At 59.5% G+C, this 57,671-nt stretch carries 42 protein-coding genes and 2 pseudogenes (2 of these 44 only partly in view); 13 read left to right on the forward strand and 31 right to left on the reverse strand.

Annotated elements, in window-relative coordinates:
* Both BUB29_RS06460 and BUB29_RS10230 read left to right on the forward strand, forming a co-directional pair.
* Nucleotides 1-958: the 3' portion of a cation:proton antiporter gene (locus BUB29_RS06460; RefSeq protein ID WP_033522589.1), read on the forward strand. The gene continues 503 nt to the left of window position 1, outside the view; the window shows 958 of its 1,461 coding nt (coding positions 504-1,461); its start codon lies off the left edge, out of view; it ends in the stop codon at nucleotides 956-958.
* A gap of 113 nt (nucleotides 959-1,071) precedes the next feature.
* Complete coding sequence (locus tag BUB29_RS10230; RefSeq protein ID WP_267895165.1) at nucleotides 1,072-1,206, forward strand: hypothetical protein; 135 nt, start codon at nucleotides 1,072-1,074, stop codon at nucleotides 1,204-1,206.
* A gap of 20 nt (nucleotides 1,207-1,226) precedes the next feature.
* Here BUB29_RS10230 and BUB29_RS06470 read toward each other — a convergent pair whose 3' ends face one another.
* Nucleotides 1,227-1,715 carry a hypothetical protein gene (locus BUB29_RS06470; protein ID WP_033522788.1) on the reverse strand — a complete coding sequence of 163 codons (489 nt, stop codon included), beginning with the start codon at nucleotides 1,713-1,715 and terminating at the stop codon, nucleotides 1,227-1,229.
* Between the two features lie 542 nt (nucleotides 1,716-2,257).
* Between BUB29_RS06470 and BUB29_RS06475 the strand changes: the two genes are divergently transcribed.
* Nucleotides 2,258-3,739 carry an amino acid permease gene (locus BUB29_RS06475; protein WP_033522585.1) on the forward strand — a complete coding sequence of 494 codons (1,482 nt, stop codon included), beginning with the start codon at nucleotides 2,258-2,260 and terminating at the stop codon, nucleotides 3,737-3,739.
* A 268-nt stretch (nucleotides 3,740-4,007) separates the two neighbouring features.
* Here the strand turns inward: BUB29_RS06475 and BUB29_RS06480 are convergent.
* Nucleotides 4,008-4,208 (reverse strand): annotated as a pseudogene (locus BUB29_RS06480) (AGE family epimerase/isomerase); the annotation flags it as partial.
* Between BUB29_RS06480 and BUB29_RS06485 the strand changes: the two are divergent.
* Nucleotides 4,167-4,658 carry a YesL family protein gene (locus BUB29_RS06485; RefSeq protein ID WP_234945704.1) on the forward strand — a complete coding sequence of 164 codons (492 nt, stop codon included), beginning with the start codon at nucleotides 4,167-4,169 and terminating at the stop codon, nucleotides 4,656-4,658. The pseudogene BUB29_RS06480 and the gene BUB29_RS06485 sit on opposite strands and share 42 nt — an antisense overlap.
* Nucleotides 4,659-5,120: 462 nt before the next feature.
* Here BUB29_RS06485 and BUB29_RS06490 read toward each other — a convergent pair.
* The 8 genes and pseudogenes from BUB29_RS06490 to BUB29_RS06525 all read right to left on the reverse strand — a co-directional run.
* A pseudogene (locus tag BUB29_RS06490) lies at nucleotides 5,121-6,410 on the reverse strand (MFS transporter); the annotation flags it as partial.
* 101 nt (nucleotides 6,411-6,511) lie between these two features.
* Nucleotides 6,512-7,264 (reverse strand): amino acid ABC transporter ATP-binding protein, encoded by a 753-nt coding sequence (locus tag BUB29_RS06495; protein WP_033522583.1) that lies wholly within the window; start codon nucleotides 7,262-7,264, stop codon nucleotides 6,512-6,514.
* Between the two features lie 23 nt (nucleotides 7,265-7,287).
* The gene (locus BUB29_RS06500; RefSeq protein ID WP_033522581.1) at nucleotides 7,288-8,256 is read right to left on the reverse strand and encodes an NAD(P)-dependent oxidoreductase; all 969 of its coding nucleotides are present in this window, start codon (nucleotides 8,254-8,256) and stop codon (nucleotides 7,288-7,290) included.
* 73 nt (nucleotides 8,257-8,329) lie between these two features.
* The gene (locus BUB29_RS06505; protein ID WP_073117605.1) at nucleotides 8,330-9,625 is read right to left on the reverse strand and encodes an aminotransferase-like domain-containing protein; all 1,296 of its coding nucleotides are present in this window, start codon (nucleotides 9,623-9,625) and stop codon (nucleotides 8,330-8,332) included.
* A gap of 121 nt (nucleotides 9,626-9,746) precedes the next feature.
* Nucleotides 9,747-10,493 carry an amino acid ABC transporter ATP-binding protein gene (locus BUB29_RS06510; protein ID WP_033522579.1) on the reverse strand — a complete coding sequence of 249 codons (747 nt, stop codon included), beginning with the start codon at nucleotides 10,491-10,493 and terminating at the stop codon, nucleotides 9,747-9,749.
* On the reverse strand, nucleotides 10,490-11,200 hold the full coding sequence (locus tag BUB29_RS06515) for an amino acid ABC transporter permease (RefSeq protein ID WP_033522577.1): 711 nt from the start codon (nucleotides 11,198-11,200) through the stop codon (nucleotides 10,490-10,492). The genes BUB29_RS06510 and BUB29_RS06515 overlap by 4 nt, the downstream gene beginning before the upstream one ends.
* A gap of 13 nt (nucleotides 11,201-11,213) precedes the next feature.
* On the reverse strand, nucleotides 11,214-12,053 hold the full coding sequence (locus tag BUB29_RS06520; protein WP_033522574.1) for a transporter substrate-binding domain-containing protein: 840 nt from the start codon (nucleotides 12,051-12,053) through the stop codon (nucleotides 11,214-11,216).
* A gap of 205 nt (nucleotides 12,054-12,258) precedes the next feature.
* Nucleotides 12,259-13,074, reverse strand: a complete 816-nt coding sequence (locus BUB29_RS06525; RefSeq protein ID WP_051915256.1) for an amino acid ABC transporter permease — start codon at nucleotides 13,072-13,074, stop codon at nucleotides 12,259-12,261.
* A gap of 84 nt (nucleotides 13,075-13,158) precedes the next feature.
* On the opposite strand from BUB29_RS06525, the gene BUB29_RS09720 reads away from it, so the two are divergent.
* Both BUB29_RS09720 and BUB29_RS06535 read left to right on the forward strand, forming a co-directional pair.
* Nucleotides 13,159-13,485, forward strand: a complete 327-nt coding sequence (locus BUB29_RS09720; RefSeq protein WP_143155168.1) for a hypothetical protein — start codon at nucleotides 13,159-13,161, stop codon at nucleotides 13,483-13,485.
* A 67-nt stretch (nucleotides 13,486-13,552) separates the two neighbouring features.
* The gene (locus BUB29_RS06535) at nucleotides 13,553-14,566 is read left to right on the forward strand and encodes a ribose-phosphate diphosphokinase (protein WP_033522570.1); all 1,014 of its coding nucleotides are present in this window, start codon (nucleotides 13,553-13,555) and stop codon (nucleotides 14,564-14,566) included.
* Between the two features lie 513 nt (nucleotides 14,567-15,079).
* Here the strand turns inward: BUB29_RS06535 and BUB29_RS06540 are convergent.
* From BUB29_RS06540 to BUB29_RS06555, 4 genes are all read right to left on the reverse strand, one after another.
* A complete protein-coding gene (locus BUB29_RS06540) occupies nucleotides 15,080-16,909 on the reverse strand; it encodes an ABC transporter ATP-binding protein (RefSeq protein WP_033522568.1) in 1,830 nt (609 codons plus the stop codon).
* A gap of 13 nt (nucleotides 16,910-16,922) precedes the next feature.
* Nucleotides 16,923-18,710, reverse strand: a complete 1,788-nt coding sequence (locus tag BUB29_RS06545; protein ID WP_033522566.1) for an ABC transporter ATP-binding protein — start codon at nucleotides 18,708-18,710, stop codon at nucleotides 16,923-16,925.
* Nucleotides 18,711-19,102: 392 nt separating this feature from the next.
* Nucleotides 19,103-19,609, reverse strand: a complete 507-nt coding sequence (locus BUB29_RS06550) for a MarR family winged helix-turn-helix transcriptional regulator (RefSeq protein WP_033522563.1) — start codon at nucleotides 19,607-19,609, stop codon at nucleotides 19,103-19,105.
* Between the two features lie 85 nt (nucleotides 19,610-19,694).
* Nucleotides 19,695-20,705, reverse strand: coding sequence for an aldo/keto reductase (locus tag BUB29_RS06555; RefSeq protein WP_407640917.1), 1,011 nt, complete (start codon nucleotides 20,703-20,705; stop codon nucleotides 19,695-19,697).
* Nucleotides 20,706-21,057: 352 nt separating this feature from the next.
* On the opposite strand from BUB29_RS06555, the gene thiS reads away from it, so the two are divergent.
* From thiS to BUB29_RS06570, 3 genes are all read left to right on the forward strand, one after another.
* Nucleotides 21,058-21,252, forward strand: coding sequence for a sulfur carrier protein ThiS (thiS, locus tag BUB29_RS06560; protein WP_003825038.1), 195 nt, complete (start codon nucleotides 21,058-21,060; stop codon nucleotides 21,250-21,252).
* A gap of 100 nt (nucleotides 21,253-21,352) precedes the next feature.
* A complete protein-coding gene (thiF, locus tag BUB29_RS06565) occupies nucleotides 21,353-22,066 on the forward strand; it encodes a sulfur carrier protein ThiS adenylyltransferase ThiF (protein ID WP_033522560.1) in 714 nt (237 codons plus the stop codon).
* 31 nt (nucleotides 22,067-22,097) lie between these two features.
* Nucleotides 22,098-23,012 (forward strand): thiazole synthase, encoded by a 915-nt coding sequence (locus BUB29_RS06570; protein ID WP_073117606.1) that lies wholly within the window; start codon nucleotides 22,098-22,100, stop codon nucleotides 23,010-23,012.
* 159 nt (nucleotides 23,013-23,171) lie between these two features.
* Here BUB29_RS06570 and BUB29_RS06575 read toward each other — a convergent pair whose 3' ends face one another.
* Nucleotides 23,172-24,686, reverse strand: a complete 1,515-nt coding sequence (locus BUB29_RS06575; RefSeq protein WP_033522558.1) for an amino acid permease — start codon at nucleotides 24,684-24,686, stop codon at nucleotides 23,172-23,174.
* Nucleotides 24,687-24,871: 185 nt separating this feature from the next.
* Between BUB29_RS06575 and BUB29_RS06580 the strand changes: the two genes are divergently transcribed.
* The 3 genes from BUB29_RS06580 to rlmH all read left to right on the forward strand — a co-directional run bounded on the left by BUB29_RS06580 (nucleotide 24,872) and on the right by rlmH (nucleotide 27,426).
* Nucleotides 24,872-25,927 (forward strand): FAD:protein FMN transferase, encoded by a 1,056-nt coding sequence (locus BUB29_RS06580; protein WP_407640918.1) that lies wholly within the window; start codon nucleotides 24,872-24,874, stop codon nucleotides 25,925-25,927.
* 83 nt (nucleotides 25,928-26,010) lie between these two features.
* On the forward strand, nucleotides 26,011-26,652 hold the full coding sequence (gene upp / locus BUB29_RS06585; protein ID WP_003825044.1) for a uracil phosphoribosyltransferase: 642 nt from the start codon (nucleotides 26,011-26,013) through the stop codon (nucleotides 26,650-26,652).
* Between the two features lie 294 nt (nucleotides 26,653-26,946).
* A complete protein-coding gene (gene rlmH / locus BUB29_RS06590) occupies nucleotides 26,947-27,426 on the forward strand; it encodes a 23S rRNA (pseudouridine(1915)-N(3))-methyltransferase RlmH (protein WP_033522554.1) in 480 nt (159 codons plus the stop codon).
* 198 nt (nucleotides 27,427-27,624) lie between these two features.
* On the opposite strand, the gene BUB29_RS06595 is transcribed toward rlmH, so the two are convergent.
* The 7 genes from BUB29_RS06595 to BUB29_RS06625 all read right to left on the reverse strand — a co-directional run bounded on the left by BUB29_RS06595 (nucleotide 27,625) and on the right by BUB29_RS06625 (nucleotide 40,051).
* Entirely contained in the window at nucleotides 27,625-28,698 is a 1,074-nt protein-coding gene (locus BUB29_RS06595) for a glycerophosphodiester phosphodiesterase family protein (protein ID WP_033522552.1), read from the reverse strand.
* A 53-nt stretch (nucleotides 28,699-28,751) separates the two neighbouring features.
* Complete coding sequence (locus tag BUB29_RS06600) at nucleotides 28,752-29,897, reverse strand: glutamate--tRNA ligase family protein (RefSeq protein ID WP_073117607.1); 1,146 nt, start codon at nucleotides 29,895-29,897, stop codon at nucleotides 28,752-28,754.
* Nucleotides 29,898-30,413: 516 nt separating this feature from the next.
* Nucleotides 30,414-33,143, reverse strand: coding sequence for an ATP-dependent chaperone ClpB (gene clpB, locus BUB29_RS06605; RefSeq protein WP_033522548.1), 2,730 nt, complete (start codon nucleotides 33,141-33,143; stop codon nucleotides 30,414-30,416).
* An 869-nt stretch (nucleotides 33,144-34,012) separates the two neighbouring features.
* Entirely contained in the window at nucleotides 34,013-34,837 is an 825-nt protein-coding gene (locus BUB29_RS06610) for a fumarylacetoacetate hydrolase family protein (RefSeq protein ID WP_033522782.1), read from the reverse strand.
* 727 nt (nucleotides 34,838-35,564) lie between these two features.
* Entirely contained in the window at nucleotides 35,565-35,903 is a 339-nt protein-coding gene (locus BUB29_RS06615) for an acylphosphatase (protein WP_081888456.1), read from the reverse strand.
* Nucleotides 35,904-36,271: 368 nt separating this feature from the next.
* On the reverse strand, nucleotides 36,272-37,147 hold the full coding sequence (locus BUB29_RS06620) for a YggS family pyridoxal phosphate-dependent enzyme (RefSeq protein WP_033522546.1): 876 nt from the start codon (nucleotides 37,145-37,147) through the stop codon (nucleotides 36,272-36,274).
* 288 nt (nucleotides 37,148-37,435) lie between these two features.
* The gene (locus BUB29_RS06625) at nucleotides 37,436-40,051 is read right to left on the reverse strand and encodes an ATP-dependent Clp protease ATP-binding subunit (protein WP_052109175.1); all 2,616 of its coding nucleotides are present in this window, start codon (nucleotides 40,049-40,051) and stop codon (nucleotides 37,436-37,438) included.
* 214 nt (nucleotides 40,052-40,265) lie between these two features.
* Here BUB29_RS06625 and BUB29_RS06630 point away from each other — a divergent pair, with 214 nt between their 5' ends.
* Nucleotides 40,266-41,348, forward strand: coding sequence for a universal stress protein (locus BUB29_RS06630; RefSeq protein WP_234356153.1), 1,083 nt, complete (start codon nucleotides 40,266-40,268; stop codon nucleotides 41,346-41,348).
* Between the two features lie 202 nt (nucleotides 41,349-41,550).
* Here BUB29_RS06630 and BUB29_RS06635 read toward each other — a convergent pair whose 3' ends face one another.
* The 9 genes from BUB29_RS06635 to BUB29_RS06675 all read right to left on the reverse strand — a co-directional run.
* The gene (locus BUB29_RS06635) at nucleotides 41,551-42,732 is read right to left on the reverse strand and encodes a class C sortase (RefSeq protein WP_052109174.1); all 1,182 of its coding nucleotides are present in this window, start codon (nucleotides 42,730-42,732) and stop codon (nucleotides 41,551-41,553) included.
* Entirely contained in the window at nucleotides 42,732-43,793 is a 1,062-nt protein-coding gene (locus tag BUB29_RS06640; RefSeq protein WP_081888455.1) for a Cna B-type domain-containing protein, read from the reverse strand. The genes BUB29_RS06635 and BUB29_RS06640 overlap by 1 nt, the downstream gene beginning before the upstream one ends.
* 388 nt (nucleotides 43,794-44,181) lie before the next feature.
* Nucleotides 44,182-45,813, reverse strand: a complete 1,632-nt coding sequence (locus BUB29_RS06645) for a SpaH/EbpB family LPXTG-anchored major pilin (RefSeq protein ID WP_033522544.1) — start codon at nucleotides 45,811-45,813, stop codon at nucleotides 44,182-44,184.
* Between the two features lie 115 nt (nucleotides 45,814-45,928).
* Entirely contained in the window at nucleotides 45,929-49,975 is a 4,047-nt protein-coding gene (locus BUB29_RS06650) for a SpaA isopeptide-forming pilin-related protein (RefSeq protein WP_033522542.1), read from the reverse strand.
* Nucleotides 49,976-50,658: 683 nt separating this feature from the next.
* Complete coding sequence (locus BUB29_RS10355; RefSeq protein ID WP_073117608.1) at nucleotides 50,659-52,494, reverse strand: DUF3027 domain-containing protein; 1,836 nt, start codon at nucleotides 52,492-52,494, stop codon at nucleotides 50,659-50,661.
* A 3-nt stretch (nucleotides 52,495-52,497) separates the two neighbouring features.
* The gene (locus BUB29_RS06660) at nucleotides 52,498-52,887 is read right to left on the reverse strand and encodes a cold-shock protein (RefSeq protein WP_033522540.1); all 390 of its coding nucleotides are present in this window, start codon (nucleotides 52,885-52,887) and stop codon (nucleotides 52,498-52,500) included.
* A 309-nt stretch (nucleotides 52,888-53,196) separates the two neighbouring features.
* Entirely contained in the window at nucleotides 53,197-55,476 is a 2,280-nt protein-coding gene (locus tag BUB29_RS06665; RefSeq protein WP_234945705.1) for a sensor histidine kinase, read from the reverse strand.
* A complete protein-coding gene (locus tag BUB29_RS06670) occupies nucleotides 55,473-56,204 on the reverse strand; it encodes a response regulator transcription factor (RefSeq protein ID WP_033522537.1) in 732 nt (243 codons plus the stop codon). Before BUB29_RS06670 ends, BUB29_RS06665 begins: the two co-directional genes overlap by 4 nt.
* 178 nt (nucleotides 56,205-56,382) lie before the next feature.
* Nucleotides 56,383-57,671 carry the 3' portion of an EGFR-like transmembrane domain-containing protein gene (locus BUB29_RS06675; protein ID WP_159430615.1) on the reverse strand. The gene runs 64 nt beyond the window's last position, so 1,289 of the gene's 1,353 nt are visible here — the last part of the coding sequence; its start codon lies beyond the right edge, outside the window — the gene reads right to left on this strand; it ends in the stop codon at nucleotides 56,383-56,385.

Here is a 57,671-nt window from a genome sequence, read left to right on the forward strand (position 1 = left end):
GCTGTCAACCAGGACCGGCTGGCAGACGCTGCTGGTGTTGGGCGTGTTCGGCGCGATCTGCGTGGTCTGTGCCCGGATTCCAGCGAAAGCTCGTAAGGCCGGTCATCGCGCGTATCGGTTCCTGACGGAGAATGCGAACACCTCATCGCAGACGATGATGCGCATGACCGTATTCCTGCTGGTGTTCCTGGTGACGGTGTCGGCGCTATTCAAACTTGACGTGGTGTTGGGTGCGTTCGCGGCGGGCTTCATTCTGCGCTATATCATCCCGGACGGCATGGAATCATTGGAGACGAAGCTGAACGGCGTGGGGTATGGTTTTCTGATTCCCGTGTTCTTCGTGGTTTCGGGCGCTGCCATCGATGTGCGTGCCGTGGCGGGCGAACCGGGGCTGCTGGTCACCTTCATCGTGATGCTCATGCTGATCCGCGCGGTGCCGGTGTTCGTCGCCATGTCGCTCGATAAGCGGTCCACGCCGATATCGTCGCATCATCGTGTGACCGTGGCCTTGTATTGCACAACCGCACTGCCGATCATCGTGGCTGTGACCTCGCTGGCCGTCAAGGCCGGCACCATGCAGCAGGCTACCGCGTCCACTTTGGTCGCGGCCGGCGCGATTACCGTGTTCCTTATGCCACTGCTCGGTTCGCTCACCTATCAGGTCGCGGACGTGCACCCGGTGACCGCCGTGCAGGAGATTCTGCGCACACCTTCCGACTGGCAGCACATCATGCATGATCATGCCGAGATCCATGAACTGCTGCGTCATCGGAGCCTGATCGATGAGCTGGCCGAGAAAGCCAAGAACGCGGCTTCGGATGGTTCGGGGGATGCGGCGGAACGATTCGCTTTGGCGCGTAAGGCCCGGCACGAGCTCGATCGCCGTTTGGAGGAGCTCGGTCTCGACCCGAAGTCAGTGCACGACCTGCCGCGCGATTACCGGCTACCGAAGAACTGACGTTTTGCAGTGCGGCGTCGAATGCATTGTCGGCCAACGGTTCCGGCCAGTCATGCACGCGGCGTGACGCGCGTTCCGCCGCCGCAGCCAATTCCCGCAAGGAACGATATCGCATGAACACCGGGAACCCGCGGACGCTGATTGCGGCCACGATCAGCGCCCGCGACGCGCCGCAGCATGATCTGCTGTCGCTTCGCCGCCTGACGGGCACGTATTACAGAGGAGATATCGGCTGCCGTTTCGCATGACGGTACGATATCCTGTGCGCTCATTGCTTCACGAATTTTCCGACCAGACGCTCAAGTTCCCTGATACGCAACGCCTGGCGTGCGATCAGCAGGTCACGCTCGCTAATCGCGAGCTGTGTGTTCGCCGCTTCGGCCAATCCGGCCTTCGCACCTTGCGGCTCCGGCTTGCCCGCCGTATCGTTCCCGCCCGACGCGGACGAGTTCTCCTGCAACGACATCAACAGGGCGTTATCAGATTCGGACAACTGGGCACCGGTCATGTGCTCGATGCCATGCCAACGCTGCTTCCACCGCGCGATGCAACGTTCGATGCGCTTGTACCCAATGAGTTCGGGGTCAAGCCCTGCCTCACGGAAAATGGCAACGGGCGATTCTCCAGCTTCGTACCGGCACATGCATTCGGCACGGAACCAATCCTCGTATTTGATGCGTGTGGCACTGACGTTCTTCACAGCAGACAAGCTGGATAGATACGCTTGCTCCTTGATAGTGAATTTACCGTTCCTCATCTCGATCTCCTCACCGATTACCGCAACCATCCGCGAAAACAACTACGACCGCCCTTCTTGCCGACGCCCCTACGATTCTCATGCGAACTCCTTACAGGTCATCCTTATGGCGTGACCTCTTATTGGCTTTTCTCTCATCTCCCCCATCGCCGCTCCATTCCGACTTTCCCTTGTCGTCGGAGCGGTAATCACAGCTGGGAATATTTTGCGCATATAACGGCGATTCATGCAATTCCGCACACCCGTTGTACACAGCACGCACACATCGCGTAAGCGTGAAACCCGCCATATGATAGGCGGCGTTTCAAATGTTGCAACCGTTGCCGTTACCAAGATTTCATACTCTCACAGCGAACATCCGCAAGCTCCGTTCCGCCCCCGCATACGGCGGACATACACCCCATTCGCGCCCGCCGAACAGCATGTCCACCGAATAGCATGCGATACGCCCAAGGAAACCGGCATGGATTACAATCGTTGGCAACGCGCGGGCCATTCCCTATCGCCCGCACGTTCCCAGTATGAGAGAGGGAAGATATTCCATGAGCGAAACCAACGCCACGCATGCACCGCGCGAAACCGACGACGTGCCGGTGCCCGCGACACTGCGCAAATCCCTGAAAAACCGTCATATCCAGCTGATCGCCCTGGGTGGTGCCATCGGAACCGGCCTGTTCTACGGTTCCAGCGAATCGATTGCGCTGGCCGGACCTTCCATCCTGCTGGCTTACCTGATCGGCGGCCTGGTCATCTTCATGATTGTGCGCGCCCTGAGCGAAATGGCCGTCGAAGACCCGAAGGCCGGCGCATTCAGCTACTATGCGACGCGCTACTGGTCGAAACGAGCCGGATTCATCTCCGGTTGGAACTACTGGTTCAACTATGTGCTTGTGGCCATGGTGGAGCTCGCCGTGGTCGGATCCTTCGTGAACTACTGGTTCCCGAACATTCCGAAATGGGTGTCCGCCGCCGTGTTCCTGGTGGTGATCGCCGCGCTGAACCTGATGGGCGTGAGCAAGTTCGGCGAATTCGAATTCTGGTTCGCCATCATCAAAATCGTCGCCGTGATCGCCATGATCCTGGGCGGCCTGTATGTGATCATCGCCAACGTTCCCACCGCGTCCGGCATTCGCGCAAGCTTCGCGAACTGGTTCACCATCGACGGCGGATTCATGCCGCACGGCCTGATGTCCCATAATACGGACGGCACGTGGACGGGCCTGCTCATGGCACTGGTCGTGGTCATGTTCAGCTTCGGCGGCACCGAACTCATCGGCATCACCGCGGGCGAAACGGAGAATCCGCGCGTCACGATCCCGAAAGCCACCAACGGCATCATCTGGCGTATCCTCGTGTTCTACATTCTCGCGCTCGGCGTGATCATGGCCGTAGTGCCGTGGAACAAGATCGACGGCAACTCCAGCCCGTTCGTGCAGATCTTCGACTCCGTGGGCGTGCATGCGGCCGCGGGCATTCTGAACTTCGTGTGCCTGACCGCCGTGATGAGCGTGTACAACTCCGGCCTGTACGCAAACTCGCGCATGCTGTATTCACTGGCCAAACAGGGCAACGCCCCGGCGTATCTGGGTAAGCTGACCCGCCGTGGCGTGCCGGCCGCGGGCGTGATCACCTCCGCGATCATCATCGCCATCGCCGTGGTGGTCGTGTTCGCGTGGCCCGAGTTCGCGTTCAACTATCTGATGTCGATCGCCACGATTGCGGCGGCGATCAACTGGACGATGATCATGATCACCGAAATCCACTTCCGCCGCGTGGTGGCCGCCGGCAACGGCCCAGCCGAGCTCAAGGGGTTGAAGAGCAAGGAGGCGCTCGACAAGATCGCGTTCAAGCTGCCGTTCGCGCGCGTGATGCCGTATATCGTGATCGCGTTCATGGCGCTGGTCGTGGTGCTGATGTGCTTCTCCGCAAGCTACCGCATCGCCGTGGTCGCCGGCGTGATCTGGCTTATCGTGCTGTTCGCAGCCTACGAGCTGCAGAAGCGGTTCTCGCATCAGGCGGCGTGACATGCGGCGCATGGCGCGCAGATGTCGCATGAGCTGGCTGCATCTAGTCGCGCAGCGAACCTCGTAGATTCGCCGCATAGATCAGCCGCATAGATTATGGGCCGTTGGCTTCCCAAACGTTGGAAGCCAACGGCCCATTGCCATGGCCTATTACGCACGGCCATAGGTGTTACGGGCGGCCCGCAGGGAGAAAGGAGGAAGAAAAACCTTGCAGGCAGGCCCGTTTCGGTGACGACGGAATCAGTCCAGTTGCCTCAGCACAGTTACCTCAGCCCTGTTTCTTGGCTGCTGGGGCGATGGACAGGCTCGGGTCGCGCAGCGGAATCATCATGGACTGCGTGGCATGGTACAGGTCGGACTTGCCCGGCCACACGGTGCCGATCGGCTGATTGGTGCGATCGAGCTGATGGAACCATGATCCGTTGACGTGATCCATCACCGTGCTGTCCGCATACTCAAGGAAGGCCGCGACAACGGCATCTTCCGCGGCTTCCGGAAAGCGTTCAAGCGTCGCTTCGGCACCACCATGGCATTGACGGCGATCATCGCCTGCGTATGGGCGCTGGCCGCATTTGACCTGTGGTTCCTTTCACGGCAGTCCGGCAACACCGTATCCGTGGTATACGGCATCACCGTGGCGGTGTTCGCGATCCTCGGCATCGCACTGGCATTCGTGCTGCCGTTGACCGGCCGCAGCAAGCTCAGCATGGTCGAACAGATCAAGCAGTCGGCACGCCTGGCCGTCCTGAAACCGATGGTCGCCATCGCCGTGTTTGTGCTGGATATTCTGTCGATCGCACTGCTGGCCACCGTACCGGGCACGATCATGTGGGTACCGCTGCTGTGGGCGATGCTCGGCGTGGGCGTTTCCGCATGGCTGCAGATGCGCATGATCCGCAAAGCCTTCGCGTTGGAGTAGTTCGCCACGTCGGCAGACTGCCCCAAACCACCGACACTCAGTCCACCCTCACCGTCAGCAGTCTGGGCTGGCCTGGGACGTATTCGACACACTCAAGGCCGTTCGACCAAGCCTACGGTCTCATACGTCCCACGCCAGCCCACCCTCCCCAAACCACCGACGGTGAAACACCCCTCAGTATCGATAGATTGCGAAACCCCCAAACCACCGACGCTCACACACACCTCACCGTCGGCGGATTAGGGGAACGCCCGCGTTCGGCTACGCTGGCGCGGCCTGTCGTGACCATATGCGGACGGCATCCGGAGACGGCCACGCCAGAAGACACGCAGGCGTGGCCAGATGCGGATGAGACCCAGCGACGGCTACGCCGATCACCATTCGCCTGCGACTACGGGCACGGCAGCGTAGCAAAACCACACGAAACCTGTCGCACGTCGGCAACGTGCGACAGGCGCCCCGCTATCGCGTAGCAGACCGGGCGCTCATGCGCACGAACCACGCATACAGCACGATGCCGCACGCGGCACACGCACCACAGATCATGAACATCATCCGGAACCCGCATAGGCTTGCCACATATCCCCATAGCATCGCGCCGCCGCCATACGCCACATCGCCCGAAGCGGAGAAGAACGCCGTAACCCTGCCCCGCTGCCCCGGCTCAATGCCTTGCAGCACCAGCGTGTTCATCATGGGTTGCAGATTCGCCTGCCCCGCGCCATACAACAGCGCGGCCAACAGCAATACCGCCAGGTTGTTTGCATGGGCGATCAGAAAGAACGGCACAACGACCATCACCAGACTGACCGCGATGATCACCGGCTGCGGGAATCGGATCAGCTGCGGGGAAATCACCAAGCGCACCACCACAGTGGACAGCGATGCGACCACGAAATATGTGCCGACATTGGCGATATGCAATTCGACCGCGTATTGCGCGATGAAGGCAGTGACCCCGGCGGCCGCGCAGAACACGACGAACATGATCGCGCTGGGCACCACCACACTCGGCCGAAGCAGCAACGCCAACGAACCAGCGCCGCGTTGCTTTGCATCGCCGTCCGCTCCGGATGCCCCAACCGTCCCGGTCGCTTTCGCCGGATACTGGCATACATCACCACTCCCACGCACCGAAGCGACATTCAGCAACAGGCTCAGCAGCAGCGAGATCGCGGTCAACGCCACGCCGACCACGAACAGCGCGTCATAGCCGAACCGTTCCACAACCGCCAGACCGATCATCGGTCCGATGGCGCTCGGCACCACCTGCGCCAAGCTGAAATAGCCCAGCCCAACCTGCAAGCGGCGCGGCGGAATCAGATCGGCGGCAATGGTCGAAGTGGCGGTGGTCTGCATGCCGTTGCCGATACCTTGCAGAAAACGCAGGCAGAACAGAATCATCAGCGTACGGAACACGTTCAGCAACGTAAAATCGACGACCAGAATACCTAGGCCGATCAATAGCATGATGCGACGGCCGTATTTGTCGATCATCACACCTGTGGGGAATCGGAAGATCAGTGCGGAAATGCCGAGGACACCGACGATTGCGCCGGATTCGGCGGTTGACCCACCCAACGATTCCACATACAGGGGCAACGTTCCCATCTGCGTGGTGATGGCGGTGGATGCGAGCGCCGCAATCACTATCAGCAGGATGAAGTCACGGGCCCACAGTCGCTCGCTTTCGCCCTTGCACGCCCACGTCACCTGCGTTGCCGTGCTTTCCCTCGCCTCTGCCATAACCGCCTCCTTGTGCTTGCATCCTTTTGCCGTTCATCTGCCAGGCATGCCTGTCAACGTCCACGCGAATCAGCAATGCCCGGCAACACCCGGCAACGCCGGCACGCCTAAGGGCAGGCGATGTCGAAATTCCCAAGAAAATCGCAGGTTCGTTCATGCTTCGGATGGTCGAACACTTCGGCGGGTGTGCCGTCTTCCACCACTACGCCGTCCGCCATGAAGACGACCCTGTCCGCCACTTCGCGTGCGAACTGCATCTCGTGAGTCACCACGATCATGGTCTGGCCACTATCGGCCACCTGGCGCATCACGGCCAGTACGTCACCAACGAGCTCGGGGTCGAGCGCCGAAGTCGGTTCGTCGAACAGCAGCAGGTCGGGCGATAACGCCATTGCGCGGGCGATACCCACACGCTGCTGCTGGCCGCCCGACAGCTGCGACGGGTAGTAGCCGGCGCGTTCCAGCATGCCCACACGTTCCAGCATGTCGGTGGCGATATCACACGCCTTCGTTTTCGACATCTTGCGCGGCCCTGTCAGGCCTTCCATCACGTTCTGCAGTACGGTCATATGCTGGAACAGCTCGTAGGTCTGGAACACCATGGCCGTGTGCATGGCCACTTCCCTGCGGGTGTTGCTGCCGATATGACCGAAGTCGCAGCGTATCTTCTCCCCCAGCGCGTAGGTGCCCTCATCCGGCTGTTCCAGCAGGTTCAGGCATCGTAGGAACGTGGTTTTGCCTGAGCCGCTGGGCCCGATGATGCACACCACTTCCCCCTTGTCTACGGCCAGCGACACTCCTTTGAGAATCTCGTTGTTGCCAAAACGCTTTGTGAGTCCTTCGACCTGTACCTGCAGCATGATGCTCTCCTTTCACATGCGCGTCACATCACCAGATTGTTCGATGTTCCATTGAGAATGACGTTTCTTGCGTTGTCCAACGCGGTTTGTGCGATTTCGTCCACTGCGCGCTGCGTGTAGTAGGCGATATGCGGGGTGACGATGACGTTGGGGTATTCCGATAGTTCCTTGTAGTACGGGTTCGTGGACCAGCCACACGACATGTATTGTTCTTCGTCTTCCAGTGTGTCGAGTGCCGCACCACCGACATGGCCGCTTTTCAACGCGTCGACCAGCGCTTCCGTATCGACGATTCCACCTCGCGCGGTGTTGACCAAGCAACTGTTCGGCTTCATGGAGGCGAATGCGGCGGCGTCGAACATGTGCTCGGTTTGCGGCGTCAACGGCACGTGAATGGAAATCACATCCGAACGTTCCAGCAGTTCCTGGAATCCCACGTATTCCACACGACCGACCAAGCGCGCGTTTTCACTGAAACTGTAGGCGATCACATGCCCGCCAAGAGCCAGCACGCCTTCGGCGACCACGGTGCCGATACGCCCGGTACCGATGATGCCTACGGTCACGTCGGCGAGTTCGCGCCCGATCATGGCTCGGCTCTCGTCGGTGTCTTTTTCCACTGCCGGAATGCCGCGCAACAGTTCAAGAATCGACATCAGGGCGAAATGCCCTACCGAAGTCGGGCTGTATGCCGGAACGTTCGTCACATGGAACCCGTATTTTTCCGCCCATTCGCGGTTCAGCCCGTCGATGCCCGTGGCGGTGATCGACAGCTGCCTGATGCCGTAGTCATGCAAGGTGCGATACATCGATTCGCTGTCCTTCATGCCATTGCTCAGGTATGTGCAGATGCCGTCGTAGTCTCGGGCGAGTTCGATATTGTCTTCGGTCAGCCCCTCATGCACGCAGGTGACCGGGGTATCGTGTTGCTTGGCCCAGCGTTCGATGGCTGGTTCGGCCATGGGATTGGCGCCAAAATAGATCAGTTTCATCACAAGTTCCTTCCCTTATGCTTCCGTCTGGTTGATTGCGGGTTGTCGGCGAATACGGCTGCACGCCGTGCGGCTACTGTACGATCGCCGTGGCCGCCGGTTCGAGCCGTGCGGAGGCGAGGCTGAGCTCCTTGTAGTTTTCCGGGTCGAAAGCACCATCCGTGTCGGCACCAATGCGGCTTTCTTCAAGCACTTCGCCGATTATCGCAATGCCTTCGGCAATCTCGCTCAACGACGGTCGGGTGAAGTTCAGACGGAAGTCATGCTCGTAGCCTTCCCCGGTCACGCTCATGATGTCGCCGGGAATCACCGCCACATGGCGTGCGGACAGCAGATCGTAGAACCGTTCGGGGTCGATGTCGTCCGCCATATGGCATCCGATGAAATAGCCGCCGGTCGGACGAATGTAGCGCAGAGTGGTCGAAGGAATCTTGTCCAACGCGTCGATCATCGCCTTGGCCTTGCCGCGATACAGCTTCTTAAGGTATTCCACGTGGCTTTGGAAGTCGTAATTCTCGATGAATTCGGCGAGCAGTACCTGCCAGTAGTAGTTCGAATGGGAGTCGACTACCTGCTTGGCCACGATGAGTTTGCGCATCAGCTCGCCGGAGGCCATAACGAATCCGAGTCGGGTGCTTGGGGCGAGCACCTTGGAGAACGAGCCGGAGTAGATGACTCTGCCATCCGTATCCATGGACTTGATCTTCGCAATCGGCTCGCCGGTGTACAGCAATTCGCCGTATGGGTCGTCTTCGAAGATCAGCACATCGTACTTCTGCGCGATCTCGTACAAGGCCTTGCGTTTGTCCAACGACATCGACGTGCCGAGCGGATTCTGGAACGTCGGGATCACGTAGATCATCTTCACGTTCGGCGTGGTCTGCAGAATATGTTCCAAGGCGTCCAGATCCATGGATTCCTGATCGAGATCCATCGGCACCGGCAGAGCGGTCACGCCGTAGCTTTGCACCGCTTTGACAGCACCGGAAAAGGTCTGATCCTCGCACAGCACCACGTCGCCTTCGTTGCACAGCACCTTGACCGCAAGATCCATGCCCTGCGTGGAACCGGAGACGATCATCACATCGTCATCGGATTCGATGCCGCTGTATTGCGCCAAGCGCTTCTTGATGAGCTCGCGCAACGGGGCGTAGCCTTCGGTGGGCGAATACTGCAGGAACGTGTCGGGCGGGTATTCGTCGTACATTTTGGCGGAGATCGTGCGCAGCGTGTCCATGGGGAACGCGTCGGTGGAGGGGTAGCCGTAGGCAAAGGAGATCACTTCTCCCTTATCGTTGACTTTTTTCGCGTTGTCACGCAGTTTCGAGGAGGTGAGGTGTGCCACACGGTTGGCGAATGAGTATTGCATAATGCCGCTTCTTTCCATGTTCGGGCGGATTCGGTTAGACGGATCCGTTGATACGAATGTGTTCGGTTTGGTTCATACGGGTTCGGGCCATCAGGTTGCCCAACTGCCTCAGCGGATGAATTCAGGCCGAAAGCTGGCTGGTGAATCTGGAGAGGAAATCCCTGGTGCGTTGTTCTTTGGGGTGTTCGAATATTTCCTGTGGCGTGCCTTGCTCAAGCACCACGCCTTTGTCCATGAACACCACACGGTCGGCGATTTCGTAGGCGAATTTCATCTCGTGGGTCACCAGAATCATGGTTGCGCCATCGTTCGCGATTGTGCGCAGCAGTTCGAGCACCTGGCCGACCAGTTCCGGATCGAGTGCCGAGGTCGGCTCGTCGAACAGCGTGATCTTCGGATCCAGGGCAAGCGCCCTGGCGATGCCGATACGCTGCTGCTGGCCGCCTGACAGTTGGCTTGGGTAGAAGTCCTTGCGTTCGGCGAGACCGACCTTGTCGACCAGTTCGCCAGCGAGCGCATACGCTTCTTCCTTGGTTTTCTTACCGGTGGCGATGGCCGGCATGGCCACGTTTTCCAACGCGGTTTTGTTGTTGAACAGCGCATAGTTCTGGAACACCATGGCCGTTTGGCGCTGGTAGGCGATGATGTCGCGCTTCTTGGCGGTTTTCGCGTCGATATGCGTGCCGTTCAGGTCGATGGTGCCTTCGTCTGCGTGTTCCAGGAAGTTCAGACATCGCAGGAATGTGGTTTTGCCCGAGCCGCTGGAGCCGAGGATGACGATCACTTCGCCGTCGTTCACGTCCATGTCGACTCCGTTGAGCACCTGTTGCTTGCCGAAGCGTTTGCGGATTCCACGAATCTTCATCATTGTGCCGCCCTCCCCAATCTGCTGGTGAGTCTGTGTTCTACGAGTCCTGTGCCTTTTTCGATGCAGACGACCACTACCCAGTAGATGAGTGCTACGCCCACGTAGGCTTCCAAGAACGAGTAGCTTTGCTGCCCGGAAATGGTTGCTGCGGAGAAGATGTCGACCACGCCGACCATGGAGCATAATGCCGAGGCTTTGATCAGGTTGATCAGTAGATTGCCCAATACCGGCAAGGCTACGGGAACGGCTTCCGGCAAAAGCACTCTGCGAATGGTCTGACCGCGGGTCATGCCGATGGATTGCGCCGCATCGAGTTGACCTTTGCGGATGGAGGCGAATGCGCCTCGGAAGATTTCGCTGGCGTTGACGATTGCCATAATGCCCAGGCCTACGATGGCGATCCAGATGGTGTTGACGTTCTTGAATCGGATGGACCAGTGCAGTGATTGCGCGATCGGGTCGAAGGCGGTGGAGCAGAACAGGTACATGGCCAGCAGGATCAGCACGATCGGAATGCCTTTGAACAGGGTGACGATGGCTTGAAGCACCGGGGCGATCACCTTGGCCTGGTAGTAGCGAAGCAGCGCGATGGCCAGGCCGAACACTATGCCGATGGCGAGCGCGACAAGCGGAATCAGCAGTGTGATACCGAGATAGTGGATGGAATACAGAATGGATTTGACCATCGCATCAATGTTGAACTGCATGATGTCACCTCGCTCAGTCCTCCGGCACGTAGTCGGCGCCGTAATACTGTTCGGACAGCTTCTTGAAGGTGCCGTCCTTCTTCAGGTCTGCCATGGCCTTGTTGACCCGGTCGATCAGGTTCTTGTCGTCGGACTTGTTGAACAGGATGTATGAGGATGACTTGTTGACGGCCTTGTCGCTGCCTTTGAGCCCCTTGTGGAAGGCGTTGTTCCACAGGTCAAGCGAATACTGCGGGGCGAGCGTGGCATCGTAGGATCCGGATGTCAGGCCCTGCACGATCTGCTCGTTGCTGTAGGTGCCGTATACGAGCTTGAAAGCATCAGGGTGCTCCTTCAGGTAGCTTTCGGCCATAGCCGCCTGGTTGGTGGCGGTGGTGACGTATATCTTCTTGCCTTTCAGCTCGTCAAAGCTCTGGTAGACCTTGCCGTTGGAGGGGTCGGAGATGATCAGCGTATCCCACTTGGTCAGCCCCACCGTGCCGTAGGTGAACTTGGCTTTGCGTTCGGCGTTGTTTTCGTATTCGTATGTGGCGATCTGCGCTTTGCCGCTGCTCAGGTTGGAGAGCGTGGTGGGGAAGTCGCTGCCCTCGAACGTGAACTTGTAGTATTTGGAAAGTTTCTGCTCCACGGCCTTCATGATGGCGATGTCGTAGCCGTCGAATTCGCCATCCTCGTTCATCGAGCAGAACGGCTTGCCGTCGTTGCCGGTGGCGATGGTGATTTCCTGCTGGCTGCCGCTGGCCGGGTCCGATCCTGAGGCGGAGGAGCTGCCGCCGCATGCGCTCAGCGATCCGAGCGAGAATACGGTGACGAGGATGGCTGCGGACATGGTGGTGAAACGTGTGGTCTTCATGATGTTCTCCTTGTTCTCTGATGCTTGTCTTCTTGGTTTTCCCTATAGGCTTTTGCCGATTGCGTTGCGCCATTCGCCCTGGTGCATTCGCTGTGTTCGGGGCGTATCTGGGGCGTTGAGGGCGCGTTCGCCCAGGCCCTGCGACGGCCTGAAGGCATAAGGGCAGTGCGATTGGAGGAATGCGGTGATTACCGGTTTGCCGAAATTAGCGTGATTCGCCGTGTACAACGACGCTGGCCGTGGCCGGAACCGGCTGGGCGATGGCAGGCACGGAAGCCTTGCTCTTAAAACGGATAAGCTGCGGCATACGAAGCTTCGGCAGGGTGATGGTGTGCTTTGCAGTAAAGCTCATCTGCGCCTCGATCGCCGCAAAGATGCGCTCCAGGATGAAGCTGAGCACAATGAACAGCAACGCGGCTCCCGTATATGCCTCCATGGTGTGGAAGGTGTATGCGCCGAGCGCTTTGGCACGACCCACCACATCCACCACGCCAATAGTGAATGCCAGCGAGGTGTCTTGCAGTAGAGCGATTGTCGTAGTGCCGAATGATGGCATGGCTATGCGAATCATCTGCGGCATGATCACTTTGCCGTAGGTCTGTGCTTTGGTCAAGCCACAGGCCGCGCACGCATCGAATTGATGCCGGGGAATGCTTTCAATGGAAGCCCTGATGGTTTCCGACTGGAATGCGGCGGTGTTCAGACCGTATGCAATATAGATGAAAAACACTTTATTCCATTGGGAAATATCCAATGAAAAAAGCGATTTAAGAAGAATAGGGACTCCGTAATACACAATATAAAGCTGAACAAGAATCGGAGTTCCACGAACGAAAGAAACAAAAACCGCACAGATTTGACTTAAGACAACGGTTTTTTCAATTCTGATGAAGGCGATGAGGCTTCCGAGAATCAAACCTGCAATCGTTGCAATTCCAACGATTGCTAAGGTTACTGGAAGTACCGCTATGAGTTTTGGAAGATATTTTCCTACTAAAGACCAATTAAAATAGTCGGACATCGGATGTTCTCCTTCCACTGCTACAGACAGGCGGTCTGACGCATTTGATCAAGGCGAGTACGCGAAGATCGTTTTTTTCGTGATGTGCAGAAAGCAATTTCCCAATCCTTTCAGAAGAATGAGATGTGGATTGATGAAGAAGTTGGTTTTAAACCTAAGGATAAAAAATTTCGCATAACCATCAATAAAGTTACGAAAAAGAATCGCATTTGCCTTCGCGATAACATAACCGTAACGATTCAGGCGTCCCATTCATGCGGTCGCATCCACGTCATTTCGACACATCATTTCGACACGTCACTTCAACACGTCAAGACGGCAATCACCGCACGCGGCACCGTCAATCCCCGTTCGCTCCCCGCCCCCGCATCGGGACGACAGGCACTTGACAAACCGACCGGCCCCGCATGACATGGCTACGGGTACACTGGTGAAGGCTATTTCTTGCTCGTAGAACACAAAGGACGGCAGCACAATAATGTCAACGATTCTTGAGGGCACTCCGGATAAACGTATGGCGCTGGTCACAGGCCGCGCATACCCCGAACTGGCCAAGGAGGTCGCAGACTGCCTGGGCACCCAGGTATTGGAAACCACGGCATACGATTTCGCGAACGGCGAGATGTACGTCCGCTACACCGAACCGGTTCGCGGCGCCGACGTATTCGTGTTGCAGTGCCATTACGGCGACATCAACAAGTGGATCATGGAACAGCTCATCATGGTGGATGCGCTGAAGCGTGCGTCCGCCCGCACCATCACCGTGGTTGCGCCGTTCATGGGCTACTCCCGCCAAGACAAGAAGCATCAGGGCCGCGAGCCCATCACCGCCCGTCTCGTCTACGACCTGTTCCGCACCGCCGGCGCAAGCCGCATCATGACCGTCGACCTGCACGCCGCGCAGGAACAGGGCTTCTTCGACGCCCCGGTCGACCATCTGACCGCCACCCCCGTGCTCATCGACTACGTGCGCAACCATCTGCCGCTGGCGAATACGACCATCGTCTCCCCCGACGCGGGCCGTATCAAGGTGTCCGAACAGTGGGCCGCCAAGCTCGGCGGGCTCCCGCTGGCGTTCATCCACAAGACCCGCGACACCACGCGCCCGAACCATGCCGTGGCGCATGGCATCATCGGCGAGGTTGAAGGCCGCGACTGCGTGGTGGTGGACGATATGATCGACACCGCTGGCACGATCTGCGAAGCGGTTCGCACGCTGAGGAACGCCGGTGCGAGAAGCGTGACGCTCGTCGCGACGCACGGTCTGCTGTCAGGCCCTGCCGTTGAACGCCTGCGTGATTGCGGCGCACGTGAGATCGTGCTGATGGACACCGTTCCGGTTCCCGAAGAGAAGCGACTGCCGAATATGACCGTGCTGTCCGTCGCGCCGCTGCTGGCGGCCGGAATCCGTTCCGTGTTCGAAGAGGGTTCCGTGGCGACGCTGCTGGAGGGTCTGCCGGAGGATATGCGCCCGCGCAATATTTACGCCTGATTACCTCTTGGGTTTCGCGTGAATGGCCGGGTGGTGTAGGACAGCCAGCCCCTCTCAACCCTTGCTGAGCGTAGACAGATGGAGATGACTTCCCCGTTTGCCTACGCTCATTTGTTCTCAGCGCAGCCGAGCGGAGAAGCCACACCCGAACAACCACGCCCAGCGGCCCCAGCGGAGACAGATGGAGACAGCACCACCACATGCCTACGCTCAGAACCCCTCAGCGCAGCCAAACGGAGAAACCATCGCCAGATCACTACACTGAGAGCCCGCCAGCGGAGACACGCGGAGAAACCATACCCGAATAACCACGCTGAGCGGCCCCCAGCGTAGACAGATGGAGATGACTTCCCCGTTTGCCTACGCTGGGGGCCGCTCAGTGTTGTCAGACCCGCCAAAACCTAGCGGTCAACGCAGCGCCACGCCACGCCAGCCAGCGAACCCACCAACCAGCGCCCACCAAGCATCACCCGGCGCAGCGCCGCCAAGCGCCACGCCGGGGGCCGCCAAGCACTACTGCGCCAGCGTGAACTGCGAGTTGTAGATCCCCGCGTAGAAGCCGGACTTGGCGAGCAGTTCCTCGTGGGTACCACGCTCGACGATATCGCCGCCATCCATCACGAGAATCATGTCGGCGTCACGGATCGTGGACAGACGGTGCGCGATCACGAACGACGTGCGACCCACGGTCAGCGCGTCCATCGCCTTCTGGATCAGCTCCTCAGTTCGCGTATCGACCGACGACGTCGCCTCGTCGAGAATCAGGATCGGTGCATCCTCGACCATGGCACGCGCGATGGTGAGCAGCTGCTTCTGCCCCTGCGACAGCGACGCCTTGTCGTCGAGCACGGTGCCGTATCCGTTCGGCAGCGACATGATGTAATGGTGCAGACCCACCGCCTTGCACGCCGCCACGATCTGCTCATCGGTCACGCCGGGCTTCGAATACGCGATGTTTTCACGCACTGTTCCACGGAATACCCAGGTGTCCTGCAACACCATCGAGAACTGGTCGTGCACGTTCCAGCGCGGCACGGACTTCGTGTCGACACCGTCGATGGAAATCGAACCACCGGAGATCTCGTAGAAGCGCATAAGCAGGTTTACCATCGTGGTCTTGCCCGCGCCGGTCGGTCCGACGATGGCGATCTTCTGACCGGATTTCACGGATGCGGAGAAGTCCTTGATGACCGTCTTGCCGGGCTCGTACCCGAACTGCACGTGGCTGAACTCCACGTCGCCGCGCACCGGCTTACCGTTCGCACCGAGCAGCGCCTGCTTGTCGGATTCGTCGGCCATTTCCGGCTCCTCCAGGAACTTAAACACACGCTCGGAGGCGGCGGCGCAACGCTGCAGGTTCTGGAACGCCTGCGCGAACTGGGAGAGCGGCTGCGTGAACAGGCGGATGTACATCATGAACGCCACGATCACGCCGAATTCGATCTTGCCGTCCATCGCGAGCACCGCACCGACCACGCACACGACCACGTAGCCGAAGTTGCCGATGAAGTTCATCAACGGCATCATCAGGCCGGACAGGAACTGGCTCTTCCAACCGGAATCGTACAGATCCTTGTTGTACTTCTCGAAGCGTGCGATGGAATCCTCTTCGCCGCAGTACGCCTTGACCACGTTATGGCCGGCGTACATCTCTTCGACGTGGCCGTTCACATCGCCCAGCGCGATCTGCTGGCGGGAGAAGTATTTCTGCGACACCTTCATGATCACGCCCATGATGATCAGGCCGAGCAGCGCGGAGCCGATGGCGCACAGCGTCATGATCACGTTGTTGTAGAACATCATGATGAGCGCGCCGAAGAACAGCGTGATCGAGGTGATGAGCGAGCCGAGCGACTGGCCGAGCGTCTGTCCGATCGCGTCCACATCGTTGGTGATGCGGCTGAGCACGTCGCCGTAGCTGACTTTGTCGAAATACTTGAGCGGCAGTTTGTTGATCTTCACGCTGATCGCTTCACGCAACTGCTGCGCGGTGCGTTGCGTCACGTTCGCCATCAGCCAGCTTTGCACGTAGCAGAGCACGGCGTAGCCGACGTATAGCGCGACCAGCAGCCAGACGATGCGGTTCACCGCGTCGAAATCGATTGCACGCAGCACCGGCTTGCCTTGCACCATGGCGGGCAGGCCTTTGGTGATTTCGTTGGTCATGTCCTTGAGTTTGTCCGGACCGACGATCTGGCACACCGTACCCGCCGCGCCCAGAATCAGCGAAACAACGATCACTGGAATATATCGGCGGCAGAAGCGTACCAGCTTCTTCATCGCACCGCCGAAATTCTGCGGTTTTTCAACGGGGCCACGCCCACGTCCCATTCCTCTTGGCATATCGGTCCTCCTTTCAGTGCTTCAATTCGTCTTCGCTGAGCTGCGATTGCGCGATCTGGCGGTATACGTCGCAGTTGTCGAGCAGTTCCTCATGCGTGCCTTGACCGACCACCTTGCCTTGGTCGAGTACGACGATGCGGTCGGCGTTCATGATGGTACCGATGCGCTGGGCGACGATGAGTTTGGTGGAGTCCTTCGCTTCCTTGGCGAGCGCGTCGCGTACCGCACGGTCGGTTTTGAAGTCGAGTGCGGAGAAGGAGTCGTCGAAGATCAGGATCTCCGGGTGGCGGTAGACGGCGCGGGCGATCGACAGGCGCTGCTTCTGCCCGCCGGATACGTTGGAGCCGCCTTGTGCGATGGAGGATTCGTAGGTGTTGTCTTTCTTTTCTACGAATTCGGTGGCCTGGGCCACTTCGCATGCCTTGCGCACGTTGGCCATATCGGCATCCGTGCCGGCTTCCTCGCTGCCCGACTTGCTTCCCGACTTGTCGCCGTAGCTCACGTTGGAGGCGATGGTGCCTTTGAACAGGAACGACTGCTGCGGTACGTAGCCGATCTTGTCGCGCAGGGCTTTGAGCGTGTAGTCGCGCACGTCCACGCCGTCGACCAGCACCTGGCCTTGTGTGGCGTCGTAGAAGCGCGGCACCAGGTTGATGAGTGAGGATTTGCCGGAACCGGTGGAGCCGATGAATGCCACGGTCTGGCCTTTCTTGGCGGTGAAGCTGATGCCTTCGAGCATGGCCTTGCGCGAATCCGGGTAGGTGAAGCTTACGTTGCGGAATTCGATTTCGCCCTGCTTGCCGGGTTCGCCTTCGGTGTGTGTGCCGTCGGTGATGAGCGGTTTGGTGTCGATTACTTCCAGCACGCGCTGTGCGGACACGTCGGCGCGCGGCCAGAGCACGAATACCATGCTCATGAGCAGGAAGCTCATGATGACCTGCACGGAGTAGCTGGAGAACACGACCATGTTGGCGAAGGTGGTGAGCTTGTCGGTCAGGTCGGCCGCGTCGATGAGGTAGGCGCCGATCCAGTAGACGGCCAGCATGAGTCCGTTCATGATGGTGTTCATCAGCGGCATCATGATGGCCATGGCACGGTTGGTGAACAGCTGGGTGTCGGTGAGTTCCTTGTTGGCCTTGGTGAATTTGGCTTCCTGGTAGTCTTCGGCGTTGTAGGCGCGTACCACGCGCAGACCGGTCAGGTTTTCGCGTGCCACCAGGTTGATGTTGTCGGTCAGGCGCTGCATGGCTTTGAACTTCGGCATGACGAAGAACATGATCACGCAGATGGCGGCCATCAATACCACGACGGCGATGCCGGTGGCGACCGTCCATTCGAAGCCTTTGCCGGCGATCTTGCAGATGGCCCATACGGCCATGATCGGCGATTTGACGATCATCATGAGGCCCATGGTGATGAACATCTGGATCTGCGTGATGTCGTTGGTGGATCTGGTGATGAGCGATGCGGTGGAGAATCGGCTCATTTCCGCAGGTCCGAAGCTTTCGACCTTGTTGAATTCGAGCGAGCGCAGGCGCTGGCTGAACGAGGCGCCGACGCGGGCCGCCACGTAGCCGGTGACGACCGCGCAGGCGACAGAACCGAGCGAGACGAGCAGCATTTTGCCGCCCGCCACCCAGATGTCATGCATTTCACTGCCGGGGGTTTCCACGAGCGTGGTGATGTCGGACATGTAGTCCGGTAGGGTCAGGTCGAGCCAGATCTGGCCGACGATGCTGACCAATGCTATGAGCATTTGGCCTATCTCCGCTTTGGAGAGGTATCGCATGATGCGAAGCATATGTTTGGTTCCTTCTCTAGAGCTGTTCTTACGACTTCGATTACTTACACCGTAAGTAACTTACACTGTAAGATACTACATCCATAGCCGACTATGTTCTGACAGCGATTTGCGGCATGCGCAACGTTTGCCCCCGCTTCTTTCCCTTCCCTCAAACTACCAACGCTCAGCACCCCCTCACCGTCAACAAACTGAGAAACACCCAAACTACCGACGGCGAGCACCCCCTCACCGTCAACAAACTGAGAAACACCCAAACTACCGACGGTGAGGAACGGCTCAGCGTCAACAGTTTGAGGAGGATGGTGGGCACGTATGGCGCAGGAATCGGAACCGGACTCGCCCACCCGCTATATGCCCGCTATTGCTCACGGAAACCGGAACCAGAACCGCTATTGTTCACGGGAGCCGGAACCGGGCTCGTTCGCCTTGTCGAACGCCTGCTTCACCTGCTCCGGAGTGGGTCGAGACTTGCCGGGCATGCACAACGTCATATATGTGGTGAATTCGTCGGTAAGGTCGATGAATTCGCGCGTCCGGCGCTCCCCCATCTGCGAGAAGATCCAGCAGATCGCCTCACGCATGTCCTCACGCTGCTTGTGCGCACGTTCCTCACCGATTTTGGTGAGCTTCACGTGCACGCTACGGCGGTCTTCAGGGTCTGGTTCGCGCACGATCTGGCCTTTTTTCTCCAATCCGGCCAGCAATGTGGAGACGCGCCCCGTCGTGGCCCGCATGGCCTGTGCGATCTGCGATGGCGTCATCGCGCCCTTGATATACAGCTCCTGCACCACGAACGGCTCACCTTTGACGCCACGGGACATCTCCCGCTGCATCTGGGAACGCTTGCCCCAGGTGGTCTGCACCAACCGATCGAACGCTTCCTGCTCGAACCCCAATGGGCTTCCTCCTTTACGCCATAGACAACCGTCATAATATCTTACGGTGTAAACCAATTTGTGAAGGAATCGGACTATTGCATCATCAGCGCAACCGGGAACCACCGAACACGGCACGATTCAGCCTGGCAAGCTCGTCGCACGTAAGCTCCAGCCCGGTGGCGGCGAAGGAATCGTTGATCTCGTGCGGATTGCGGGCGCTGGGAATGGTGTACAGACGCTCGTATTGCGCCAACTCCCACGCCAGCACCACACGCTGATAGGAGCAGCCATGCTCGCCTGCGACCGCGCGGAACGGATCGTACGCACGCTGGTCGAACGCGTCAAGGAACCCGCCGAGCGGACTCCAGCAGACGAACGCCAGACCCAGTTCCCTGCAATGACCCACTGTATGTTCGGGGTCGGGGTGCGACGGCGAGAACTGGTTCTGCACGGCGATCAGCTTGTCGCCGAGCATGGTGCGTGCGATGTCGATCTGCTCGTTGTTCACGCGGGAGATGCCGGCGTATCGGATCACGCCCTCGTCCAACAGCTGCTTCAACGCGCCGACCTGATCCGCATACGGCACCGCCGGGTCCGGGCCATGCGAGTAGAGCAGATCAAGCGCATCCACACCAAGATGCAACGCCGACTCCTTCGCATCACGGATCATGGTCTCCGGGCGCGAATCGGCCATCCAGCCATACCTGCTGCCGGCAGCCTGCAAATGCTGACGCTCCTGAGCACCCTGCGCGTCCGATTCGGCCGCATCGGACACCTGCGCAACGGGAACAGGCTCTTCCATCGTGCGACGGTACCCGGTTTTCGTGGCGACCAGCACTTCATCGCGCGGACCGTCCCACGTGCGCAACGCGTCGCGCACCAGCCGCTCGCCGTACCCCAAGTCCTCCGGGGTTCCAGTGCCAGGCCGGCTCGGCAGATAATACGACCACGCGGTGTCGAGATACCGCACGCCCGCATCGAGACCGGCGTGAATCGTCTCGATCGCCGTCTCCCGATCCGGGCGCCCCTCAATCGCCAACGCCATCGTGCCCATGCCGAGCTTGGGAATCGCAAACCCCGCCAATTCGCCCATGTTCCGCGCAATCACCATCATCGTCCCTTTCCATCGTCGGCACATCCGCCACCCATTCTTGCACACGCGCGGCACCCGGCTTGTCGGGCGGGCGCGGGAAGATGAGGGCACAACCGAACGGGAGCCGAAAGGCTGAGAGGGAGCGACGAGCTTCGACCGAGGACTTGATGCGGGTAATGCCGCCGTAAGGAGACGGGTTGTTCGCGCCGCCAGGGCGCATCTCAATCTTCCGTTCGCGATAACCGAATATCGCGTGATCAGGGTCACGGAGGGGCGCACCACCTCATAGGGTACGGCTTCTCTTCGCGACCCTTTTTTCGTACCGGATGCCATGCAAACCCATGGCTCCCAACACATAAGAAGGGACAGTCCAATGATCATCAACGGCAAGGAAGAGCAGATCGCCACGCCCATCACCGTGGCCGAGCTGATCGAAAGCAAGGGCCTGCGCGCCGACCGCGTGGCCGTGGAACTCAACGGCGAGATCGTGCCACGCGCCCAGCGTGCGCAGACGCAGCTCAAAGGCACCGACACCCTGGAGATCGTCACGTTCGTGCAGGGCGGCTGAGCGGCGCGCATCACGCAACCACACGTGCCACACGCATCACACGCACCACGCACATCACGACGAACGAACCATAGACAACGAACGGAAGACCGCACCAATCATGACCTTTGAACCATCGGCAACCCCGGAGCAGATCAGCGCCCGCCAGCAGGCGTTCGACAACCAGCCCGACCCCGCCATGCTCGTCAGCCGCGAGGAGATCCGCGCCGCCCTGCTCGACCGCCACACCGCCGCCACACAAGATAAACTCGATTCCGCACATGTGGCCATCTGCGGTTGCGGCGGCCTCGGCTCCACCATCGCGGTGGCTCTGACCCGCATCGGCGTCGGCCACCTGCACCTCATCGACTTCGACCGCGTGGACATGACCAACCTGAACCGTCAGCAGTATTTCCTCAAGGATCTCGGCCAGTACAAGACCGAGGCGCTGCGTTCCAACCTGCGCCAGATCAACCCGTTCATCGACATCACCATCGACACCGTGAAAGTGACCGACGAGAACGTGCCGACGCTGTTCGAGAACGAAAGCATCATCTGCGAGGCGTTCGATGTGCCGGAAAACAAGACGATGCTCGTCAACGCGGTGCTGGAGAACCTGCCGGATAAGAAGCTCGTAAGCGCTTCGGGCATGGCCGGATTCCGCAGCTCCAACCTGGTGAGCACGCGCCGCGTGTCGAAGAACTTCTACTTCTGCGGCGACGGCGAAACCGCCCCCGTGCCGGGTGCCGGCCTGATGGCCCCGCGCGTGGGCGTGGTCGCCTGCCATGAGGCGAATATGGTCACCCGCCTGATCCTCGGCGAAGAGGACGCATAACACACGCAGGACCCCAACGAAAGGACACACTATGAGCACCGAACACACCATCACCACCGCGGAGAAGGACGTCGCCGCCGCGCCGAACGCCACGCTTGACGAGCTGGTCGGCACCACTACGAACACGGCCATCCTGCCCGAGCCGGACGCGCACGCCTACGACGAGATCGCCACCGGCAGCGCCGATCCCCTCATCCTCGGCGGGCATAAGTTCACCAGCCGTTTCATCCTCGGTTCCGGCCGCTACGACCTGAACCTCATCAAGGCGACCATCGAGAACGCCGGCACGCAGATCGTCACCATGGCGCTGCGCCGCTGCCGCACCACCGAAAACAATCTGCTCGACTACATTCCCAAGGGCATCACCATGCTGCCGAACACGTCGGGTGCGCGTAACGCGGAAGAAGCGGTGCGCATCGCACGTCTGGCCCGCGAGGTGTGCCAAACGGACTTCGTGAAGGTGGAGATCGAGCATGAAGCGAAGTATCTGCTGCCCGACAACGAGGAGACCATCAAGGCCACGAAGCAGCTGGCCAAGGAGGGGTTCGTGGTCATGCCGTACATGTTCCCCGACCCGATCGCCGCAAAGCGCCTGGAGGATGCGGGCGCGGCGTGCGTGATGCCGCTCGGCGCGATGATCGGCTCGAACAAAGGCCTGCGTGCACGCGATTTTATCGAAGTGATCATCAAGAACTCCAATGTTCCGGTGATCATCGATGCGGGTATCGGCCGTCCGAGCCAGGCCGCGGAAGCCATGGAAATGGGCGCGGACGCGGTGATGGCGTACACGGCCATCGCTTCCGCCGGCAATATTCCGCTGATGGCACGCGCGTTCAAGAACGCGATCGAGGCAGGCCGCGCGGCGTACCTGTCCGGCCTGGGCAAGGTGACGGAGGATCATGCCGTGCCGTCCAGCCCGACGAACGAGGCCGACTATATCGGCTGAGTCGCGCATGCGGGGTGCGCAAGCCGAGTCACACGTAGCCGGCCGAGATAACTGTGCGTTTAGCGACAACAACCCGAGGTAAAAATGACAACAACTGTGACTGAAGCGACAGAATCCGTTGCTCCAGTCACAGTTGTTGTCATTTCGTCACAGTTACCGTCATTTGGTCTTGTGCAACGCCTCTTTCAGGTCACGATTCTCAAAACGCTCGTGCAGCAGGCAGTACCCGCCAAACACCACCAGCCAGACCACGCCGGCGATCGCAGAACCGCGCGTATCGGCCGAGAGGAACAGCGTGACGTACACGAGCACGAAGAATACGATCGCAATCCAATCCGTCACCTTCCATGCCGGCATCAGGAAGCCGTCCGCAATGAAGTCGGCGCTCTTGCAGTAGCCGCGATGCGCGAACATCGTGAGCACGTAGATGAAGATCACCACGGCGCTGGCGGCGGACGAGAACAGCACGAACGCGCTGGAAACGCTCGGAATCATATTGATGATCGGCGACAGCAGAATCATGCAGCCGGACACCACGATCGCCTTGGCCGGCACCTTGCGGTCGGAGACCTCGGCAAGACCGCGCATGGCCGGCGCATCGGAATCCTGCGCCAACTGGTACAGGTGTCGGCCTGCCGAATACAGCAGCGAGTTGAGCGACGAGGCGGCGGCGGTAATCACCACGAAGAACACCAGCGCGGCGGCCCAGTCAAGACCCGCGTATTTGAACACCATGATGAACGGGGACGGGTAGGAGCCGTCGGAATTCGGCTTGAAGTTACGCCACGGCACGATCGCCATGATGGCGACCAGCGCACCCACATAGAAGATCAGAATACGCATGATGATCTCGTTGATGGCCTTGGGCAGCACCTTGCGCGGATTCTGCGTTTCGGAGACGGTCACGCCCACGAATTCGATAAGCAGGTAGGCGAAGAACACCATCTGGAAACTCATGAAGAAGTTCATCCAACCGTTCGGCGCGATGGCGAATCCGTCGATCAGGTTCTTCAATGAGACCGAGGCGCCGGGAATGGCACCGTCCACGCCGTCGATGCTGGTGGCCGGGTAGTGGAAGCCGACGATCAGCATGACCACTGCGGTGGCGATAAGGCCCACGATCAACGTGATCTTGATCATGGAGAACCAGAATTCCGCCTCGCCGAACACTTTTACGGCGATGAGGTTGATGGCGGTCAACACCACCAGGAAGCATAGTTCGATCAGCCATTTCCAACCATGGAGCTCTATGCCGAACATGCGGAAGAACGTGACGAAATACGTACTGACCGCGGTGATTTCCGTCATGCCGGTCAGGATGAGCACGATCCAGTACGTCCAACCGGCGAACTTGCCCCACGCGCGGCCGAGATAGCGCCCGATGAAGTTGATGAAGGTATGCTGGATGGGGTCGCGGTACATCATTTCGCCGATGGCGCGCATGAGCAGGAACATGATGAGCCCGACGCCGATGTATACGAAGATGATGCTGGGGCCGGTCAGGGCGATGGATTTGCCGGAACCGAGAAACAGACCGGTGCCGATAGTGCCGCCGATGGCGATGAACTGTACATGGCGGTTCGTCAGGCCACGAGACATTTCATTGCCCTCGTCGAGGTGTTCAAGGGATTTCAAATCGGCCGATGAGCCGTTATCGCTGTTCTGAGCTGTCATAATGGGGCTTAGTTTACTCGGCGGCTGGAAACGTTCACGTTACCGTTTACCCGTAGGCAAATCGCGGGTGCTGGATGCTCGGGTTGATTGGAGGTGGGATGGAACGCAGCAGAACGACCGACATGTGCACTCTGGCATTCCCTCAGGCATTAGGCACCGGCATCGTGGTGCAAGTCCAACTTCGAATGACCGATTCGGCAGAATCGGACAACCAGCATGCCAATCTCACCTCCCAGATGACCGATTCGGCAGAATCGGACAACCACACCCCCAAAACAACATCCCAGATGACCGATTCGGCAGAATCGGACATGCGGGAGGCTGTCGCAGCATTGCTGCGCACGTATGAGCACACGCTGTCGCGCTTTCGTGAGGATTCGCTGGTTGCGGCCATGCGCCGGGCCACCCATGGTGGTTCCTTTGATTTTCCGGATTGGGCGGGCGGTCTGTTCGACTTGTACGATGCGCTGCATGAGGCGAGCGATGGCGCGATCGACCCGTGCGTGGGCGAGGATCTGACTCGTTTGGGGTATGGGCCGGCCTACACGTTTGCCGCGCAGCCCAACGCCCGGGCGTATACGGGAACGGTTCACGGGCGGGCCACGTGGCATGGCAGTGTGGAACGGCATGGGTGCACGCTGATCACCCGAGGGCCGGTTTCGTTGGATTTCGGCGCATGCGGCAAAGGGTATGCGGTGGATCTGATCGCCGCATTGCTGCGTGATGGCGGCTGCAATACCGAGCGCAATACCGAGCGCAACGCCGATCACCATGCCGGCCCGAATGCCAATCGTGCCGCCGATCGAGCATTGGTGATCGATGCGGGTGGCGATCTGCTGGTGCATCTAGCCCAGTCTCCCGATCAGCCGGTTCCGCTGCGCGTCGCGTTGGAACACCCGTCCGACTCTACGCAGGCGGTGGGCGTGGCTGAGATTATGGACGGCGCGCTGTGCGCGAGCGCTCCGAGCCGCCGGCATTGGGGCGAGCAGTCCGGTATGCGTCTGCATCATCTGCTCAATGCGATCGACGGTATGCCGGCTGATAGTGTTGCCGCCGCATGGGCGTATGTGCCGCAACAGGCCGCTTTCCCTTGTGCTACGGCTGATGGGCTTGCCACTGCGCTGTTCGTTACGCCGCCGGATCGTTTGCGCGCACGATTCCGTTTCGAGTGTGCGTTTATCGACGCGGATGGCATGCTGCATGCCTCGCGGGATTTTCCCGCCACTTTGTTTCTCTCGTAATCCGCACGTCGTCTCACGCGCAATGCGATGCGAGGAATCACGCCGTTCGCACAATCACTGGAACGGCGGTAGTCTTGGTAACTATGGAATTGCATGTTTTGAATCACCCGCTCGTCGAGCACAAACTGACTGTGCTGCGCGACAAGAACACCGCCTCCTCCACCTTCCGCGAACTCGTCACCGAGCTCGTCATGCTTGAGGCTTACGAAGCCACTCGTGACATCGATGTGGTGGATAAGCCCATCGAAACCCCGGTCGCTCCCATGATCGGCAAGCACATCGCCTCCCCCGCCCCGATCATCGTGCCTGTGCTGCGCGCGGGCCTGGGCATGCTTGACGGCATGACCAAGATGATCCCTTCCGCCGAGGTCGGCTTCCTTGGTATGAAGCGCGATGAGGAGCACCCCACCCAGCAGATCACGTATGCGAACCGCCTGCCTGAGGATCTGACCGGCCGCCAGTGCTTCCTGATCGACCCGATGCTTGCCACCGGTGGCACGCTGGTCGCCGCAACGCACTATCTGACCGAGCGTGGCGCCAAGGATGTGACCGCCGTGTGCATTCTGGGCGCTCCGGAAGGCCTGAAGTTCGTTGAGGAGAACCTCGATCCGTCCGTCAAGTTCAAGCTGGTGCTGTGCGCGGTCGACGAGAAGCTGAACGACAAGTGCTATATCGTTCCTGGTTTGGGCGATGCCGGCGACCGTCTGTACGGTGTGATCGACTGATCGACTGACCAACTGATCGACTGACCAACTGACCGACTGACCGACTAACTGCCGGCTGTGCGACCATCGCACAACGACTGCCGCAAAGGGCCGTGCACCCGTAATACGTGCATGGCCCTTTATGCTGCGCGCACACGGTTTCGATTGTTCCACAACTTGTTTCACGGATTGTTCCGTAAGCGATTCCGCCGATCCCGTAACCGATTCCACGGGCCGTTCCGCAAGCCTGACCGCAAACCTGACCACAGCAGACCCCATACCCGAATCCATACCGACCGCAATCGAAGGTGACCCATGCAAATCGACATCATCTGCGTAGGCAAGGTGAAGGAACAGTACCTTCGCGACGCCATCGCCGAATATTCCAAACGACTTGGCCGCTACTGCAAGCTCAACATTCTTGAAGTGGCCGACGAGAAAACACCCGAACATGCCTCTGAAGGCGTGGAACGGCATATCAAAGCCAAAGAGGGCGAGCGCATCGCCAAGCACATCAAGCCCGGCGCCTACGTGATCGCGCTGGCGATCGACGGCCAGCAGGTCACGTCCGAAGGGTTCGCGCGTAAGATCGACCAGCTGGGCATTCAGGGCGTGAGTCATATCCAGTTCGTGATCGGCGGATCGATCGGCATGGACGACGCGATCCTGCGCCAGGCGAACTATAAGCTCAGCTTCTCCAAGATGACGTTCCCGCACCAGCTGATGCGCGTGATCCTGCTGGAGCAGGTGTATCGCGCGTATAAGATCAACGCGCACGAGCCGTACCACAAGTAAGGCGTCTGCCGTATCGCGTCACAGTGCGGATAACCGTGACTAAATGACAACAACTGTGACCAGGGTGACACATTCTGTCACTCCAGTCACAGTTGTTGTCACGATTACCTCGTGTTGTTGTCACCCAGTCACAGTTATTTTTCTGTCGCGGCTGTCATCGCAACCAGTACTGCGACCGGTATCGCAACCGCAACCGCATCACTCGCCCTGCGGCACGAACGCTTCGAAGATAAAGCGGTCGAACCGTTCGCCGCACGCTTCGAGTTCCTCCTGGCTGCGCACGGTCCAGGCAACCGGCATCGCACCCATCGCACGGGTCAACCGCACCTGCGGCAGTGCGCCGCCATGCCAGTCATAGGCCACGAAATCCGGGCGGGACAGCCAGTCGAACGCCAACGATCCGGCGGCATACCTGCGCACCTGATCCACCGGCGAACCGTTCCGCGCACCGCCCGAAGCCGGCCAGAATGCCAGCTGACCACGGCACACGTCCGGGTGGTTCTCCTTATACCAGTTCACGGCACCCGGGTGGAACGATTCGACCACGAACGGCCCGTCATACGCTTCGAGCAGCGCGTGGCCCTTCTCCATCAGTTCCACATCACGGTCATCCCATGTGGCGTTGTTTTCGAACTTGTATTCCACAATCAGCGGCACGCGCCCGGCGACCAGTTTCAGTACGTCCGAGAACAGAGGCACATGCTGGTAGTAGCCTTCCGGCGCTTGTGACGGCGTGACCACCAGCGGAGGGTTCTCCTCGCCGCCCGGCAGCAGCGCAGCCCTGGCGTCACCCGGTTCGGCGGTGGGGTACAGCGGGATGCGCGTCAGTTCGCTGTAGCTCAGATCCTTGATGTTGCGCGGATCGCCGGCCACACGCCCCAGGTCTGCGTCGTGAACCACCACGACTTCGCCGTCACGGCTGAGCTGAATATCGAGTTCGATGCCATACCCGGCTTCGCAGGCGGCGGCGAATGCAGCCATCGAGTTTTCCGGCGCGATCGGCCCCGGCTTGGTTTCGCTGCCATACCCGGCTTTGACCGCCATACGGCGTGCCAATGCCACGTATTCGCCGCTCTGCTCGGCATAGTTGGCGGTCAGGCCGGAACCGGCGTCGTGCAGACCGCGATGCGCATACCACACGTCCGGCACGGTGGGCACATAATGCTTCTGCTTGTTTTTGAATCCTCGCGGCGCCACGGCCCATACTGCGGCACCAGCGGCACCGGCGAGCGCGGCACCGCCAATCAGCACGTTCCTGAAGACTTTCGACATTGAATGCTCCTTTCTACGAGCCTGAGCCGTTTGGTGAGTTCGGCTATGTGATTTCAGACTACCGCGTGTGCGAGCCAGTCGGGGCATTGCGGCGAGGCTGTGTCGAGTATGCGATCGGCGTGGTTGCGTTGGAGCGGTTCCCAGCTGAAATCGTTGAGCAGGCTGGCCGGCGTGCGGGGTTCCGGGGTGGCGGCGAGCCCGAGCAGGTAGGCGCAGTAGCCGGTGACTTGTTCGGCGGTGACGCCACGTTTGCGTAGGGCGCCCATGTCGAGGGAGCGTTCGCGTTTGGCCAGGCGGCGGCCTGCCGCGTTCTCTATGAGCGGAATATGTGCGTATTCGGGGTGGGCCGGAGTGGCTGCAGTGGCTGAAGTGACTGATACGGCCGATACGGCAGCAAGTCCATTGGCCGCGAATCCGTTGGCCAGCAGCGTGATGCGAATCCATGATTGCAGCGCGGTGGAACGCAACAGATCGCGCCCGCGCACAATGGAGTCGACGCCCATGGCAAGATCGTCCACGGTGACGACGAACTGGTAGGAGAACAGGCCGTCCGACCGGCGGATGATGGAATCGCCGATGCTGTGCGCCAGATCATAGGTCTGCACGCCGAATACGCGGTCGATAAAGGTGACGGTGTTGGCGGGGGTGCCTGGGCTGGGCATGGCGAGACGCCATGAGTGGCGTTGGTGTTGGTCGACGCGGCGTGCGGATACCTGCGGTTCGTTTACTGCGAGCGTGTGGCAGGTGCCCGGGTAGATCTGGAATCCGTCGCCTTCCTGCGGGGCGGATGCGGCGCGGATGTCGGCGCGAGAGCAGAAGCACGGGTACTGCCAGCCGGTTCCCGTCGTACCGGAAGGGGGTATAAGGGGGGTGTTGAAGGGGGTATGCGATGCGGTTCCGGAATCGGGCGAAGCGCCGGCAGCGGGCGACCCGCACGGTATCAGTTTCATCGCCTGCTCATACAGGTCAAGACGCTGTGACTGGTACACCGGTTCGCCATCCCAATCCATGCCGAGCCATGTCAGATCGTCCATGATCCAACGGTCGGCATCCGGCAGTACGCGAGGCGTATCGATGTCTTCGATGCGCAGCACCATGCGCTGCCCGCGCGACCGTGCGTCCAGCCACGCGGCCAGCATGGCGACCATATTGCCAATATGCATACGCCCCGAGGGCGTGGGAGCGAAACGACCTGTCATGGTTTCCGAGCCTACACTCCAATCTGCATCATGACGGCAGCCGGTCGGCAGATACAGCCGGCAAGTACAGCCGGCAAGTACAGCCGGCAATCCGACGCTACGCCGCAAACGCACCATCATGCGCAATCCCACTGCACGCATCACATACCCCCCTAATACCCCCTTCCCTAATACCCCCTTCGTTGCATATCGGACGGCGTACGTGGCAGTAACCGCCCGCAACCACGTTGCGCTCCATTCGCGCTCAACACAGTCCCCCCGTTTTACCCCTTCCCGGAACACCACCAAGTAATCTGTTGTTCGCAATCCGGCACGCAAGCACCCGCGTAATGGCCAAGGAGGAGAGATGCGAAGCATGGCGATCGTCGACGACTCGCCGACACAACGCGGCTGCGGCGAGCGGGCAATACCTGTGACTGGGGTGACAACAACACGAGGTGATGGTGACATCAACTGTGACTGGAGTGGCAGAATACGTCACCCCAGTCACAGTTGTTGTCACTGAGTCACAGTTCGTCAGCGCACGTCGGCACCGTCAGCTTCAGCCGCATCAGGCTCGTCATCCACGAGCTTGTCGGACGCCCACGCGGTGAGCTCAAGATGCTCGCCGCCGGTCTGATCCACCAGCACGGTGTCGCCGTCGTGGACCTTGCCTGCCAGCAGCATACGCGCCAGCTGATCGCCCACCTCGGTCTGCACCAGGCGGCGCAGCGGACGGGCACCGTACGCCGGATCGTAACCCATGTTCGCCAGCCATTCGCGGGCCGAATCGGTCACGTCGAGCGTGATGCGGCGGTCGATCAGACGGTCGGACACGCTGGCCACCTGAATGTTCACGATGCCGCCCAGCTCCTCGCGGGTCAGCGGGTGGAACATCACGGTGTCGTCCAGACGGTTCAGGAACTCCGGCTTGAAGCTCCTGTGCACGGTGTCCATCACGGCCTTGCGCTTGGCCTCGTCGTCCATATCCTCGTTGACGAGGAACTGCGAACCGAGGTTCGAGGTCATGATCAGGATCGTGTTCTTGAAGTCCACGGTCCTGCCTTGGCCGTCGGTCAGGCGGCCATCGTCCAGCACCTGCAGCAGCACGTCGAAGATCTCCGGATTCGCCTTCTCGACCTCGTCGAACAGCACCACCGAGTACGGGCGACGGCGCACGGCTTCGGTCAGCTGACCGCCCTGCTCGTAGCCGACGTAGCCCGGCGCGGCACCGATCAGGCGGGACACGGAGGCTTTCTCCATGTATTCGCTCATGTCGATGCGCACCATGGCCTTCTCGTCGTCGAACAGAAAGTCCGCGAGCGCCTTGGCGAGCTCGGTTTTGCCGACGCCGGTCGGGCCGAGGAACAGGAAGGATCCGGTCGGACGGTTCGGGTCGGAGATGCCGGCACGCGAGCGGCGGACGGCGTCGGCGACGGCCGTGATGGCTTCCTTTTGGCCGATGACGCGCTTGCCGAGGTACTCCTCCATGTGCAGGAGTTTCTCGTTTTCGCCTTGCATCAGGCGGCCGACGGGGATGCCGGTCCAGTCGGAGACGATTTCGGCGACGGAGTCGGCGTCCACGCGGTCGGGGACCATGGGCACGTCGGCGGCGGTTCCGGCGCCAGTTTCGGTTCCGTTGCCGCCGTTCTTGGCATCGTTTTCAGTCTTTTCGGCACGGGCGATTTCCTTCTGGATGTTCGGGATTTCGCCGTAGTTGATGGCCGAAGACTTCGCCAGGTCGCCTTCGCGCTCGTAGCGTTCGGCTTGCGTGCGCAGTTCGTCGAGCTTCTTACGCAGGTCGCCGATGCGGTTGTGGCCGCTCTTTTCGGCGTCCCAACGCGCCTTGAGGCCGGTCAGTTGCTCGCTCTTGTTGGCGATCTCCTTGTTCAGGTCGGCGAGGCGATCCTTGGCGCTGTCATCCAGGTCGGCTTCGGCTTTCTGCGCGGCCTTATCATCCTTCGGATTGCCCAGCAGGTACGACTTCTCCATCTTCAGGCGCTCCACCTGACGGGTCAGCTCATCGATTTCCTCCGGCGAGGAGTCGAGTTCCATACGCAGGTGCGCGGCGGCCTCGTCGACCAAATCGATGGCCTTGTCCGGCAGCTGACGGCCCGAAATGTACCGGTTCGACAGCGTTGCGGCGGCGACCAGCGCATCATCGCCGATTGTGACCTTGTGGTGCGCCTCGTATTTCGGGGCGATACCACGCAGGATCGCGATGGTGTCTTCCACGCTCGGCTCGCCGACGAACACCTGCTGGAAACGACGTTCGAGCGCCGGATCCTTTTCGATGTTTTCGCGGTATTCGTCCAGCGTGGTCGCGCCGATCAGACGCAGTTCGCCGCGGGCCAGCATGGGCTTGAGCATGTTGCCCGCGTCCATGGAGCCTTCGGCGGCGCCCGCGCCCACGATGGTGTGGATCTCGTCGATGAACGTGATGATCTGGCCGTTGGCGTTCTTGATTTCCTCAAGCACGGACTTCAGACGTTCCTCGAATTCGCCGCGGTATTTCGAGCCGGCGACCATGGAGCCCAGGTCAAGCGAAATGAGCTTCTTGTTCTGCAGCGTGGTGGGCACGTCGCCCGCGACGATGCGCTGGGCGAGGCCTTCGACGACGGCGGTTTTGCCGACGCCGGGCTCGCCTATCAGCACCGGGTTGTTCTTGGTGCGGCGGCTCAGGATCTGCACGACGCGGCGGATTTCCTGATCACGGCCGATGACCGGGTCGAGTTTGCCTTCCTTGGCGGCTGCGGTGAGGTCGGTGGAGTACTTTTCCAGCGCCTTGTAGCTGCCTTCGGCGTCCGGGCTGGTGACTTTCGCGCCGCCGCGGATCTGCGGCACGGCCTTGCGCAGGGCCTGCGGGGTGATGTTGTGCGCCTGCAGGATGTCGGCGGCCTGGTTCGGGGTGGCTGCGGCGATGCCGATGAGCAGATGCTCGGTGGAAATGTATTCGTCGCCCATCTCGCGCATTTCCTTTTCGGCTTGCACCAGGGCTGCGTCGAATTGACGGCTGGTTTGCGGTTGCGCGGTGGTGGAACCGCTGGCGGACGGCAGGTTGACGAGCGCGTTGCGTACTGCGGCGCCGATGCCTTGCAGGTCGCCGCCCGCGGCTTCGATGAGCCCGCGGACCACGCCCTGCTGCTGGGTGAGCAGCGAGTTGAGCAGATGCAGTACGTCGACTTGCGCGTTTCCTGCGGCGGATGCGCTTTGCGCGGCGTCGGCGATGGCTTCGCGCGACATTGTGGTGAGACTGTTCGGGTCCATAACTAACCTCCAAATTCCTGTGGTCCTTGGGTGCGTGTGATCGCTTTGCGCGGCGGCGTTTGGCGCTTGCGCGGGCGGCGCGACGGCTGACGCTGGCGCGGCGGCTGCGTTGCTGCGCTGGCGTCAGCGCCCGGCACTTGCTAGGCAGCTTGCGCTTGTAACGCTGGCAGCTACCGCTTGTCTGCGGCGCTGCCGGCGTTAGCCCGGCAGCTTGCGCTTGGCCGAGACCGTTCGAGCTTGCACTCGCGCGGCTTTGGCTGACGCTTCTGCGATGTTCACGCGCCCTGAGGGACATACGTGTCTTGTTCTGACACATACAACAAGGCTGGTTCTTATTCTATTCCCAAAACTTGAGTGACATGGACTCAACTTTTCGCGTTTCGCAATATTCCATCCTCACTTCCCCAAAATCAGACAAAATCCGCCCCATTTTGTCCGATTCCGACTGAGACTGCCCTCCCATTTCCTCGAAATCGGACAAATTTGGCCCGTTCCTGTCTGATTCCGGTATGAGCCTGCCCTTCCCGTTTCCCTATTTCCTTCCAACGAAACCTGCCCAACCTTCCTCGAAATCGGACAGAAATCCGGCCATTTCTGTCCGAAAATGGGGATGAGCGGCTCAAGCCACGCTCGTCCATCCACGGAATCAGACAATCAAGCCGCCCCGTCGCCACAAACCGCATACAAACGACAACAACCGCGACCGAAGCAACAAAATACGTCACTCCAGCCACGGTTGTCATCACACGGTTCGCGCAATTCGCACGGTTCACGCGATCGCGGCCCCGCCAAGCCAGTCACAGCTCACGCAAACCCGCAAAACCAAACCGCGAAAACCCGGTGAAAACCCGGCGCAACCCCGCGAAAAATCAGCGAGCGCCCAGCACCACGTTGCGCAGGGAGCCGATGCCTTCCACGTGGACGATGGCTTCGTCGCCCGGATCCAAATGCCCGGACGCGTTCGGCGTGCCGGTCAGGATAACATCGCCCGGCAGCAGCGTGGCGAACGACGAAATCGCGGCGATCTGCTCCGGAATGCCGTGGATCAGGTTCGCGGTGGTGCCGGACGCCATCGGCACGTCATGGCCGTTCAGCGTGAACGAAATCTTGGCGTCGCGCCAGTTGAGGTCGTCGCGCGTCACGATCCACGGGCCGAGCGGGCAGGAGGTGTCGAAGCCCTTGGCGCGCGTCCACATGGGGTCGAGGCCTTGCAGGTCGCGCAGCGTCACGTCGTTGACGCAAGTAAAGCCGAGCACGTAATCCATGGCGTTTTCGACGGTGACGTTCTTCGTCACGCGGCTGATGACCACGGCCACTTCCGGCTCGAAGTTCATGTCGTTGGAGCCCGCGGGGTAGATGATCGGGTCGTCAGGGCCGATGACGGAGGTGGACGGCTTGGAGAAGATCACCATGTCTTCTGGCGCGTGCTTGATGTCGGAGTGGCCGGCATCGTGCATGAACTGGGCGTGGGCTTCGTAGTTTTTCGCGAGGCCGTACACTTTGGACGGGATGACCGGGGACAGCAGGCGGATGCCTTCGGCGTCGAGCTTGTAGCGCTTGCCGGTCGGGGTGACTTGGCCGCCCAGCAGCGGGTGGCCGTCGAGTTCGACGAGGTAATCTTCGCCGTCGTTTTCATCCTTCTGTACGAAGGCATAGCGCGGCGTATCATTCAGGGAAAAACGTGCGATTCTCATACGCATCAGTCTAACGCCAGCCGACGGCAGGGAGTCTGGGGCTGAGGCTGGGGCTGGGACTGGGGCTGGGACCGAAACTAAGCCAAACACGCATCCTCACCCCGGAATCAGACAAAAACAGACCAATTCCGTCTGATTATGGAGAGGTAAAGGCAAAATTCATACCGGAATCAGACGGGAACGGGCGGGGTCTGCCCGATTTCGGGGATGGATGAGCGGAGTCTGGGCGGCCTTGGGAAGCTTTGGGCGCTCTTGGGTGGATAACTCGCTTATAGAGGGCAGATTCCGGGGTCCGCGGAACACCAAGTGGCTTATGCATGGCACCTAAATCCGGATATCGCGAGTACAAGCGTTGCAATTCCACGGCTCGTACCCGGCATATCGCGGTTCGGGTGCCATGCATAAGCCACCTAGCGAAATCCCGACCCCCGAATCCGCCATACATAAGCCGAGTAGCCACCTGCACAGGCGGCTTTCTCCCATTTCCAGACAGGAACGGACGGGATTTGTCCGATTTCGAGGAAGGTGGGGGCAGGTTTCGCCGGAAGGAAATAGGGAAACGGGAAGGGCAGGCTCATACCGGAATCAGACAGGAACGGGCCGATTCTGTCCGATTTTGAGGATGCGGGGGCGGACTCATACCGGAATCGGACAAAAATGAGGCAAATCTGTCTGATTCTGGGGATGTGGGGATTCTGGGAATGGGGGTCGGGCTTATATTGGCGGATCAGTAGCCGCGCACGCGGAAGTTGGTTTCGGCTGGCACGGGGTCGATTTCGTCGACTGCGACGTGGCTCACTTCGCTCCATTTCGGGCCAAGTCTCAGCTGCGAGATCAGCACGGCCACGTCACCGCGCGAGCCTTGCGCCTCAAGCTCCACGTCGCCGTTCATCAAATTCCGCACCCAGCCGGTGAGCCCGAGTTTCAACGCGGCAGTCACGGTGAAATAGCGGTACCCGACGCCTTGCACCATGCCGCTCACCACGGCGTGAATTCGCACCTCACCACACACCTCACCACGCGCCACCCGTTCAGCGGGATCACGTCGATCATCACGAAAATCCATACTCGTCTCCATACCTCATCTGCATAGCTGCAACGACTGCACCAGCCCGACAACCGCAGCGACCAAACGATCTCACTAATCCCAGCACCTCAACGGCAGCACCTCAACGGCAGCACCTCAACGGCAGCACCTACATGCCGATAGTATGCCGGTAGAAAAACTCCTATCGGCGGAGAAGAAAGCCGACCGAGCGGAACAACAGAGGGAGCCAAAGCGACAGGCGCGTCAAGGAGCTCAACAACGAAGGAGCGAACAGTCGCTCGGCTCGCCCGCAGCCAACAATCACCGCTTAACCGTCAGCCACACCAGCAAGCCGCGAAGGGCCAACCAGCCAAGCCACGCAACACTCGCCACAGCACCGCAAAGCCTCAGACGAACGCTCTTTCACCGAAAATCCCGGTGCCCACGCGCACGATGGTCGCGCCCTCGGCGATGGCGAGCTCCATATCGCCGGTCATGCCCATGGAGAGCTCCGTGCAATGCTCGGTACCGGATGCGCCGGACGTGAGAATCTGGTCGCGGGTTCTGCGCAGATGCACGAAGCCGGATCGGATGGTGGTTTCGTCATCCACGTGTGCGCCGATGGTCATCAAACCGCGCAATTCCAGGCCGCCCATGTTGCCGATGCGCCGCGCGAGGTCGATGGCGTGGCTGGCTGGGCAGCCGGATTTCGACGCTTCGCCGGATTCGTTGACTTCCAGCAGCACGCCGACGGTGATACCGCGCATGACGGCACGGCGCGCGATTTTTTCGGCGAGTTCGATGGAGTCGACGGATTCGATGGTGTCGACGAATGGCAGGATCTTGCCGATTTTGTTGGATTGCAGCTGGCCGATCAGGTGGAACGGAATCACACCATTCTGTGCGGGATTCCGCACCGAACCAGCAGCGTCAGCCGAACCAGCACCAGCCGCGCCGTCAACCGCAGCCGAACTAGCATCAGCCCCCAGCGCAAACCCCCGTTCCGCCATAAGCCGCACCAGCCCGGGTGCCTTGACCTGCACTTCCTGCGGGCGGTTTTCGCCGATCATGCGCACGCCCGCATCAATTGCGGCCATGATCTCGCCCACATCGCGGGTCTTCGTCGCCGCCAGCAGCCGCACCGACCCCGCTTCGCGCCCGGCCGCCGCTTCCGCAGCCGCGATGCGGTCGAGCACCTTGTGCACGTTGTCTGCGATGTCGCGGGCCCTCGCGGCGCCGATCGTCTCGTTCGTCAGATCCTTATGGTCCATGTATGCCGTCATCACTCACCTACCGTTCGTCCGCATGTTTCACTGTCCGTTCGCTCCACGGTACTACCGTTACCGTTACGGTTTACCCTTCTCGTGTTTCCTACCTCTACGGTATTACGTGCCGTGCCGCCTGCCAAGCGACATGCTCAAAGGGCGTTCCGTCAACATGCTCGCAAGTACACCACACGCCACGCGCAACCACGCGCCACGTCACCAGCCTCCAACGAAAAAGGGCCGAACCTCAGTTCGGCCCTTCATCCGTTACATAACGCTCAGTCGCCCAAGCTCAGTCGCCCAAGCTCACTCGCTCAGGGAACCCGGCGCGTCCGGGGCAGCCGGAGTCTCCGGCGCGGTGGAATCAGCGGAACCAGCGCCAGCTGAACCAGACTCAGCGCCAGCGCCAGCCGAACCAGACTCAGCCCCAGCGGAGTCACCCTCACCAGCATCAAACGCCTCACCGGTGAAGATGAAGTCGCCCAGCACGCCTTCGCCCTCGGCATCGACCTTCACACGCTCGCCGTCGGTCAGCTCACCCATGAGGATCTTCTCGGAGATCGCATCCTCGATGTCGCGCTGAATCACGCGGCGCAGCGGGCGTGCGCCCAGCAGCGGGTCGAAGCCCTTCTGCGCGAGTAGGTCCTTGGCCTTGTCGGTCAGGTCCAGCTCCATGTGGCGGTCGAACAGGCGATCGTTGAGCTGCTTGACGTCGAGGTCGACGATCTGGCGCACTTCCGGCTCGGTCAGCTGCTTGAACACGATGATGTCGTCCAAACGGTTGAGGAACTCCGGGCGGAACTGCTGCTTGAGTTCCGAGGACACCTGTTCCTTCATGCGCTGGTAGCTCGACTCGCTGTTCGTGCCCAGGCTGAAACCGGTGTTTGCGGCCTTGGCGATGTCTCGTGCGCCGAGGTTGGTGGTCAGGATGATGATGGTGTTCTTGAAGTCCACCTTGCGCCCTTGACCGTCGGTCAGATGGCCGTCGTCGAGCACCTGCAGCAGCGTGTTGAAGATGTCGGGGTGGGCTTTTTCGATTTCGTCGAACAGCACCACGGAGAACGGCTTGCGACGCACCTTTTCGGTGAGTTCGCCGCCTTCCTCGTAGCCGACGTATCCCGGGGGCGCTCCAAACAGGCGCGATGCCGCGTACTTTTCGGAGAATTCCGACATGTCAACGCGGATCAGCGCGTCTTCGTCGTCGAACAGGAATTCGGCGAGCGTCTTGGCGAGCTCGGTCTTACCCACACCGGTCGGACCGGCGAAGATGAACGAGCCAGACGGGCGCTTCGGGTCTTTCAGGCCGACGCGCGTACGGCGGATGGAACGTGACAGCGCGGAAACCGCTTCGTCCTGGCCGATGATGCGCTTGTGCAGTTCGGCTTCCATGTTGAGCAGCTTCTTGGATTCGGCTTGCGTGAGCTTCACGACCGGAATGCCCGTGGTGGAGGAGACGACTTCGGCGATCACGTCCTCGTCCACGACCATCTTCACGTCGGAGCCGCCTTCATGCCAGGCGGTTTCCTTATCTTTGAGCTCGTTCTGCAGGCTTTCGAGATCGTCGCGCATGGCGGCGGCCTTTTCAAAGTCCTGATCCTTGACTGCCTGTTCCTTTTCGGCGCTGACCTTGGCGACCTTGGCTTCGAGCTCTTTGAGCTCGGGCGGCGTGGTGAGTCGCTTGATACGCAGGCGCGCACCGGCTTCATCGATCAGGTCGATGGCCTTGTCGGGCAGGCGACGGTCCTGAATGTACCGGGACGACAGTTCGGCGGCGGCTTGGATGGCACTGTCGGTGATGGTCACGCGATGGTGGTTTTCGTAGCGTTCGCGCAGTCCCTTGAGGATTTCGATGGTTTCGGCGATGGTCGGCTCGTGCACCTGAATCGGCTGGAATCGACGTTCCAGCGCGGCGTCCTTTTCGATGTACTTGCGGTATTCGTCGGTGGTGGTGGCGCCAATGGTCTGGAGTTCGCCTCGGGCGAGCATCGGCTTGAGCATGTCGGATGCGCCGAGCGCGCCGTCCGCGGAACCTGCGCCGACGATTGTGTGGATCTCGTCGATGAACAGCACGATGTCGCCACGGCTCTTGATTTCCTTGAGCACTTTCTTGAGACGCTCTTCGAAGTCGCCGCGGTAGCGTGATCCGGCCACCATGGAACCGAGGTCGAGCGAGTACACCTGCTTGTCTTTGAGGGTTTCCGGCACGTCGCCCGCGTTGATTTTCTCCGCGAGGCCTTCGACGACGGCGGTTTTGCCGACGCCGGGTTCGCCGATCAGCACCGGGTTGTTCTTGGTGCGGCGGCTCAGCACGACCATCACGCGTTCGATTTCCTGCGTGCGGCCAATCACCGGGTCGAGCTTGCCTGCGGCGGCTTCGGCGGTGAGGTTGCGGCCGAACTGTTCGAGGATCGCGGAGGAGGTCCTGCTGTTCTTGTCCGCCACGCCACCGGCGTTCGCCAACTCGCCTTTGTCGTCGCCACCGGCTGCGTTGCCGCGAATCATGTCGATGGTGGTCGAACGCAGTTCGCCCAGGTTCACGTCCATTTTGATGAGTACCTGGGTACCCACGCCTTCGCCTTCGCGGATCAGGCCGAGCAGGATGTGCTCGGTGCCGATGTAGCTGTGGCCGAGCTGCAGCGCTTCGCGCAGGCTGAGTTCCAGCACCTGCTTGGCGTGCGAAGTGAAGGGGATGTGCCCGTTAGATGAGGCGTTGCCCTTACCGATCATCTCTTCGACCTGCTTGCGGGTAGCGTCAAGCTCTACGCCCTTGGAGGCGAGCGCCTTGGCGGCCACGCCTTCGCCTTCGCGGATCAGGCCGAGCAACAGGTGTTCGGTGCCGATATAGTTGTGCTGCAGGGCGCGCGCCTCTTCCTGCGCCAGCACAATCACGCGCCGTGCACGGTCTGTAAACCGTTCGAACATGCTTGTCCTTCCTCAAGTTACACTGCGCCCCACTCTACCGATTCGCGGTGACGTTTGCGTTGATCTGCTTCACTTTTCGCTCAGATTCCGCTTAGAACGTAGCCGAATCGGTTTCAGGAGGGCGTGTGTGGGGCTTGCGCGTGCCGTTGTTGCGCGACGAAACCACGTGGAGACAGTATGCTTAGGGTAGATGTGCCGTTGAAGGAGGCAACCAATGGTGGAGAATACTACTGCAACTGTCGCAAACGAGGATGGGGTCGCTGCCACGGCAAGCGCTGCCACGGCAAAGGCTGCCACGGCAAGCGCTGCCACGGCAAGCGCTGCCACAGTAAACGCAACCGCGGATCTTGCGGATATCGTGGTCGGCGTCGACGGATCCGATGAATCGTTCGCCGCGCTGAAATGGGCTATGCGCGAAGCCTCGCTTACCGGCCAGAACATCAATGCCGTGTTCGGGTGGACGCACTCGTGGGATACGAATTCCGACGAGCCGGATAGTGAGGAATCCTGGGCGCATGTGCGCCATGAGATCGCGGATGAGCTGCGTTCCTGGGTTGAGCAGGCGAGCGATGGTATTGATTTCGATCCGGAACGGTTGAAGATGACGTCTGTGCGCGCGTCCGGCACGTCGGCTCTGCTGCAGATCGGTAAGGATTCGCAGCAGATTGTGGTTGGCCGCCGTTCGTTGGGCCGTGTGACGCGTTGGTTCATGGGCTCGTTGTCCGCGTCGCTGGCGGAGACGGCGCAGGTGCCGGTGACGGTGGTGCGTATTGCGGGCAGTGAGGATGAGACTGTTGCCGACGAGATTGCGAATTCGTTGACACCGTCGAATGTGACGGTGCATTACACGCAGGGTTCGTCGCCTGCCAAGCCGGCGCAGCGCCCGGTGGTGGTTGGTGTGGATGGTTCGGATACGTCGCTGCGCGCATTGGATTTCGCGGTGCGGCATGCGCGCATTCACGAGCTGCCATTGCATGTGATGTTCTGCTGGCAATTGCGTGATTTGGGTGCGGTTCCGGGCCATGAGACGACGGTTCCTTCCACCGAGGAGGGCCAGCAGTTCGCGGAGCAGGTGTTGGACGAGCTGATTGCGAAGGCTGATATTCCGAGCGATGTGGCTGTGGTGGCGAATGCGTTCCATATTCCGGCGTCGAAGGGTTTGATTGCGGCGTCGCGCTATGCGAGCCATGTGGTGGTTGGGTCGCGTGGCCTGACCGGCATGGATGCGCATTTCCTGGGGTCGGTAAGCCGTCAAATCATTAATTTCGCCGAGTGCCCGATCACCGTGGTGCACTGAGACGGGTACGTGGTGTCATCGTGGGGCGGGAACTCGCCCCACCCCGCATACACGCCGTTGCAAACTAGTTTGTTGTAGTTCGCGACGGCGGGCGGCATCGATCACAGAACCATGATTGCAATGGCGCCCGTTACGGCCAAATAGCAATAGCCGTGATTGGAATGACCATTTTCGTCATTCCATTCACGGCTATTGTCATGTGTTAGCGTTTGCTGCGATGTTTGGGCTTTCGCTTGCGGTAGGCGCGTCCGGAGTTGTGCGCGCCGGTCGATTCACGGGCGGTACGCACGCGCACGAGCACGGTTACGAGCGCCACCAGTATGGCGACAACCAGCAGCGCGACGATGATCGTGGTGAACACCATGGTGGTCGGATCATCGTATTGTGTGTTGTCCGGCGTGGTCGGGTTCGGGATGCGATGCCCGCGCACCAGCAGTCGATGCGAGTTCACGCCGTATGGCGTGCAGGTTATGAGTGTTGCGAAGTCCAGCGAGGTGCTGATGTTCAATGCGCTTAGATCGTCCGGCAACACCACTTTGATCTGATCGACCTGATACGTGTAGGTTTCGTCGAGCACGTGGAAGGCGAAGGTGTCACCCTTTTTCAGCTCGTCCAAGCCGGTGAACAGTCGCGCGGACGGCAGGCCGGTGTGCCCGGAGACCACCGCATGCGTGGTCGGTCCGCCGACCGGCAGCGAGGTGCCTAGAAGGTGGCCGGTGGCGACCTGCAGCACGCCTTCATCGGTGCCGTGGTAGATTGGCAGTTTCACTTTGATGCGGGGAATGGTCACGTAGCCCATGATGCCGGTGCCGGTGATGTCGAGCGTGTTCTTGTACTGCTCTTTCTGTGTGGCGTTCATATGCCAGCGGTCGCTGTTGGCGGCGAGTTTGAGGTTGTAGGCGTGCGCGGCGCCGAGGAGTTTCTTCTTCTCGGCTTTGGACATGTCTTTGGTTTTGGCCACGTACCCGGCGACGGCGTATGACTGGTGCATTCGGTTCCACCAGTCGGCCACGGACGGGTAGGCGATGAGGCCGAGGCCGCCGATCAGCACCACGACCAGGAACCCGATGATGAGGTTCAGGCCGAGATTGTCTTTTTTGCGTTTTTTGCGACGGTCGACGCGGGTCATCGTTGCCGATGACTGGGATGCGGAATCGGATTGCCCGGATTGGCTGGACGGGTCTGCCGTGTCAGTCTGATCTGCTTCGTTGGTCTTGTCTGCCGTATCGGTCACCGCGTCGGTGGGCGTATCCGCAGCCGTGTTTTCGATGGCTGTGTTTTCGGTGTCCGGGGCTTCAGCGGATGCAACGTTTTCGGTGTCGCTATCCGCTGTTTGACGTTCGTGCTGACGTTTGCCGGCACGTTTTCCGTGTGTTTCGAACATCACTCGCTATCATCCGAGGAAGACTGCTCCGAAACCTGTTCCAGGGGCTGTTCCGTGGAGTTCTGCTCCACGTCGTCTTCCGAAGTGTTCTTCTTGCGCACGATTACGGCGATTGCGATGCCGGCGGCGGCCAGCACGACTACGATCACGGCGATGATGGCGACGCTCGCACCGGTTTTCGCCGATTCGGGCTTGGCGGTGTTGGTTACCGTGTAATCGTTGTTTTCACGGTCGACGAGCGCGGTGTAGTTGCCCGGCACGTTCGCTTCGACCACGGTGTACTCGTGCTTGGCTTGCAAGCCCTTCCACGTGTATTTCCAGTCGTTGGCGTTGTTGAGCATGATGGAATCGTAGACCTTGCCGTCTTGCAGCAGGTTCATCGTCACGCTTTCGGGGCGCTTGGAGGAGTTCTTGTCCTTCCACACTTTGGTGACGCTGATGGTGGTGGTGGGCGGGACCGCGCAGTCCGCTTTCGGTTCGATGCTGAGGGTGCGCTGTTCGGCGGCATCCTTGTGCACGTTCGGCAGGGCGACGAGCATGGCGGCGGTCTGGCAGGTGAGCACGTTGCCCTGGTAGGGGGCGACGACGGCGAGGTAGAGGCCGTCCTTCAGTTGGTTGAAGGTGGCAACACCGGCGCTATCGGTTTTGAGCGTATTTTCCGCGGCGGGCTTGTTCACTGCGATGTACCCGGCCATGGTGTTGGCGAAGTCGCGCAGGGTTTGCTGGTCGGCGTTGAGAATATCCCAATCCACCGGGTATGCGGTGTGGTTGGCGAAGTCGCCGGTGGGCGTGTAGCCGCCTTTGGCGGACCAGTCGGCCAGGTAGTAGAGGCTGGTGGAGGCGAGGTTGAGTGCGGCATCCTGATACTGATAGGTTACGGTGATGCTGCCGTTCGCGTTGGCTGCGGCGCTGGTATCCGTTGTGGAGTCAGCCGCCATGGCTGCTGGTGCGCTCAAGCCGATGGTCGTGAACACGAGCGCGACCGCGCAGCACAGCGCCGTGATGATGCGGTGCGTTGCCGTTCTGTCTTTCATCTCAGCCCTCTCATTCTGGCTTGTCATGTGTGTCACCTTCGTCGGAAGTTCTTGTGTTCTCGTGGTTCCTTAATCGGGTTCCCCCTCGGGCCCCTATCAGGGTTCCTTAGGATGCGGACAGCCGTCAAACACGATGCGCGTGCATGATGCGCGCGGCTCGCGGTTGCCGATCATTCGTAACGTAAGGACAGCGTTTTTGGTTGTGTGATCGGATGACCGATCGTTGCTTGGGCAATGGTGGCCGGATCCGGCGATAGGTCGAATCCGGGCCAGTTGCGTATTGAGTTGTGTTGTTTCGCCCGGTCGGGCATGATGCCGCGAACTCTGGGAGACGCGGCATCATGCCCGACTGTGGCCGGCACCGGAACCCGGTGCCATCAAACCGGCGTGAGCCGATTCGATGTTGCCGTTACGCTCAGCGAGCGTTGCGACGACGGACCGCGAAGGCGATGCCGAAGGCAGCCACCAGGACGATGGCAGCGCCAGCAGCGTACAGGATCGTGGTGCCCATGCCACCGGTGGACGGCAGCGAGGAGCCCTTAGTGTTCTTGATGACGATGGCTGCAGTACCAGTCTGCACGTCACCTGTACCGGCGGTGCCGTCCACAGTGACATCAATCTTGCGCAAAGCATCCGTTGCAGCCGTTGCCTTCGTTCCATCCCAATTCTGTCCATTGGCAGTGTCCGCGGAAATCTTGACTTCGAAGTCGCGTGCCGGCAGGTTGTAGCCTGCAGGAGCCTTGGTTTCCTTCAGATAGTAGGTGTCATTGTCCAGACCGGTGACGGAGAACAGACCGTTATCGTCAGAGGTCAGCGTGGAGCCATCTGCCTCAGCATCAACCCAAGAAGTGACCTTATTATCCTCATCGACCACTGCGTACTGGTTATTTGCATTCTTCAGCTTGAATTCAGCACCCGGAAGCTTGGTCGTATCCTTATCGGAATCGACCTTGGTGGTATCGAGCTTGTAGGTGAAGACGATGACCTTGTCTTCCGGGGTCTCGCCGGTGGGTTGATTCTCGCCCTGGCCGGACTGATCAGGCTTGTTGGAGTAGGTGAGCTTTGCGGTGTTCACGTTGCCCGGCAGACCAATCTGGGCAGAGGAATTCAGCTTAGCGGTATAGGACACAATCACATACTTGCCTGTAGCAACACCTGCAATTGCCTTCAAATTGTTGGTCGAAACAGTGAAGGTCTTAGCCAGCGGATTGGTGATGGTAAAGGAGCTGGTGATATCAGCATCTTCTTCAGTATCAAGCGCCTTGTTGTCAGACAGGTAGACCTTGACAGAAGTCGGCGCATCAAATCCATCGTCCAAGGTATCGGAGAACATGTACTTGTAGGTCTCATACTGAGACATATCCGGCACGGAGCCGATCAGGTGGAACGGAACGTCGTCGCCAATGTTGTAGTCGGCAACATCGTTGAAACCGTTGCCATACTCGCCAGTCACGCTCTTCTTGTTTTCCTGGACCTTCTTTTCGAGGGTCGGGACCGAGGTCTTGTCCTGAATCGTGATATTGCTGGTGATGGCGAGCACTGCCGGGTTGTAGACAGTCTGGTTACCACCAGTGGTGGAATCGACAATCAGGTAGTAGCCGGTGGCAAGAGTATTAGCACCATTCCTCAGAGCGGTACCGTCACCCGTCTTGTTCGCCAAAGCGATCTTGGCGACAATGTTGGTGTTCGCGCCATTGGACGCGAAGTTGTCCGCGTTGCCGAGTGCCTTCACGAACTCGTCAGAAGTGTTCACATTGGTGAAATAACTGCGAATGGTATTATCGGCCTTCAACGCCGTAAGGAAATTAGTGGAATTGATGCCAGTGCCCCAGCTGGTGGAGCCAAGGGCCCCACCAGACTCAGCCTGGCTACCAGTGAGGATCTGATATGCAGTGTATGTGTGGTTCTGCAGGTTCGCGGTAGTCGGAACGGTAACCGTCACGGTGTTGTCGGCTGCCATTGCGGAACTAGCCACGCCGGCGAAACCGGCGACAGCCATGGCTGCGGATGCAGTCACGGCAACAAGGCCTTTGAGTACCTTATTCATTCTTTTTCCTTTACTTTGTTGGTTATATCTTCCCTGATATTAAGTTTTCAGCCCTTGAGGAGAGGGCGTTCATAGAACAGCTACGGGCCGCCCTCCCCTCTCACAGAGTCGATAATCATGATTGCCGCCTCCTGAGGCTCAAGGCCAGACCGGCCACGGCAATCGCCACTGCGAGGAATCCCGCAGTGTACATCTTGTTCAGCCCTTCGCCGCCCGTGCTAGGCAGGACGACACCAGGGGTGTTGGTAATGGATCCACCGTCAACGGTGAACGCCGTATTCGCGTTGTATGCGCCGGTGGTATCCGTCTTGAAACCGCTGGACGTGTACCATTCACCGGTCACGTCAGAGCCTTCGGCGGGACCAATGCGGAACATGTGCGGGGTGCTGTCGAGGTTGAATCCGTCAGGAGCCTTGGTTTCGACGAGCTGATACTCGCCCCATGCCAAGCCATGAAGCTCGAACCCGCCCTTCTCACCATTCAGGTCAACGTACTGGCCGGACTGGGTGGAGCAGTCAGAGACACCACTTTCGCCATTCACGCAATCCTTGACAGTTCCGAGATCGCCAGACGCATCCACGTATGTGGCAACGCCATTATTCCAAGAGAACGTCTTGATACGGGTCAGCTTCCATTCGGCGCCACTCAGGAACTCGGTGTTGTACTTAGAACTCACCTTGTTCCACTTGACCGTACCGGTCTTGCGGGTGTTCGGCAGCTTGTAACCATCTGGCGCGGAGTTCCACGTTGCAGCACCATTCGTGATGGTGATGGTGTATACCGTATCGGACACTTCGTAACCGTTCGGCGCGGTCTCCTCTTGCAGGCAGTACGTACCGTCTGCAAGATCGGAGACCTTGAACTTGCCGGCCTTGGTATCTTCATCCTTCTTGCTGGAAACAGTGCTGTTTTCCAGCACGTTCACCACATTGCTTTGGGTCCGCAACACGGAGGCGACCGCGCGATGCTCGCCACTGCGGGCGGCAACACGACGGCTGCTGTATGCGGCGGTGGAGGTGACGGCGCAGCCGGAGGGGGCGGTGATCGAGTACGACGGTCCAGCGGAAATCACCACAACTTCAGGAAGGGTGTTGTCGTTAGTGAACTTAAAGTTCTGGTCATTAGCTTTGGGTACACTCGCACTGCCCGGACCATACCAACCGTTTCCATTGATGTGTTGGAATCCGAACTGGCTGGTCGAGTCAATCGCATTGCCACCCGTCAACGGAATGTTCGCATATGCATAACTATTGCAAGAGCCATCCATTTGCGTCATTCTGATGTCCGTCCAATCAGTGTCGTTCGTGGTCTGGTAATGCACCTTGACATTATTCGCGGGCCAGTCGTTCTGTGCTTGGAAGTAGAGCGTGAGGTACTGCTTGGCGGTCACGTTCACCTTCAGAGTGAATGTCTTTCCCTGAGCTTCCTTGGCCGTGATGATGACGGGGCTTGAGGTAACGCTGTTCGCGGTCAACGTCACGCTTGTGCCGGTGGTGGTGCTCAACGAGACGTTATCCGTATTGTTGGAAGTGGACCATGTAACAGTGTTGCCTTCAGGATCCACGGAAGCAATCAGATTAAGGGTCTTGCCCTTCTCAAGATTGATTTCCTGACCATCGGTATAGCCGTTAATCGACACGGAAGTCTCTACGGCCACGCCGGAAACATTGACAGTGAACGATGCAGTGACATTACCATCAGCCGACTTCACGGTAATAATGGTATTGCCATCGCCGGTCGGAGTGACCAAACCGTTTTCGCTCACTGCAGCCACGGCGCTGTTGGCAGACGACCACGTCAGCTTCGCATTGTCAATGGGCGTACCGTTCTGGTCATAGGCCACCGCGTGGAATTGCTGCGCAGTGCTGTTCGTAAACGACGCGGAAACCACTTCGCTATTATTCGCATCAAAGATCTTGACGGACTTAACCTCTGTGCCGGACTGGTCATCAGTAATGTTCCAAGACTGCTCAGCAGTATTGCCGTTCATCTTGGAGAGCGTCCACGTTGAACCGGCCAGCAACGTGTTGTTGTCGGTGCCGTCGACCTTCTGCCATTCGATTGCCGAACCGGTCTTCTTATTGATGATCTTGCCGTCAGTCGTCAACAGTTTGTCTGCATCCGTGCTGATTACCTTACCGGCACTGTCGAAAACGCTGGAGATGTTTGTCGCAGCATCGGTAGTGCTACCAGTGTTGATCTGGTAAATGTTGGTGTTCTGCGCATAACCTTCAGCCGTACCCGATTCCTTCAGGAAATAGGTGCCGTTCTTGGCGAGGTTGCCCAGCTGGATCGAACCTTCCGCATCGGCATCATCGTTCCAACCGCCATCGGCGATGGTGGCGAGAGCGTTTGTGCCGTGTACCGCATCTTCCTTCTTGCCGTACACAGTCCAGCTGGTTCCGCCGAGAGCATTGTGCCCAGCGGTGTCATCCACCTTGTTCCACGCGATCGCGGCGCAGGAGGTGGAGTACGAGCCGTTCCACGGCAGATTATGACGCTCCTGGTCCATATCCAGAATGGATGTGGTCTTCTCGCCGGACTCGTTGATGAATTCGCTGCCAACAGCATGATCCGAACTTTGGCCCTTGACCTTCTTCACAGTCTCGTTGTTCAGCATTTCGAAATCGCCGCCGACCCACACACGACCATTAGTAGAGACATGGCTCTGGAGGCTACCGTTAGGAACAAGAATGCTGCCCATCCAAGCCGCAGAAGGGTCATCCGTGGCCCGCATGTCATGCGCACTGCCCCATGCGCCGTGATTGGTGCTGGGGTTCGTGTTGTGGTCAGTGACCTGAATCCAACCCGTAGCCTGGCCACCGCGAATCACCACATTCGACGCATCGGCGAAATTCCACATGATTTGCTGCGCGCGCTTCGCGTAATTCGTGTTCTTCGCCGCTTGCGTAGCATCCTCAGATGCAGCCGTGACGAAATCGTTGGCGATATTATCGTTATTCCACCAGAATCGCCAACCATTGTGGAAGTCGATGGTCTGCCCGTTCGCGCCAGTCACGTTAACCACAACGGAAGCGTTATCCGGCACGTTGACGAACTTGAAATCGATGCCCGTGTAATCGGTTCCGTTTAAATTTAAGGAAGAGGCGGGTAGGTTGAACACCTGCATGCTTTTGCTGGTATCAATGCTGGTAAAGGTAATCAGCTTTTCGTGTTCCAGCTGGCCCCTGTAGAACGTAAAGGAGTTACCTTTGTTCCCGTTCTTGCGGTAGTCGTACTTGTAAATCGTGTAGTCGGGTGCCGCAGCTTCTGCAGTGCCCGTCGCAACGGTACCGGTTACCGGCAATTTCGTCACGTTGCTCAAATCTGTGGAGAGCTTCGAAATCTTGCCCTTGTACCCGGAGTAATCCGTTCCGTTCACATTGGACAGATTGTCGGGCTGGTTCTTCCATTCCACCAAGCTGGGATCGGTGCCAAGAGTAGGGGTAATATCACCTTCAGTGTCGTTGATGCCGTTCAGTCCGCGTACGGAATCAATAGAATCATTACTGCCCCAAACGCCGGTTCTGCTGCCAGCCAAAGAAGCCTTGTACCCGTGGCTGTTTATATCATTAGCATCCGTCTTGCCCAGCCAGCCCGGCGCACCCCATGCGCCAACCTTGGAGCCCATCACGGACGTGTTAGTATTGCCGCCGACCACCAAAGCTGTCTTGCCATCGGCGGGACGGAACTGTGAACCGAAACCAACCACACCCCAGCGGAAGCCACGTGAAGTGTAATGCTTTCCACCGGTTGTGCCAGTGTTCCACACCTTCCATGCGTCCTTCAGCGGATGCATCGCAAGGCTGCCGTTGACCACGGTCAGACCTTCAGCTTCGACAGCGTACGTGCCAGTTGGACCGGTTTCACTATTCAAATTGGAGTTTTCTTTGCCGCCCACGTACATATCTCCGCCAACGTACGTAGCTACACCGGTATCGGAACCTTCCACGCTCATATCATCGCCCAGGCCAACAGAAGCCGGAGTGCAGGTTTTTCCGTCAGCGGGCTCCTCGGCCTTGGCATTGTAAGCGGGGATGGGGGAGGTTACGGCTATGGTGGCCATCATGCCGACGGCGACAAGGGCTGCAGTGAGCGCACGGGCCGGTTTGACCCCCTGTCTCAGCGCTACGTGCTTCAGCCGTTCCACCTGATGCCTCATCGTTTCATGCTCCTCAAATAGCTCTATGTACTGAATGCCATCGTTCCCATTCTTACCTCTTCGCCGGCGAACTTTCCGCGTCATCGGGGAACGCTGAATTCAGTTATTCACAACCTAAATACGAGGTTATAGCATTCGTTTGCAATCCGCAAATCGAGATCCGTAAAAGTTTCGCGGTCTGATTTTCTATGAATTTGATGGACATCGACACTGCCAATCACCTAGTATCCCAACCCTTGTTTTGGCGAAATAAAGCCGTTTTCCGAACGCAACCACACACTCGGTCTGTATTTTTCAACAATTGTTGACATGCTCACTTATTAGACTCTGTAAAATTCGCTGCCCAATTTCTTCCATTGATTTTGACAATATGAAGACATATGACTATTTTTTTAACATTCGCTGACTTTGCCTTCGACATCGTTGTCAGGCATATTGTCATTGCCCTCTTCAACACCCCCGTACGCGAATTTGCCTCCCACTGTCATGCAGCCGTCGCTCCTACATACCCCTCCAGCACACACCAGGCATCCAGCCGCATATGCAAAAACCGCGCTGGAATCATCGATAAACGTTGATCCCAGCGCGGTCCATATGCACACCTGACGCCGCTATGGCTGTCTATGTATATGACTCCTGCATGGCAATTGCCCTATGCGAGCCAATTACCATATGCGGGACCGTCACTCCTCGGCACTCTCGCCCGGTTCGGATTCGGGGTCGGCCTCCGGCTCTGCAGTCTCCTCGACAACCACCTCAGCTTCTGTCTCCGTGGATTCCACGATAAGCTCCAGCTGCTCGGCAACCGGCGCCGGCTTCGGCTCCGCCTCCACTTCGGCTTCCGCCCCAGACTCCGTCTCCGACTCTGTCTCAGATTCCGACCCAGATTCAGGCTTGGCGGATTCTGCAGCCGTGTCAACAGCCTCATCATCGGCCTCGCCAGAGGTGCTGCCAACAGATGTTGCAACGCTCACGTCAACAGAACCATCATCATCGCTGTCAACAGGCTCATCAGTTGACTCGTCAACAGGCTTGTCAACAGCCCCACCGTCTTCAGACTGCTCGTCGACCTTATGTTCAGCCGATTCGTCACCATCAGCACTGTCAACAGGCTTGTCAACAGATGTGTCAGCGGATTCGTCAACAGGTTCACCGTCAGTGTCGCCAACACCGTCAACAGACTCCTCGTCGGTATTGTCAACAGGCTCATCAGACTCGTCGTCAACACCATCAACGGATTCGTCGTCAACAGCCTCATCGCCAGACTCATCATCAGAGGCGACGGCAATGGCGACAACCGCTTCAAGCTCGGCGGAGGCGTCCACGCCGGATGGCTGGGTCTCGTTCGCCTCATCGTCACCGTCATCCGGCTCGGTGTTAGCGAGGATATCCTCCTCGGTGGCCTCATCATCCTGATCGTCGTCAAGCTGTTCGATGGCTTCGACCACGCCACGCTCGTCACGTGGCTTCTGAGCGATCACGTCGATATGGAAATCGTCGTATGCGGGCTTCGACTGCACCCACAGGTGGCTCGGCTCCGGCGGTTCAATCTCGGAATGCTCGCCGCATCCGTGATCAACCGACACCACGCGGCCATCATCCGGGCTCCACTTGTTCGCGCACACGCCGAACATGCGGTTCAATTCGCCTTTCAACGGCACGAAGAACCCGCAGGTGGAGCACAGGTTGCCGTCCGCGGTTTTGGTGGACAGCGCCTTCGGGCCACGCGGGCCCTCATACCAACGCTTCGCCACCTGGGCACGGCCCTTCGGGGATAGCACGTGGCGGCGGGACAGCGCGAATTCCTCAACGATGTCGTCGGTTTCGGCTTCCTTATCGGCCTCGATGGCTTCGGCAGCCGCAACAGCCTCAGCGGCCTTGTCAACATTTGTTGCAACATTTGTTGACTTGTCGCCATCTGCCACGTTGTCAACGTTTGTTGATTCACCGGCATTCGCCTGCATGTCAACATTCGTTGCGTTGTCAGCATCTGTTGACACGTCGGCATCCGAAGAACCATCGGCATTCCCTGATTCCGCACCGGTTGCCGCTTCGCCAACATTCGTTGACTTATCAACACTTGTTGACGCATCGGCAGCATCAGCCGCCTGCACGGGCTTGGTCTTGCGGAACCCGTCTTCAAGTCTGGGATCATCCGGATCGGTACCAATGGAATCAGTCGGCGCCAAATCAGTAGGCTCCAACCTATCCTTCCACGGCACCCAAGCGGGCGGCACCAAAGCATCATCCGTGGGCACCAGCGACGACTCATTCACCGTCCACGTGCCCACCTCAGCATCGTGATACAACGTGACCGACCATTGCCATCCCTCGTATCCGCGCACATCCGCAGCCAAGCGGAAATCCGTCACATTGTCGCCAAGCTCGATGGCATTGACAACATCGCCCACCTGCTCGGGTTCATCGGCCACATCCATGGCCACCGCACGGGCAATATCGCGCGGATCCGGCTGCTCGGACGGCATCTGCGGGTCAAGAACTTCATCGGTTCCGGTCATAAATCAGTCCTGTACGTCGAAATTGTCGGCAACCGCACGCAACAGTGTCGCCAGCTTCCGGCTCTCGGAAGGAGAGGGGTAATGGTGGCGACGCAGCGTGTTGCCTGCGGAATCCAACATCTTAATGAGATCCTCGCAGATGGCGGCCATGTCATCGGGCTTCGGGCGAGTGGCCTTGACCAGCGACGGACCGGCTGCGATAAGTTTCACATCCATGGCCTGCGGCCCCCTACGGCCAGCAACCACGGCATACTCCACCTTAGCGTTCTTACGCAACGTGGTGGTTCCAGCGGGCAAAGCGGCCGCGGGGAGGAACACGTCCTCGCCTTTCTCACTGGCGATGAAGCCGTATCCCTTAGCGGCGTCAAACCAACGAACTCGACCGGTGGGCATTGCGCACTCTCGCTTTCCTAATCCTAAAAAACATTAACCGATTTATTTTAGCGCAAGCTCCGTATGCCCGCCAGAGGTGCAGGTGCACGGTTGGTGAGGGAGTCTGGTTGGCGAAGGAGTCTAGTGGAGGAGACAGACACGAGACGGACATGAGACGGACATGAGACGGGAGTTGAGCGCGAAACAGAAGCTGAATGCGAAACATATGAAGATTCCCCTCCCCCCTCCACCGAAATCAGACAAAACCGCCCCATTCCCGTCCGATTCCGGTACGAGACACGCGAAACCTCCCCATCCCCTCCTCCGAAATCAGACAAAATTGGCCTGTTTTTGTCCGATTCCAGTATGGGACAGCCCGTCCGTACCGGCACCGACACTAGCCGCGCCAGCCGTACCAGCACCAGCCGTACCAGCACCAGCACCAGCTGCGCCGGTTGCCACCGGATTCACAAGATGCGTCAACGGCAGCACAATGGTGAAAGTCAAACCACCGCCAGGCGTATCCGTAGCGCAAATAAAGCCCTGATGCGCCCGCACCACGGACTGCGCGATGGCAAGCCCCAAACCGGTTCCGCCCTTGGCCCTCGCACGCGAAGGATCGGCGGTGAAGAACCGTTCGAACAGCTGCGAACGCGTCTCCGTAGGCACGCCCGGCCCGTGATCTTCGAAGCACAACACCGCATACGCGGTTCCGGTGGACATGCTCTGCCCCACTTCCGCCGCGTCCAGGAACTGCCGTAGCGAAGCATCATTCGAAGGCAGCGTGGCCAGGTCGCGCTGGTTGATCGAGGCGAGCATGGTGCCCATCGACACGCGCACCGGTGAATCAGACGGCGTATAACGATGCACGTTGCCCACGATATTCGTCACCACCTGGCGCAACCTCGACGCGTCACCAATCAGCGTGATCGGCTGCATTTGACCTTCCACAACCTCCAACGCACACGGGTGCTCCCCGTCCGCGGGCTTGAGCGTAACGGTGCCGCGCGTCACTTCACGTTCCGGGTCGAGCGCGTGCAGATCATCGGTCGCGTCGGTTACGAGCGAGGTGAGTGACACCTCCTGCGTCATATCGATGCCGCGCCCCTCGTCCAGTCGGGCGAGCGAGAGCAGGTCTTCCACCAGCACGGTCATGCGTTGGCTGGAACGTTCGATGTGCGCGATCGATTCGTCCGCGCGTTCCAATGCGCCTGGCATGTCACGCTGCATGGTGTACAGCTCCGCATAACCGTGGATTGCGGCGAGCGGCGTGCGCAGTTCGTGGCTTGCATCGGAGACGAAGCGTTTCATCTTCTCGGTGGTCTGCTCCTGCTCGTGGAAGCTGCGTTCGATGCGGGCAAGCATGATGTTCAGCGACGAGGAGAGCGAACCGACTTCAGTATTTTCGGGCGCAGGCGGCACACGCTGGCTCAAATCACCTGCCGCGATCTGGGCGGCGGTTTTCTCGATGCGTTTCAGCGGTTGCAATGTACGGCGGATGATGAGCGCAGACAGTGATCCGCCGAGCAGCACGATGGCGATGCCCACGGTGATGCAGTATTGGGTCAGGGTGTTGATGATGTCGATTTGGTCGGACAGTGACAAACCGATGAACACCACGCCTTTGACGGTTTCGTTGCCTTTATTATCCGCCTCGACCCATTTGAACGCGGCCACGCGCCATGGTGCCCGTGCGGCTTGCAATACGCCGCTGCCTACCGCAACATGCTTCCCGTTCGTTGTGGCATCCGTGCCGTCGGCTCCGCTTTCCAGGTCATTGTTCGGGTCGGTTCCTGTGCCGCCGTCCACGGAATTGTTCGCGACCGCGCGCAGCACGGCGTTCGTGGTGAACGGCTTGCCGTACATGTCGTCGGTCAGCTGGTCGTCGGTCGGCAGTTTCGGCATGGAAACGATTGACGCGCCGGTCAGCCCGGCGACGGACGGCACCAGAGGAGTGCTCACTTTGCCTGTGAATTCACCGTTTTCGACGTATCGCACCTGCAGGAAGTAGTTGTTGCCCATGCCGCTGTTCTGACTGTTCGACCCGCGCAGCATGGTAGTGTTGCTCAGGATCAGCGAGCGCTGCGAGATGAGCTGGTTGTCGGTTTTCTGCAGCAGATAGCTGCTGACGAGTTGGCGGATCGCGGTGGAGATGCCTACCGTGCCGACGATGAGCACGATGAGCGTGCAGGCGACGAGTTTGGTGCTCAGTGAGAACCGGTCGAAACGGTTGAGGAAGAGTTTGGCGAAGGTCTGGTGCTTGGCTTTGAATGCGCCGGTTTTCGCCGCGGTGCGTGCGGCGGCTTCGGCTTTCGCTTTGGCTTTGTTCGCGGCTTTCGCGGCTTTCGCGGTGGCCTTGTTCGCGGCTTTCGCGGCTTTCGCGGTGGCCTTGGCTGCGGCTTTCGCGGCGTTAGCGGCTGGCTTGCCGGACTGGGCACCCTGCGCAGAGGCCTCAGATGCCGCATTGGCGGCGGCACCGGTCTGGGCGCCACCGCCAATGGGAGCATCCGAAGTCGTCTCGCTTGGCGTACGCGGACCGTTCGGACCGGTCTGATCGTTCGGGCTTTCCTGCACGCCTGGCGTATGCGGTTCCTGCTGGGGCGCGGTCATGAGCGTGGCTCTCGAATCATGTAGCCGATGCCGCGCTTCGTTTCGATCAGCGGGGTGACCTTATGCTTCTCGCCGTTCTCGTCAGTCACCTCGATTCCGTCAACCTTCTTGCGCAGGTATGAAATGTAGCTTTCCACGATTGCCGCGTCGCCGCCCCAGTCGTACTGCCACACGTGATCGAGGATCTGCGCCTTGCTCAGCACACGGCCGGAATTATCCATCAGATAGCGCAGCAGCTTGTATTCCGTAGGGCTCAGGTCGATGGACTGGCCGGCACGGGTGACGTCATGCGAATCCTCATTGATTTCAAGATCGCCCACGCGGATGATCGGATCCTCTTCGGTCTGTTCGCGCGTGCGGCGCAGAATGGCACGGATGCGGGCCACGACCTCTTCGAGGCTGAACGGCTTGGTGACGTAATCGTCGCCGCCGACCGTCAAGCCCATCACCTTGTCTTGCGTATCGTCGCGGGCGGTGAGGAAGAGGACCGGGGCGTTGATGCCTTCTTGGCGGATACGACGGGTCACGGTGAATCCGTCGATGTCAGGGAGCATGACGTCGAGCACGATGAGATCGGGCTGGACCTTTTCGATAACTTCGATGGCTTCCGAACCAGAGGCTGCGGTAGAGACTTCGAAGTTCGCGAAATGCAAGGATGCCACCAGCAGTTCGCGGATGGACGGCTCGTCGTCGACAACAACAATCGATGCTTCAGTAGGCTTACTCATAGCCTCCAGCATGACCCGCAACCCTGTAGGTTTCCTGAATGTCCTCTGAATTTTCATGCATCCTTCGGAAAAACCAAGGGCTGTCTCATACCGGAATCAGACAGAAATGGGCCGATTCTGTCCGATTTTGCGTTTCGCTGCGATGCAAGGCGCGGGTCAATGCGGCGGCAACGGCGAATCAGTCGTCCCGGAAGCCGCCGTTGCCGCCATCGTTGTCGTTGTTGCCTTCGATGCGACGGGTGCCGGGGATGAACGGTTTCGCGAACATCGCCTCGATGTCATCGGAAACGGACTGGTCGACGGAACCGTCACCCGGCATGAACGAATCGCCCGCATGGAACCGCGGCTCGGATTCGTCAAGCTCTGCGGACTGCACGGACCGCACGTCCACGGACTCACCGCCTTCATCCTCATCGCCCCGGCGCTTGCGCTTCCTGCGGTTCTTCGCAGCGGTTTGGGCAGCGAGCTCCGTGGCGGTTTCAACGGCATCTCCCGCGGATTCCGCAGCTCCGGTAACCGCCTCAACAACGCCCACGACAGCGCCAGCAACGGCGTCGTTTCGCGCTTCGTCGGTCAAACCGTCTATCAAACCGCCGGTCAAACCGCCGGTCAAACCGCCGGTTTCGGCACTCGTTCCGGTCAAGGTTTCAGCCGTATTCTCAGCCGCCTGATCAGCGGCCTTCTTGTCTCTTCGACCCTTGTGCCCATGACGATTGCCGTGCGCGGAACCGCCCTTGCGTTTCTCGCCGCGCTTGCGTTCCTTCCCTGAGGACCCGCCGGCAGGCTCCCCGGCGTGACGCCTACGGTTCGCGCGGGTGCGCTTGCCCGCCGCAGCCCTCTTCGCATCCAACTCGGCTTCCTTGTGCCTCTTGCGGTTGCGCAGCACGATCAGGACCGCGCCCACGATCAGCAGTGCCACGGCGCAAATCAGGCCGATGATGCCAACGACCGTCAGCGAGGAGGATGTCGAGGTCTTCTTCAGCAGCATGATTTCGTCCATCATGGCGATGGCCGCGCCGGACCAATCCTGAGCACCACTCTTCGCCAGCTTGTCGGTGGCGGCTTCGCTCAGCGCCTCCACGGTTTTCTTGTTGCGCAGCCACTCGTCGGAATTCGAGGATGCGACCACCACCAGTTTGCCGTCGCCGGATGCTACGGCCAGCAGCACGGTATTCGGTTTCGGACTCAACGATTCGAGCACGCCGGTCGCCCACTCCACGGGCTTCACCTCGGTGCCGAAACTCTCCACATAGAGCAGGCGGACCGTGGCACCGGTCTGCTCCTTTGTTTCCTTGATTTTGTCGGAAACCGAGGAAGTGTTCGAACCGAGCAGGTTCTGCGGGTCGGTGATGTTCTCCGTAAGGGTTCCCTCACCCTCGGCGAGTGCATACGGGGTTATCCACAACGCGCACATCATCGCCAAAACCAAGCAAACAAGCCATTTCACCGCTTGCGACACACCAGTAC

The organism is Bifidobacterium merycicum DSM 6492 (assembly GCF_900129045.1).
Lineage (GTDB): Bacteria > Actinomycetota > Actinomycetes > Actinomycetales > Bifidobacteriaceae > Bifidobacterium > Bifidobacterium merycicum.

Excerpts from the sequence above, each read along its gene's own strand:
- BUB29_RS10230 (WP_267895165.1), top strand. The coding sequence starts at position 1,072 with ATGAACACCGGGAACCCGCGGACGCTGATTGCGGCCACGATCAGCGCC.
- BUB29_RS06470 (WP_033522788.1), bottom strand. The coding sequence starts at position 1,715 with ATGAGGAACGGTAAATTCACTATCAAGGAGCAAGCGTATCTATCCAGC.
- BUB29_RS06475 (WP_033522585.1), top strand. The coding sequence starts at position 2,258 with ATGAGCGAAACCAACGCCACGCATGCACCGCGCGAAACCGACGACGTG.
- BUB29_RS06495 (WP_033522583.1), bottom strand. The coding sequence starts at position 7,264 with ATGCTGCAGGTACAGGTCGAAGGACTCACAAAGCGTTTTGGCAACAAC.
- BUB29_RS06500 (WP_033522581.1), bottom strand. The coding sequence starts at position 8,256 with ATGAAACTGATCTATTTTGGCGCCAATCCCATGGCCGAACCAGCCATC.
- BUB29_RS06505 (WP_073117605.1), bottom strand. The coding sequence starts at position 9,625 with ATGCAATACTCATTCGCCAACCGTGTGGCACACCTCACCTCCTCGAAA.
- BUB29_RS06510 (WP_033522579.1), bottom strand. The coding sequence starts at position 10,493 with ATGATGAAGATTCGTGGAATCCGCAAACGCTTCGGCAAGCAACAGGTG.
- BUB29_RS06515 (WP_033522577.1), bottom strand. The coding sequence starts at position 11,200 with ATGCAGTTCAACATTGATGCGATGGTCAAATCCATTCTGTATTCCATC.
- BUB29_RS06520 (WP_033522574.1), bottom strand. The coding sequence starts at position 12,053 with ATGAAGACCACACGTTTCACCACCATGTCCGCAGCCATCCTCGTCACC.
- BUB29_RS06525 (WP_051915256.1), bottom strand. The coding sequence starts at position 13,074 with ATGTCCGACTATTTTAATTGGTCTTTAGTAGGAAAATATCTTCCAAAA.
- BUB29_RS06535 (WP_033522570.1), top strand. The coding sequence starts at position 13,553 with ATGTCAACGATTCTTGAGGGCACTCCGGATAAACGTATGGCGCTGGTC.
- BUB29_RS06540 (WP_033522568.1), bottom strand. The coding sequence starts at position 16,909 with ATGCCAAGAGGAATGGGACGTGGGCGTGGCCCCGTTGAAAAACCGCAG.
- BUB29_RS06545 (WP_033522566.1), bottom strand. The coding sequence starts at position 18,710 with ATGCTTCGCATCATGCGATACCTCTCCAAAGCGGAGATAGGCCAAATG.
- BUB29_RS06555 (WP_407640917.1), bottom strand. The coding sequence starts at position 20,705 with ATGATGGTGATTGCGCGGAACATGGGCGAATTGGCGGGGTTTGCGATT.
- thiS (WP_003825038.1), top strand. The coding sequence starts at position 21,058 with ATGATCATCAACGGCAAGGAAGAGCAGATCGCCACGCCCATCACCGTG.
- thiF (WP_033522560.1), top strand. The coding sequence starts at position 21,353 with ATGACCTTTGAACCATCGGCAACCCCGGAGCAGATCAGCGCCCGCCAG.
- BUB29_RS06570 (WP_073117606.1), top strand. The coding sequence starts at position 22,098 with ATGAGCACCGAACACACCATCACCACCGCGGAGAAGGACGTCGCCGCC.
- BUB29_RS06575 (WP_033522558.1), bottom strand. The coding sequence starts at position 24,686 with ATGACAGCTCAGAACAGCGATAACGGCTCATCGGCCGATTTGAAATCC.
- BUB29_RS06580 (WP_407640918.1), top strand. The coding sequence starts at position 24,872 with ATGACCGATTCGGCAGAATCGGACAACCAGCATGCCAATCTCACCTCC.
- upp (WP_003825044.1), top strand. The coding sequence starts at position 26,011 with ATGGAATTGCATGTTTTGAATCACCCGCTCGTCGAGCACAAACTGACT.
- rlmH (WP_033522554.1), top strand. The coding sequence starts at position 26,947 with ATGCAAATCGACATCATCTGCGTAGGCAAGGTGAAGGAACAGTACCTT.
- BUB29_RS06595 (WP_033522552.1), bottom strand. The coding sequence starts at position 28,698 with ATGTCGAAAGTCTTCAGGAACGTGCTGATTGGCGGTGCCGCGCTCGCC.
- BUB29_RS06600 (WP_073117607.1), bottom strand. The coding sequence starts at position 29,897 with ATGACAGGTCGTTTCGCTCCCACGCCCTCGGGGCGTATGCATATTGGC.
- clpB (WP_033522548.1), bottom strand. The coding sequence starts at position 33,143 with ATGGACCCGAACAGTCTCACCACAATGTCGCGCGAAGCCATCGCCGAC.
- BUB29_RS06610 (WP_033522782.1), bottom strand. The coding sequence starts at position 34,837 with ATGAGAATCGCACGTTTTTCCCTGAATGATACGCCGCGCTATGCCTTC.
- BUB29_RS06615 (WP_081888456.1), bottom strand. The coding sequence starts at position 35,903 with ATGGATTTTCGTGATGATCGACGTGATCCCGCTGAACGGGTGGCGCGT.
- BUB29_RS06620 (WP_033522546.1), bottom strand. The coding sequence starts at position 37,147 with ATGACGGCATACATGGACCATAAGGATCTGACGAACGAGACGATCGGC.
- BUB29_RS06625 (WP_052109175.1), bottom strand. The coding sequence starts at position 40,051 with ATGTTCGAACGGTTTACAGACCGTGCACGGCGCGTGATTGTGCTGGCG.
- BUB29_RS06630 (WP_234356153.1), top strand. The coding sequence starts at position 40,266 with ATGGTGGAGAATACTACTGCAACTGTCGCAAACGAGGATGGGGTCGCT.
- BUB29_RS06635 (WP_052109174.1), bottom strand. The coding sequence starts at position 42,732 with ATGTTCGAAACACACGGAAAACGTGCCGGCAAACGTCAGCACGAACGT.
- BUB29_RS06640 (WP_081888455.1), bottom strand. The coding sequence starts at position 43,793 with ATGACAAGCCAGAATGAGAGGGCTGAGATGAAAGACAGAACGGCAACG.
- BUB29_RS06645 (WP_033522544.1), bottom strand. The coding sequence starts at position 45,813 with ATGAATAAGGTACTCAAAGGCCTTGTTGCCGTGACTGCATCCGCAGCC.
- BUB29_RS06650 (WP_033522542.1), bottom strand. The coding sequence starts at position 49,975 with ATGAGGCATCAGGTGGAACGGCTGAAGCACGTAGCGCTGAGACAGGGG.
- BUB29_RS10355 (WP_073117608.1), bottom strand. The coding sequence starts at position 52,494 with ATGACCGGAACCGATGAAGTTCTTGACCCGCAGATGCCGTCCGAGCAG.
- BUB29_RS06660 (WP_033522540.1), bottom strand. The coding sequence starts at position 52,887 with ATGCCCACCGGTCGAGTTCGTTGGTTTGACGCCGCTAAGGGATACGGC.
- BUB29_RS06665 (WP_234945705.1), bottom strand. The coding sequence starts at position 55,476 with ATGACCGCGCCCCAGCAGGAACCGCATACGCCAGGCGTGCAGGAAAGC.
- BUB29_RS06670 (WP_033522537.1), bottom strand. The coding sequence starts at position 56,204 with ATGAGTAAGCCTACTGAAGCATCGATTGTTGTTGTCGACGACGAGCCG.